Raw genomic sequence first — 46093 nt, 5'->3', positions numbered from 1 at the left:
TTATGAGTAACACTTTTGCTTATTTGTGCTGTTTTACTTACTCCTGAGCCCTTTATGAGTTAAGATTTTTCATTTTTTCTCTACTTTTTTAACTCATGAACCCCTTATGAGTTAAGAATTTTCATATTTTCTCTACTTTTTTAACTCATGAACCCCTTATGAGTTAAGAATTTTCATTTTCCCTCTATTTTTTTAACTTCTAGATTTTATTACGAATTATTTTCTCTTATTAGATACTACTTCACTAATTACAATATACATACTTTCAACACCTTCATTAGTAGCTTCGAAGCTATACGCGTTTTCTTTCATGATGCCTAAACTATCGGCTTCTTTTGCTACATCAATATTTGCTCCCATAAAAATAAATTCCCAATCATCCTTTGATTGTTGCTGCTGAATAAGATTTTTCACTTTGCGATAAGTAAATTCCGTACTCGCATTTTCTAAGCCATCAGTTGTAATGACGAAGATTACTTTACCCGGTTGTTCCTCTTCATTACTTATTGATAATCTGTTACGAACATTCACTATAGTTTTTCCTACTGCATCTAAAAGTGCTGTAGTTCCTCTCACGAAATATTCTTTATCTGTCAATTTTACTTCTTTTGCATCAAGCTCATCCCATAAAACCTCATATTGATCATCAAAAAGCACAGTAGTTACTTTTGTTTCCTCATCAAAACTACATTGTTTTTTTATAAATGCATTAAACCCACCGATTGTATCACTTTCAAGCCCTGCCATCGAGCCACTTCTGTCTAGCAAAAAGATAATTTCTGTTTTATCGTTTATCATTTTGATCAGCCCCTTATTACTTGATGTTATAATTGTAACTGGATTGATTAGTGGATTGGTCGCCTGAAAAGCGACATTTTTGGAGGGAGATAAACAAATGATTAACCAAGAATTATTTCTTGAATTACTGATTTATGTAGACCGTCATTTTGAAGAAATGCTTTTTTGCTCAAATGAAATAGATCATATTGAAATTGAAGAGTTCATCACACAGAAACATAAACCAACTTTTAAAGAACTCTTGTTTAACTTTATTGATGAAAAAAACGTCAGCGATCCGTTCATCTATAAACGAGCAGGAATTGATCGAAAACATTTTTCAAAAATCCGTTCCAATCCGAATTATCTTCCTAAAAAAAATACAATTATTGCTTTATCGCTCGCACTTGAGCTAAATAAAATGGACATGGAAGAACTCTTAAATGCCGCTGGTTTCGCATTATCTAATAGTGATAAAAATGATTTAGTGATAAGATTTTGTGTAGAAAAGAAACTATATGATATCGATTTTATCAACGAAGCATTAAATCAACTGAATTTAAGCCCATTAATAAAATGAAACTAAAAAAAACATCTAGTCATACCATTTTCAAAAATGGCGGTATAGATGTTTTTCTAATGAGAATTTAGGAACTAACTTGATCTCTTCCATTATGCTTTGATTTATATAATGCTTGATCAGCATGTTTAATTAGCTTTTTAATATCTTCTTCACTTTCAGCAATTAGTGATGCCACACCTATGCTTAACGTTACTACCTTTTTTTCAGAATCTTCATGTTCAATCTTTAGTTTTTTTACATTTTTACATAAACGAATACCTATTTTCATTGCATCGTCAAGATTTGCTTTCGGTAACAAAATTGAAAATTCCTCTCCTCCATACCTTGCAACAATGCCTGACGAACTAGTCGTATCTGATTGCAGACATAATGCAATCTTCTTTAAGCATTCATCACCTTTTGGATGACCATATAAATCGTTATAATTTTTAAAATAATCTACATCAATCATTAATAAAGACATTGGTATTGAATTTTTATAAGACTTAGAACAATTATTAAAAAGTTGTTTATCAAAAAATCTACGATTATATAACCCAGTTAAACCGTCAACATTTGCAATGTTTTCCATCTTCTTTAATTTCATTTCAGTATTTCGTGTTTGATATGCGATAAAGTAGCTTAATAATAAAGCTGGCACAAACATTAAGATCCAATATCCCATTGTTTGAAGTAATCTTCCTAAAACAATCTCACCAATCGGCGCTAATACCCATTTATCGAATAAATAAAAACCATAACATCTTACAAGGATGATTAGAGGAGTTAGTATAAAAAAACGTTTCTTTTCCGACCATTTTTGATAATTCATTAAAAAACCTATTAATAAAATAATCAATAATAATGACGTATCTAATTTATAAGAATAACTATATCCATTAAAAAAATAAAACACGACTAAATCGAATAAAAACATCGTTATTAATGTAACATTCCCAAAAAAGATTGCTGCAATTTCTATACCCAGAGCTCTGATTTGTATATTCGTACCATGATCTGTGACAATTGGGAAATTGATTAGCACAATTGTCAACAAACTCAATAAAACTCCAATAATAAATTCATGTAACTTTGATTTCCCAGTTAACTTTTCCCTAGCTCCACCCCATAAAATAGAGGAAGTTAAATAAAAAAAACTAATAATAATCGTATAGGTAATAAAGATATTTTTAAAAAGCATATTCCCTCCAGGAATTACTTAAATAAAATTAGATTTATATTATTAAAGGAATACTCAACTTGCATTCTTACTTTATTTTTACGCATTATTATATTAACATACCTTCAAGTTTCTTTGTATACAATTTAAAAACAATTGAAATACCATTTTTTTCAAAATATAAATAGAAGCGTCTTTAGTCAACACTGACCACAAGACGCCTCTGTATTGCCCATCCCGAACTTAGTACTATTCAACAACTCCAGTATGAAGAATATCTAAATTAACCTTTACTTTTATTTTTGCGCTAGAATATTCTTTCTTCCATTTTTTCAAATTAAAGTTTCTTTGATGTGCTTCTAATTTTGAACCTAATCCAATTGGATCAATATTCTTTTCTTGAAGAAGCGAAATTAGCTCATTTGCATTTTTTTCAATATCCTTTCGAATAGCTTTAGTTAATTGTTTAATATGTTTTGGAAATATTATTGGTTTGTCACCAGTATATTCTTGAATTCTTGCATTCATATTCAGATAAATTGTAAATTCTGGTTTCCCTTTTTTGAGTTTAACAATATATTTACTTTTGGAAGTTAAATTATCAATTGCTACATATTCTCCGTCAATTTTGAACTGATGTAAGCCTTGTTTATAATCTTCCATCATCCCTTTAAAAATGAAGGCATATTTCCATGGTAAGATTGTAATGAGTTTATCCTGTTTAAATACAGCAATTCCAGTTAATTTAATTTTATCATTGACTATTTTTAAAACAGGTAAATATGCATCCTGCCCTACCTCAAAATATTGATAAATAAATGTTGCGAAATCCGTATAAGGAAAAGGTCCGGTCTGAGAATTATGTAGAAGTAAATCATACATATATAAAGCTATGTTTTCCTTTGAATATTGTTTTAATGAAAGTAAATCAACTGTTTCCCCATCTACTATTGCCAATTGTATAATATTTCCAACAGCTGGGTCACGATTAAACGTATCAATAATCGGGAATATCCCTTTTTTTGCTAATTCTAGACTAAAAGTAACGACTCGAAGCTGTCCTGATATTAGCCGGTACCTAATTTGACTATCTAGTCTTTCTCTTACTTTTTTTATCGTTTCTCCATTGGCAGAAGAAACACTAAACTCTGTCTGTCCTGTTGGTCGAAAGACTGGAAAAACAACAGTTCCTTTAATTTGTTTTGGTTTTACTAAGTCAAATCCAGTGGCTTCAATAATATTGAGTTGATTAACATTCGTAGATGGTACAAGTGAACAACCATTCAAACATAAAGTAATACAAATAATAACGATAGGAAGGGAATTTTTCATAGCGTTTTCCTAGACTTTGTAACGATAAAGATTATTGACAATAATGGTATGTAAACATAAAAAAGGTATAATGAAATTTTACTTGTATAATTAGTAAATGCATCTATTTGATAGCGAGTTTCAAGTAATTGACAAACAACAAGACTAATTATACTGATCAAGATTAATGCATACTTTTGCTTCCATTTAAAAATTAACTTTAATCCCCTACTTGTGCTCCATAATGATAAGGCTAAAATGGAAATAACTTTTATTAAGAAACTGGAAATTAATATATATTCAAATCTTTCTAAAAAAGGAAAATGGATTAACATGGCAATATATATTCTCGACCAGATTATATGTTGAATTTGTTTTTCACTTAAAAGTAAATATGTAGTTAATGCTGATAGTGTAAAAACTAATGTTGAAAAAGCAACTCCAAACTGAGCAAATTTTTGTGAGGTATTCCCATTTCGAATGAAAGGAAAAACCATTAGTAAAATTTCAAACCCTGCCATTGTATAAACTGTCTGCTTTGCTGCCAATAACAGATCTTTTAATGAGTGATCAAGAAAAGGTAATATATTATCCATATGGACATATTTATGTGGCAAATGAAACAACAAAGCATAAAGCAGTGCTGTAAAGATACCAGATAAAAAGGCAATTCCAACTACTACTCGAAATCCACCTGATATAATGTAATACAATAAAAATAAAATAATAGTAGCCAATACCCATGTTGCAAGAGTGGGAAACATCCAAACTTGAACGATTTCAATATATAATCTTAAAACAGAAATAGATAAAAGAAGATAATATACCATAATGATTAAGCTAAAGGTTGAACCGATAAAATTTCCAAACAATTGCTTATGAGCATCAATAATATCTCCTTTTGCCGCAATTAATAATTTATACATAAACCACACAACTACATGAACAATAAGTCCAGCAATTATTACACTAATCCACGCATCATAACCAGCATATTTTGCTATAATTCGTTGAAATCCTAAAACTCCTACTCCTATTTGAGAGCTTGTTATAATAAAAAATAGGAGATATGGTGATACTTGTTGTCTTCTATAAGTTGCCATGATTAAATCTCCTCATTTTTATTCATCAAAATCACTTGGTGGACCTGGCCGTTTACTATCATTTGTCGAGCGAAATAAACTAGCTGGTCTTAAAGTTGTTGGTCTCTTTTTTTGAACAGCAAATGGCAACCTAACCCATAAATCATACGCAGTCGTTTTTCTAAAAGGGTAAGCTCCAATATATGGTCTTCCTAAAGATGTTAATCGGAGTAAATGAGTTATTAAATAAATAAATCCCATAAATATCCCTAAAAGGCCAATTAATTGAGCCATTATGATCACAGGGAATTTAATAAATCGAATGGTATTGTTAAACTTATAAATTGCAGATGTGTATGAAGCAAGGGTCCCTAGCCCGACAAGAATTAAAAGAATATTACTCGTTAACTTTGCTTCAACAACAGCTTGCCCAATTACAATACCACCCACAATACCAAGTGTTTGCCCGATTTTTGATGGTAAACGTAGCCCCGCTTCCTTCACTAGCTCGATTGTAATTTCTAAAAATACCACCTCAATAATTGGCGGAAATGGCACGGATGCCCTTGAAAGTATTAATGATTCAAGTAAGCGAGGTGGAATCAATTCATAATGATAAGTCAAAATAGCAACATAAAAAGGCGTTATAAAGATCGAAAGTGCAAAACCGAACATTCTAAGCAATCGGAAAAATGTAGCAAGTACCCAATTGACATAATAATCTTCCATTGCAATGAAGGTTTCATCTATTAATGCAGGAGTCAGGAGCACATTTGGTGAGCCATCCACAATAATGACAATTTTCCCTTCAGTTAACCCTGCGACTGCACGATCAATTCTTTCAGTAGGAATCGATTGTGGAAAAATAGAATGTGTATTATCCCCGATCATAGATGAAATAAAAGAACTATCTGGAATATGATCATATTGGATATCATTAATCCGCTGGGTTACTGTATTAACATTTTCCTCATCAGCAATTTCGCTTAAATAGATCACCGCAACACCGGTTTTCGAAAATGTCCCTACCTTAAATTCCTTTATATGAAGATCAGAAATAGGTAATTTTTTTCGAATTAAATTTATGTTGATAACTAAATCTTCTACAAATCCAATCTGAGGACCTAAAGTAGTAGATTCCATTAAAGGTGGACCAATTGTTCTTGATATGTTGTTTGCAACATCAGCAAGTAAACACTCGGTTTTATTATCTCCGTACTGAATTGACACATAACCTTCAAGAAGCTTTTCGATTACGACAGAATTATCTGTGGTTACAATCAGTTGTTGAACCGGAATTTGAGATTTTAATTGTTGTAATGTTAGATTCTTTGTTAAATATGGAAGTACTTCCTCATGCATAATCTCAGACCTAATTAACGTCCGAAAAAAGTAGACGCGATAAACACTCTGATCTTCAACATCACTTGAAGTTGTAAAGGAAGTGAAATCATCTGATTTCGATAATTCTTCAATCCAATTTTTTTGAGAGGAATTCTCTTTCACACGATCATTATTATTTCTCATACTGTTCCCCTAATAGGTTTTATTTTATAATTTGAATCGAGAATGGAAATTATTCAATTTTATGGAAAAAAATAACATGACGGTTTTCTTACGCTGACTGTATATAAAAAAGAGGCTGTCCTAAGAGTTGTGGAACTGACTGGGCGGCACTTCTTTTCAGGTTTAAACCTGGATGTTGGAGAATGGAGGGTATCATAGGGTGTTTCTTATTTATAGTTGATTTTATTATCCATTTTTTTGAGTTATAGCAGATTACTCAATTTTTTTAGTCGGTCTAGTTAGAAATAGAGCAAACTTAGCATTTTCCTTTTATTAATAGCCACTTTTGACCAATTATTACGGTGAAATACACTATATACCCCTAACCGGTATAGGCAATATACTATCAAATTTAGAATTCTAAGAAATTTAATTGCAGATTCCCTATTTTTATTTGCAGATTCTGATCTCTTATTTGCACCTTCAACTGGTTTATTTGCAGTTCTCACATTCTTATTTGCACTTTCTTTAATACTACGTAAAAAAAGAGGCTGCCCGAATATGGACAGCCTCTACGTTTCACATCTGTTCATCAATTACCTCGTGATCTATTTAAAACTAAATTGACATATTTGCCACAAATTATTGTATACTTTTTGTATTGTTATTGTTTCTTAAAATTACAACACTACATTTGAAATTCAAAAAAATAAATACAACGTATCTAGAGTTTAATTAAAGAAATAAATGAATATAGGAAGGTGAACAAATTGCCCAATAATATTACGCTTGAACAAAAAGCATTTCTTGAAATAAAAAAAGCAATCATCGCAGGAAAATATCAACCTGGAACATATATTACTGAAGCAACTTTAGTAAATGATTTGGGCATGAGTAGAACTCCTATTCGAAGAGCACTTATGTCTTTAGAATCTTCCGGATTCATTAAACACTACGCTCATCAAGGTTCAATGGTCCAAAACATCCAAGTCACAATGATCGAGATGATTAATTTTATAGAATTTCGTTTATTTTTAGGAACTGGAAGTATTGAAAAAGCAAAAAGAAAACAGTTAGATTTTCCAATAGAAGAAATGCGAGAAAGCCTTACGAAAATGAAACTAGCAATTTTAGATGGAGAATCTGAATTATATTTTAATGAAGTAAATCATTTTAATAACTTAATCTTACAGCCCTCTCAAAATGATTTGATAATGGAAACGATGACTAAATTACTAAATAGATTTACTGCTGGTTCAATAAAATACTTTCAAATTAGGAAAAATTCCTTTTTGCAAACGTTAGCTGCTTATGAAGAATTAGTTTGCTATCTTGAAAAAAAGGAATTTGATGAAGCCAAAAACCTTTATAGTGACATTAAAAGGACGATCATAAATGATTTGTTATAAATTCAGCAAATTTCCCCTTACTCAGTTTCATAAAAAAATCCTAATCTACTCGATTTAGGATTTTTTTGCTTAAAAAGAAACTTTAAGTGAAATATTTTAATCATATAGCTTTATAATTGCATTTTTAATGTATACTAATGAATAGTATATTATAGGAAAATAGACAAGATTTTATTGAAATACATACACTATGTTATAGGAGAAACTACATGGCAAAGGAAAAAACATTAGAACAAATTGCATATGAAAAAATAAAAGATCTAATACTTTCAGGTGAGTATCCGACTGGCATGCACTTGAAAGAAACAGCACTTGTATCTGATTTACAAATGAGCAGAACACCGATTAGAAGAGCACTAGGTAGACTTGTATCCGAAGATTTTCTATCTCATAATAATTTTCATGGCACAACGGTAATGTATACTCATTTCACATTAAACGAAATCATTAATATGATTGAAATTCAGTGGTGCTTTGCAGTATTTTGTGTTGAAAAATCCGCAAGAAAGCATATAGCTTTTAATGTAAAACTACTAAGAGAAATAACAGCTTCGATGGAAAAAGCATTCAATGCGGATGATGCTTATCAATATCATCGATCATTAACCGAATTTTATAAAACATTTTTACTAAATTCTCAAAACAACCTAATTGTTGAGATGCTTGATCAATTATGGAAAAGATTTACCGAAGAAGCAACATCTTCAAATGTTTTTAATGTTAGAAAAAATAGAATTCCTCACACCATTGGTTTATATAATTCGATTATTGAGTGCGTCGAAAAATCAGAATTTGATAAAGCAAAAGAGATTTTTACACAACTTAAAGAAGAAGCATTTATTGATTTAATGTTCTAAAGCAAAAAACATCTAAAACTGTTAAAAGTTTTAGATGTTTTTATTAGCAACTCACTTGATCTCTTCCATTATGCTTTGATTTATATAATGCCAAATCGGCTTTTTTTATAAGCTTTTGATAATCTTGACTGTTTGTAGCTTTCAATGATGCTAGGCCAATACTTAATGTAACAATTTTTTTATCTGATTGCTCATGTTCGATTTCAAGATTTTTTATTAAATGACATAATCGATTTGCTATTATACTTGCATCTTCAAGCGTTGATTTTGGTAATAATATTGAAAACTCTTCCCCACCATATCGTGCACATAATCCTGATTTACATGCGACCTCTAACTGTAAAATAAACGCTATTTTTCTTAAGCATTCATCACCTTGCGGATGACCATAAAAATCATTGTATTTTTTAAAATAATCAACATCAATCATTAACAGGGTCATTTCTCTAGAACTTCGATAAGAATCATGCGCCGTTTTTAGTAATTTTTCATCAAAATATCTTCGATTATAAAGACCAGTTAATCCATCAATACTCGCCATGTTTTCCAATTTTTTTAATTTTGATTGTGTATTTCTAGTCTGATTAGCAATGTGAATACTAAGTAATAAAGCCGGTACAAACATGATCATCCAATAACAAATGGTATGAATTAATCTTTGTAAATCAATCGCACCGATAGGAGGATAAATCCATTTATCTAATAAATAGAAACCACAAATTTTTAAAATAACAATAAACGGAAAAATGATTGCAATTCGATTTTTTTCTTTCCATTTTGTTTTGTTCATCCAAATACCAATTATTAATATAGAAAAAAGCGAGAAAAAATCTACTAGGAATGTTAAATTAAATCCGATAATTAGACAAAACCATATGATATTACATAAAAATAAACTAATTAATGTTGTACTTCCAAAAAAGATCGCTGCAATTACTGTGGCTAAAGTTTTAATTTGTACATTAGTCCCATTATTTGTCATGATTGGAAAATAGATCAGAATAACTGTTAACAGACTTAATAAAATACCGATTAAAATGTCTTGAAACCGCAAGCTACCTTTAATTCTTTTTCTAGTCTCACCCCATAAAATAGAAGATGTTAAATAGAAAAAACTAATTATGATCGTGTAAGTAATAAGTATATTTTTTACAATCATCTTCCATTAACCTTCCTTTTTCAGGAATAATAAATAAAGCAGTAACTTTCGTATATTCAATAAATAGGCTTATGACATTATCAATACCATGACCATAATTTCATCTTAGAATTCACTTCTATTTTATATATTAGCATAATAACCACTAATTTCGTATAGAATTTTTATACAAAATAAAAACATATTTTCCCTACTGGTTAAATTATTAACATATTACGAACAATAAGAATAAAAATTACTTAGATCACCTTGCGACTATTCATTTAACAAAATTGGAAATATAAAACATAGCAAATTAAGAAATTCATTGTATACTTTATGTATAATATTTGTTTATTGTTAAATCAATTGGTGAGCACGTTGGTTCATGATCATAACAGAGTGTAAAATCAACACTCTCGCTTTGTTTCGTAAAAATTAAATTTAGGATGGTGAGTAATTTGCCTAATACTATAACACTTGAACAAAAAGCTTATGAAGAAATAAAAAAATTAATCATTCAAGGTAAATATGCTCCAGGAACTTATATGACTGAAGCCGCACTTGTGAAAGATTTGGGCATGAGCCGAACGCCAATTCGAAGAGCTCTAGTTAAATTAGAAACAACTGGCTTTGTTAAACATCATACGAACCAAGGATCTATGGTACAGAGTATCCAAATTACGATGATTGAAATTGTAAACTTCTTAGAATTCCGTTTATTTTTAGGGATTGGAAGTATTGAAAAAGCAAAAAGAAAAATACTTGATTTCCCAATCACTGAAATGCATGATTGTATTCAAGAAATGAAAACGGCTGTTACAGAAGAGGAGCATGATTTATATTATTTAGAAGCAAATCATTTTCATAATCTAATTTTACGTACAAGCCAAAATGATTTAATGATGGAAACAATCGATAATTTACAAAAAAGATTTGAAATAATTTCTAGCAAATATTATTCACATCGAAAAATCACAGTTGAAACACATATTAAAAAGTATGAAGAATTAACTAGATTATTTGAAGAGAAACAGTATGATCTAGCATTAGATTTGTACAATGAAATTATAAAAGAAATTATTCAATCTTTATTTTAGTTAAACCAAAAAGCCTGATTCTCTTTTTTGAGAATCAGGCTTTTCATGTTTTTTTAAAGTAATGCCCTTAGGCTGTTACGTCACGTTTAGAAAATACAACTAATGCTAATCCTAAGAAAACCACGAAGTAAACTACTAGCATAATTAATGAAAATGACATTGTCATTCCTTTTACTAGCGGAGTTCCGTTGATGTATTGCATTAAATCTGTGTTTGCAAATAGGATAAATTTTGTCCAATCAAAGAAACCAGCTAAAATATTTGTTACCGTACTACCAACTGTTAATAAAAGGATTGAAATACCGATTGCAATTGTATTATTTCTAAACACAGTTGATACCATGAATGCCATTGTAGCTAGCATAAATGTTTCGATAAAACTCATTAAATATCGCTTTGCAGAATAAACTAGTCTACTTTGTTCTTCCACATGGCCATTGACATATGCTAAATATGAATTATCCCCACTACCAGGTCCGAATAGAATTAAGCCTAGTACGCTAGAAACAATAAATAAAATAAATAACATTGCAAAACCAAATAGAATACTAGTTAAATATTTTGACATAATGATTTTAGTTCTAGAAAACGGGCGAATAAGTAATAGTTTAATTGTTCCCCAATTAAATTCACTTGCGACAATATTAGCAGAAACGATAATCGTAAATAATCCTACTAAAATAATTAATCCTGATGAAGTCTCCATAAAAGTCCACACACTTGATTTTTCATCAGGTGAAATATTATGCTCAATGCGATATTCATTTAATGCAATTGATCGTTCTAAGAACGGTCTTGTAATATCATTTTTATCACTTATACTTTTTAATTCTTTTTTATCTTTTGCAGTCTCTTCTTGTAATGTTTTCTTCCAATTCTGATCTGCGCTTTGCTCTACTTTATTGTCGTTATATTTTATAATTGCACCGGTTACACCTACAAGTAAAATAACAAGAGCAACCATCACAATTGTTCCTGGTCTTTTAATAATCTTTATCCATTCATTTTGAATCAATTTTAACATGTTTTAAGTTCCTTTCTTTTTGAATTTCTCAACTAGTTAACGAGACTTCTAAAGCTTGTTAAACATTCGTGATTTCTAAGAAACGATCTTCCAATGTTTTTGCATTTGCCTTAAATCCATATACACGAATACGGTTTTCTACTAATAATTCAATGACATTCGGTACATCTTCTCTTGTTAATTCAATATGTATTTCTCCATCAACAACATTAGCGTTATGTTTAGTAAGAACTTTAAGTGCTGCTTCACTATTATTCACTTCAATTGAGTAAGTTTGCACATCTTCAGTTGTAAGCTCTGTTACTGTTTGTACATCTATTAGCTTACCTTGCTGAATAATCCCAATTCGGTCACACATCATTTCCATTTCTGCTAATAAGTGACTTGATACGATAATAGCCATGCCTCTTTTTTTCGTAAGTAGCTGCAAGTGATCTCTCATTTCTCGGATACCTGCTGGATCTAGTCCATTCGTTGGTTCATCAAGAATTAAAACTTTTGGATCATGCAATAAACATTGAGCTAAACCAAGTCGCTGTCTCATACCTAGTGAATAGGTTTTAACTTTTTGACGGATTGCCCCAGTTAAGCCTACTAGCTCAACAACCTCATCAATTTTCTCTTTTGAAACATTCTTATTCATTCGAGCATATTGCATTAAATTATCATAGCCGCTTAGAAACTTATACAACTCTGGATTTTCTACAATCGCACCTACATGCTTAATTGCATCCTCAAAGTTAGACTTAATACTATGACCATCAATCACAACGTCACCTTCAGAAATAGCCATTAAACCGACCATCATCCTAATTGTCGTTGTCTTACCAGCACCATTTGGCCCTAAAAATCCAAAAACTTCGCCTTCAAAAATATCAAAGCTTAAATCAGAAACAATTTTCTTCCCTCTGATTTCTTTTGATAAGTTCTTAATTTGCACAATTGAATTCTTCATTTCATCCTCCTTATTTCCAATATTTTCTAAATTCCTAATTATATTTTAACAAAATAATCACTTAAACAAAACAGTCTAAAGTCTGAATTTGTTAAAAGGTGGAAGATATTGTTACAAAAACATGAAAATTATTACATATTTCATTGTTTTATGACATCTTTCAGAATTATTTTAATGTGAAGAATAAATTGACGGACAGTAAATACAGAGAAGATTAACTCTATAATTTCATGTGAAAATTATTGTAAAATGTAGATCCGTTTGAAAGTTTCATCGAACAAAAATATGAAAAGAAATAAAGAATACTTATTAAGTTACTTAGGTAGCATTTCATATTTAATTTTTACTATTATAAGAATCCATATAAGTACATAGGTACTAAATAAAAAAATAGCCTTATCCCTCAATGGAATTGGGGTAAGGCTATTTTCTAGGAAATAAAATTTGGTTACCTACTAGTCATATTTGCTAAAATTTTATACTTCTTATGACTAATTACTGTGTGATCATGATCGTAATAATTTCGGTGGTTTCGATCTTTTCTCATATCTACGATTACAGAATTTGAAAGAACTTTTGTTACGATTCCTTTTACTAAATTCGGAATGATCTTGTCAAGATTGTCTTTTTTTGGCGTAAATTCAATTTCGTCGCCTGGTTTTACATAGTATTTATTCATCGTTATGATTAGTTTATTATTTTCGCACATTTGTTTATCACCTTTTTTATTCTATTTTATTCAATATTACAAAAATATCAGAATATTCAAAAGTGAATTGGATACTAGATTATATTGTGACTCTGTACCTATAAATTAATCTGATAGTATTAGTTGATTAATGCTTTATTCGTTAATGTGGATTTATTTATAGGATTACGATTGAGAAACGTAGAGAATAAGGAAACAGTGTTTAAATATTTCTAAACTAATTCTATAATAAAAAGACAGTAGGCATACTCATTATATCGAGTATGCCTACTGTCTTTGCCCTTAGCTACTACTGAAGCAAAGTTTGATTCATTACCCTTTAGGCAAAAACCCTAAAGTAGATTCCCTTTTAACTAGCGCTACTTCTAACTGATATTCTTCCACGTCATCTGTCACTTCTATTAAATTGATTAATTTATTTGTTGCAGCGACGCCGATTCGATAAATTGGTTGTACAATTGTACTCAATTCGGGTTCGACCATTTCAGTTATTTTAATTCCATCGAATCCAATAATGGCTATGTCAGTTGGAACGTTGATATTTAAAATTTTTAATGCTTTTAAAGAGCCTATTGCCATTAAATCATTTGCAAGAAATATACCATCTACGTCTGGATGATCCTCAAGCAAACGTTGAGTTAATTGCTTGCCACTTTCCATCGCAAAATCTCCTTGGTAAACAATTGGTTCTTGTATTGGAAAATACTTTTGCAAAGTATCTTGATATCCCCGAAGCCGGTCAATCGCAGGAATAAAAACACCAGGGCCACTGATATGAGCAATTTTTTTGCATCCAAGTTCATACAAATGTTCGACAGCCATTATGGCTCCTTTATAATTATCGACACCTACTGAGTTTGCAGTATGTGTATCAACAGCACGGTCTACTCTAACAAATGGAATTTGTAAATTCTGTAAGCTTTTTAAGATTTCTTCATTGAATTCAAATGAAGCCAACACAAAACCATCGATATACCTACTTTGAAACTCCTTCCAAAACTTAGGGTTCTTTAGATCATCATTATTTGAATTAACTAGTATTAGGCTATACCCTTTTAATTTAGCAACTTCTTCTATTGCAACAACCAATTCTGGAAAGAACGGGTTTGAAATGTCAGGAATAATTAAGGCAATTGTTTTCGATTTTTGCTTCGCAAGTCCTCTAGCAATCTCGTTTGGTTTATAATCAAGTTTTTTCATAACTACTTTAATTTTTTGTTCGGTTTCCGGACTAATATAGCTTATGTTATTTATATATCTAGATACCGTAGCTACAGAAACACCCGCTTCTTTTGCGACATCCCGTATCGTCGCTTTCTTATTTTTCACTAGATTATACTCCCCTAAAATAGAACAGATTTTCTCATATGTATTATATTCTTATTCTGATTCGATTAATCGTTTTACTGTTTCAGTAATTGTTAATCCCTTTAAATGCGGAACACAGAAGCCCTTTATTGGATCAACACTATCTACCCAACTTTTCGAAATTGATTCCATTCCATTCATTGCGCCTGCCAATGCACCAACCATTGCAGGCATGCTGTCGGCTTGTTTTGGTAACATAAGTGAGAGCATGATACTCTTTTCAAAATTTCCTTCTGTAGCAAGAATTATAGCATAGGCAACCGCTAAAGTCTCAGGGGCAATATTTCCATAATTATAAATTGAGTTAACTAGTTGGGTATTCCAAAGAGGCATAGCAGCAAATGCATCGTTATTAGTTGATTCCAAAATCGAAATTGCTTGGTTTACTTTTCTACTTAACCATGTATTTTCAGGGATTTGTTTTAATCCTTCATCAACAATTTCCTTCGCTGAGGCACCATCAATTGCAAGTGCAATACTTGCTGCCATTGCCTTTGCAGCGTATACTCCATCTTCCGCATTTGTGATTGATGCCATTTTTTCCGATACAATTGCAGCTTTATTTGGGTCGCCATGGAATTTAATTCCGATTGGTACTGCTCTCGCTACAGCCCCATCATCAAAATGATGCGGATTGTCATTCCCTGTTGCAGGAGATATTAAACCCTTTTTAATATTTTCAATGGAAGCTCTCTCACTAATTCCACTCCATATTTCATGTTCATGATGAACGACAAGCTTTTTCCATTGTTCAAGGAATTCTACTTCATTGAAATGAGATGATTCAAGTAACATAAGCGCAGAAATCATAGCAAATTCAGTATCATCTGTCCCAGAAAAGTCTAAAATACTTTCATCCATTGCATGAGTGAATGGCAACGAAAATTTGTTAATTTTATATTCATCAGTCTGTTTACTAAAGTCCCAAAGACGATTTCTTCTTCTTGTTGGTAAAACGGTGGTTCGATGGTACATTGCTGGAAACCCTAATGAATCTCCAATTGCAAGCCCTAAAAAAGCTCCACATGATTTACTATATAATGTTTGGTAATTCATTATAATCCCCTCCCAGCAATGACATCTGTGAACCTCTCACTTAAATCACGTATATCAATTCCTCTTGTTTTCTTAACACATACTCCCTTAATAACATTAATTCTACTTTTCCAATCTTCCGGAATAACGCTTGAACCGTTTAATGCCCCTGATAATGCACCATTCATTGAGGCAATCGTATCTGAATCTCTGCCAATATTTGTTCCACCTAAAACTGCTTGTATGTAATCTCCCTTTGATGCAGCAAATATACCATATGCTAAAGCTGTAGCCTCAGGAGCAACGTCTGCCCAAGGATAATAGAAAATTGAAACTTTATTATAGAGCTCTTCCATTGCCTCTTGTACATTAGAATATTTCATCCCAATATTTACTGCTTCATCTATTTTTCGATAAGACCATGAATCTTTTGGTAATACGTCTAGGCCAGTCTGAATTACCTTTTCAAAGGAATCACCTGTCATAGCATAAGCAACACTAGCAGCAATTGCCATTCCACAATAGACGCCGTCTCTGTCATGACTAATTCTTGCCTCAATTTCTGCTATTTTTGCAGCTTTTTCTGGGTCACCAGCAAAATAAACACCTACTGGAGCTATTCTCATGGCTACACCATCACTCCACATTTCATGATTATCCATACCAGAATAAGGAGCAACAAGTCCTTTTCTTAAATTAAAAATAGCATCAACTTCGCTAAAACCTCCACCTTTAAATCCACCATTTTGGTCTAATAAGTATTGGCTCCATTCATTTGTCATATCTTGATAAGTTAAATTCTCACCATATTTTAGTAAAATTAGAGAAGTTAACATCGAGTATTCTGTATCATCTGTCCCAACAGGATCGTTTGAAATAAAACCATCCACCCATTTGTATTTCTCCCTTATTCCTTCTAGTGTCATTCCCTCAGTTGGCGCACCAAGTGCATCACCAACTGAAAGACCAATTAGACATCCGTATACTTTATCGTAAATTTCTTTCCGATTCATACTATTCACCTCATTTAATTAATCAAACAATGTGATTGACTGTATTATAAAAGGCAGCTTTCGCTACCTTTCATAAACATCATCTTTATAATTCCTTCACAGAAAAATTAGATATGATCGATTCCCCTTGTTCTAACATTGCGAATCCGATCATTCCTCGATTAAATCGATTATGCTCAAATAAGAGAATTGATTCATTATTAATAGAAAAGCAGATTTCATTTCCTTTGCATTTCAATTCAAACTGATACTCTTCATCATGCTTCCACTCATATGGAATAGAGTGTATACGCTCAATTCCAAAATCGTTCGAAATTAATGAAACTTGATTTTCCCCATCAAAACCGACTTGGTAATGGCGCTCTACTCCAGATGCTCTAAATAGTAGATTGTGAGAGTTACCTTTCTTCGGTAAAATGAATGCATTCATGATTACATCTTTTGTATAATAGTTTCCTGTGAATGAAGCACAGTCTGTTAAACTACTAACTCTCATTTTTCCGTTCTCTAATGTCCACTCACCTCGATGATGAGAAAAAGGAGTTACGCTAAGAAATTCAATTGCTTGTTTTGAAAAATCAATTTCATAGCAAGACTTTCCAAAAATCCTAAATTCATCAATATATAATTTACCAAATGCTCTTTTTGTTAGTTCTGACGGACTTTCGATAATAAATCCTACTTCATCAATTAAATCCCCATCAGTATCTGGAACGACAAATTCAACTCGATTCCATTCATCATTTGTAAGTTTAATAGAATTCAGTTTTACAGTCTCTTTGGAATAAGTATTTCGAATATAAGGTGTTAAGATAAAGTCCTCACCTTGAATTTTATCGGAATAGATTTTTAAAGAAACGCTTTGTCCACTATAAATCTGAGGTGCAAAAGTTGGCTTATATTTTTCATCATTAAATTCTTCTCTTCGGTAGAAAGGTTTATAGAAAACTTTACTACTTTCACCTTTAATCATTCGATCGATAAAGATTTCTAGTGAACCTTTGCTTTGGTACCCATTGTCAGAATTATGTCTTAAGAATGTTTTAAAAGGGAAATCAGTTCTGAATCCATGTGTAGATCCTGGTAATGTGAAATCAAAATAAATTTCTTCTTCTCGATAGCTATTTAATAATTCAACAGGTGGCTCCTGATTTGCCATCTTGTAGCCTAATAGTGCAAGAGATTTAGAGAATGTAGGGATATCTAAAATATTTAAATAACCAGAAACACTTGATGTGGCGATAAAATCATTAATCGGTTTTCGATAACGATCTGCTATTCCGCTGGTTCCAGTGAAAACACCTAAAATTGTTCCAACATTTCCAGCATTACAGTCTGTATCCCATCCACACATCGTTGCAATCTCAATTGTTCTTGCAAAGTCGCCATTTCCATAAAGTAACGATAAGATACACACACCCGCATTTGGTATAATATGGCAGATACCTGGGTATTTGTCATATCCCCATTCGTCCTCAAGATATTGACGACAAAGGCGGAAATCGTTAGGCACTTGCTCATGAAAATCTAGAACTGCTCTAACAACTAGAGCATAAGTAGATTCTTCCGGAATCTCTTTTAAGCCAGCTTCAATAATCTCTTCGATCGATTTTGCAGAAAATGCTTGAGCGATACATGCGGCAATAAATCTCGCACCAAATAATCCATTTTTATCATGTGAAACGCTTGCTGCAATTTCAGCATAATCAGCTGCTTTTTTAGAATTATTAGGAAACAGTAATCCCCAACTATCAACAAATATTTGCCCGCCAATTTGCTCTGCAAGGACAATTCCATTTACTTCAGAAGATCCAGATTTCGGCGCAGATATACCTTTTTTCAAATTATTATAGGCAGTATGCTCCGTGCTAATCCCTTCACCGCCCCACCAAAACATCCCGATTCCTTCACGTGTATAGTTTAACCAAGCTCGACCTACATCTTCTGGTGTTAATTCACGATCTTTCGCATCATCTAATAATGCACGAAGGAAAAATACTGGACCGTTGGCATCATCATCAGCAGAAAAAGTTTTGTAGTCCTTTATATAGCCTTTAATATCACCGTAAACATCTTGAATGATTTCTGGTGTCCACTCTGTTGGTTCAACCGGTGCACCAAGTCGGATTCCAGCATTCATTCCTAAAAATCCAGCATAAACCTTTTCTAAATAATCATTCGAAATCATCTCTTTCACTCCACTTCCGGGTTACCCTTTTCCTCAAAAGAATCTTTTTCTTTGTTCATTAATATGTAAATCTTGCAATATAATCTCTTTTGCAACTTCAGCAAACGTATCGGATAAATGAAGTAGATTCATCTTGTTTGTTGACTCTAAGATTTGAATATCTTCTTGTTCGATAACACTATAACCATACTTAGCTCCAAGAATTACCCCAATCATCACACCAATGGAATCAGTATCACGCCCTGAATTAATACCGTCATAAATAGATTTATAGAATTCTCCATTATTTAAAACAATAAATGCCAGTGCCATTGGTAGTTCTTCAATTGAAAATAACCTACTTGGTGTATAGTGATTTGATGGGATTCCGACCTTTTCTATTTTGCGATGAACATCATCCATCATTGGTGAAAACTTCACGAGAATACTTTGGAATGTCTCGATAACTTGATCCATATCTGCCTGATCTACTCGTAGTTTTCTTGCAGCTTCTGTTAATTCAATAATCGCTTGTTTTGTGCCGTCTTTCGCATATTGAATCGCCGTCTCAACAATTTCATCAATGCTTACATTTTCTTCAAAAGCCTTTGCCACACATGCAGACAAAACCCCTGCTGCCTCAAGTCCATAACTACTTTGATGTCCCATAGCAAAAAGGATTGCTTCATCATAAGCTGCTTTTGGATTACCTGCATTAACTACACCAATTGGAGCAATGTACATGGCTGCTCCACAATTAATCATATTTCCAATGCCACCTTCTCTTGGCTCACAATTAGCCAAAACATGTCGCATGAATATATATTTTTCAGGATAAAACAAACGATCAATAATTAATGCTTCACGACCAAATTCAGGAATATATGTTTTTTTAAAGGCAATTTCTTTCACGAATTCATTCCCAACATCATAGGCATCAAGATGTCTTTTTTCCTTTAAATAAACATTAATTAAAGCTGCGGTCATCAAGGTATCGTCTGTTACGATACCTTGTCCACGCATTTTACCAAGTGTTACATCAAGTGGAGCGTCTTCTTTATACCATCTAGTATTCAATGACTCTACTCGTTTATATTTCTCTTTTATTTCTTTATAGGTAAGCTTTTCAATCGGTGCCCCAAGTGCGTCACCTAAGGCTGTCGAAAGAATAATACCTCTTACACGATCCTTAAACGAAACCATATTAAGCACTCCTTACTTTATTTTGTCATTTGCATATTTAGTAAGCTCATCTCCACCAGCTTTTTTCCATTCTTTCACAAACTTGTCGAAGTCACTTACTGGACGCTTTCCTGTGATAATATCCGATGCGTATTCTTTATAAAGGTTTTCCATCGCATCCCAGTTAGCAACAAATTTCTCTGGTAAAATAAAGGTATTATCTTCAGAATAGGCTTGTTGAACCATTTCTTGAGATTTTAAAGCAGGCTCACTTAATAATGGTGTTTTTAATGGTTGTTCTGTTTTAAAATCTGTTGGTTCCCAATATCTAGCAAACCACTCACTATAATATTTATCAGTTAATGCAATTTGTCCGTTTTCAATCTTGTATTCTTCATTTTCAAATCCTAGACGATCAAGCATTTGACCTTTTGGACTTGCTAAGTAATCCAATACTTTGAAAACTAAATCTTTATGTTTTGATTGAGAAGAAATAGCATATCCACGTGACTCTTTTGTTATATCTGTTCCACCAAAGCCTTGGTAAATTCCTTTTGCAGCAGGTAAAACTTCTAATTCAGCTTGCTTGCCATTCACTTGAGTCATTTTACTGTTGTATAAATCGATTACTTTACCGTTTGTTCCAGTAATGATTGCAGCATCGCCATCATAGAATGCTTTCTCTTTTGTATCCCATTGTTTTGTTAAATATTGCGGATCAAGAATGCCATCTTTATAAAGTTTGCTATAGTAAGCTAGTAATTCTTTTTCATTATTTGATACTTTCGAATAAACATATGTTCCATCACTATTTTTTAACCAAGTTTGATTGATCCCAAATGCCATTTTAAAAATAGAATCTAGTTCTGCAATATCTCCTGCAGCCGTAAGTCCGTAAGCTGGTTTTTTACCACCACCTGGGTGCTTCGTAACTAATTCTTTTAAGAACGCATAATAATTATCCGTTGTTGGATTTGCCATTAATGCTTGTGCGCTAGTCATTTTATCAAACCAGTCTTTTCTAATAACCGGTGTCTTTTGGTCAAGTGGTTTAATCCATAACAAGTAAGGATAGTTGTTTAATCTTTTTTCGTCATACGGTTGAAGCATGTTTTTAATATTCTTCGATTGATCAATATATGGTGTTAGTTTTTCTAATAAATTTTGTTGAGAAATCTGTTGGTCTCCACCTTGGAAGTAGATTAAATCAGGAATATCTCCACCAGTTAATAATAGATTTAATTTTTCAGCATAATCTCCTTGAGGAACTTCTACTAGTTTAAATTTTACGTTTAAGTTTTCATCTCTTTTTAAAGCTTTTTCTAATTCATTGTAATATTTTATTGATGCAGGATTAGATGGCGAATCATCTTTTGCAACAACTCGAATTATTGTCTTCCCATCCGCTGTTTTATCATTTGCATTCGTTTCCTTGTCGTTTGAACAAGCAGCAGTTGTAAATACTAGTAGTGCACTAAAAATTAACATAAGTAATTTCTTCATTTTTTTACCCCCACATAAATTTTAAGTTTTTTTGACCAATTAACTTGTTTAACCATTAGTCTTTTACTCCACCTTCAAGCGCACCCTTTGCATAATACTTTAAGATTAGTGGGTACAGTATTAATAAAGGAATCATTGAAATGATGATTGTTCCGGCTTGTAGAGAAGAAAAATCTAGATTAGCAATTTGTTTATATGACCCACCAGTCAAACTCCCTAGCATTGAAGTATTATCCCTCATCACTACAAATTGTCGAAGCACAACTTGTAATGGCCATTTATGTGGATCTGTAATATAAATAGTAGCTCTGAAATATTCATTCCAGTGATAAACTCCATAGAATAATCCAAGAGTAGCAAGTGCTGGCTTTGATAGAGGTAGCATGATTTTCGTAAAAATTCTAAAATGCCCTGCTCCATCAATTCTAGCAGCCTCTAATATACTATCTGGTACATCTTCAAAGAATCTCATTAAAATAAACAAATAGAATACATTAATTGCCTTGTATAGAATTAAAGAAGAGTAAGTATTAAGTAATCCTAAATTTTTAATTAATAAAAATTCTGGAATCAATCCTGGTTCAAAAACCATTAGAATAATAAGGAAAACCATTATAACTTTTTTTCCTACAAAGTTCGTTCTAGCTAGCACATAGGCTGCCATTGCAGTTAAAAATAGATTTAGCGCAGTTCCAATAACCGTTATTAAAAATGTGTTAAAAATACTTCGTAAAATAAGTGGATTTGAAAGCAATATTTTATAATTAATTAAAGAAAATCCTTCTGGCAAAATACTTAACCCTTTTAATTTATGAACTTTTAAAGGGTCAGAAAGAGACATTGCCAGTAAGTTCAAGATCGGTATTAATATCGATAAAGATATTAAAATTAACACTAGATAGATGGCTATTTTTATCCAATTAACTTTCTTCAAAACCTACACCTCCCTATTACCAAACACCCTTACCTGAAATCCTTTTTGAGATAAAATGTGTTCCGAGAATTAAAACTACTCCAATAACACCCTTAAATAAACTAGCCGCTGTTGCATAAGAGTATTGAGCATTTAAAATACCAATTCTATAAACATATGTATCTAGAATATCAACGACACTAATTACGGAATCATTTATCATGTTAAACACTTGATCGAAACCAGCGTTCAAAAAGAATCCTAAATTTAAGATAAACACCGTTACGATCGTACTTGTAAGTTCCGGTAGAGTGATATATCTCATTTGTTGTAAACTAGATGCCCCGTCCATACGAGCAGCTTCATATAGTGATGGGCTTATTTTCATGATTGCTGCTAAGTAAAGAATGGAGTCCCATCCAGAAGAACGCCACATTTCTGAAAAAACTAAAACCCAGCGAATATGACTTTTACTAGTCATAAAATCAACGGATGGTAGATGGAAAAAGTGACGTATAACATTTACGCCTCCATCAGTTGGATTTAAAAGACTAATCCATATACCAGCAATTACAACCCATGAAAGAAAGTGCGGTAAATAAATGATAGATTGTACGTACTTTCTAAAAGGCCCAGTTCGAACCTCGTTAATTAACAATGATAATATAATTGGAATCGGAAAAATGAAGATGATCTTCATTGAGCTAATAATGACCGTATTTTTTAATACATCCAAGAAAGCTGGTGAGTTGAATAAAAGTTTAAAATGCTTTAAACCAACCCAAACATTGTCACCAATGATCCGATAATCCTGAAAGGCAAGCTTCATCCCTAGCAATGGAATTACATTAAATATAAAGAAATAAACAATTGCAGGAAGAAGCATTAAATAGATGACCCAATCTTTTTTAATTTTCGATAGCGTGGTCTTCACCTTCATGTTTCAACTCCTCTTTCCATAAAAGGTCTACTTCACTTCGATATGGCATACCGGTTTGAGCACCTTTTTTTGTAACAGATAATCCAGCTACAATCGTACCGAATCGAATACTGTCATAAAGATTTTTCTCCTCTGAAACTGCTACTGCAAACGCTCCGGAAAATGAATCGCCTGCACCAGTTGTATCAACAGGTTGTACTTTTATAGCTGGCACACGAACAATTTCTTGTCCATCATAATAAACAACACCATCCGTACCACATGTAATAATTAATTGATTTGGATAGTTGATCAGTAACTCTTCCATTGGAAGCTTACTATCAAAAACGATTTCATACTCGTGTTCATTTGGTGTTAAATAAGTAATCTTTTCAAATAAATGTGCCTTAATTTTATGCGCAGGGGCCGGGTTAACGATTATTATTTTTCCTTTTTCATGTAGAATAGGAATTAAATACTCCATTAACACGATTGGCGTTTCCATTTGGAATAAAACAACATCATACGTAAGCAATCCGTCTAAAACTCTATTAATATAGCTAACATCTGTAAAATCATTAGCCCCAGGTACAACTAGAATTCGATTCTCGCTATTACAAATTTCTATAAATGCTACACCAGTATGGCTTCCTTCAACTAGATTTAAATTTTTTATATCTAACGTTTCGTTTTTCATATTTTCGATAAAGATTTCGCTAATCTCATCTTTACCAACTGAGCCAAATAAAGCTACTTCAGCACCTAATCGGGAAGCGGCTACAGCCTGATTAGCACCTTTACCTCCTACCGATAAAAAGAATTGATTCCCTAAAAGCGTTTCACCTATTTCAGGTAACTTTTCTGCTTCAACAAAATAGTCCATATTAATACTACCTACAACTGCAATCTTCCTCACTAGTCATCTCCGCCTCATCAAAAGTAATCTTCATTAGCGGTGCATGTTGTTGCGCACCATATACATCTCTGTCTCCTACACTTCCTGAAGAGACTTCTCTTTCAATCGTAATTTTGATTCCCAATGCTTGGTCAAAGAAAACAAGATGGTGAACCTGTTCTTTACGTAAATTATATAAATGACAAATTGTCTGTTTCGTAATCTTGCCTGAGTTTTTAACTAGTTGATAAACTCGTTCTGAATCAAATAAAATGTCCAATGTGACTTCAAAAGGACCTGAATTTTTACTTCTAAGTACTTTTGCTAAATCAAATAATGTAACCATTACTCTGCCCTCCTACAAGTACTCAACTTGAAACGGATTATCATTAATTTCCATTAAATGATAGATAGAAAACTCGTATACCGCCCCAAATTCAACATCACTTGGTGCAAATGGAAATGCTAGATTTCCCGCAGTCGACTTGCGCTTTTCATAGCCAAAGTGTAGAAAAGTTGATCTGACTGTTGCACATATACTATTTGCTAGTTCTTGAGTCTTGGCGATTACTTCAAATAACACACCAATTTCATGGCCTTTAAATGTTTCGATTTCTTTTGAGCCAAGAACCGCGTCAATTCCATAATTTAAAAAGTTAATTTTGTAATCGTTTCGGTCAATTTCAGGATAATATTCAAATACTTGTTCCTTTACTCGATCCTCAATTTCATGAATATTTTCAATTAAAATTGGATCCCTGATCCCTGCCATAACAAATGTCCGATATGCAGTCTTTTTTGCACCTTCGAGTTTAATAAATGTAGTATCTTCAGGAATGAATCGGCTATTCGTAACTTCTACAACGCCATTTCCAGCATCATGAAACTCACAATCACTTAAATCTAGTCTAAATCCAGGCCCATGTAATAAGTATGGATGTTCTTTCTCATAAAAAGTATGAGCTGCCACACTAATCGGCGTACATTTTCGTAATGGATTTAATGATTCGACTGTGAATGAATCATCCTTTAAAACTCCTAGAATACTATCCTTTGTCGTTCCAGGTTCCGCACATAATGCACCACATTCTAAAATCTTTCCTAAATGATAAGCTAGTCCTGGGTCTTTTTGATGATAAATTCCAATCGCTGCAAATGGCGATGGATCATAAGCCCGGCCGCATATGATAATATCACTATCATTTTCTAATGCTTCTAAAATTGGTTCGTGTCCCATTTGAGCAACAATTTGAATTGTTTCTTGAATCGTCTCTTCATCTAGTTCAGGGATATTCTTAGTTAAAGGTTTAATTTTATGAGCACGATTTGCCTCAATAATTTCCTCTTGTGTAAAATCAGCCCAAATTACCGCAACCTTAGCGCTTAATTCTTTCTCTTTTAATATCTTTTTTATGATTGAAATCGTTGATTCTACATGTGGGCGCGCTCCCGCTCCACCAGCAGATCCAATAATAATAGGAATTTTTCTTGGAACACCATTTGTTATGATTAATTCTAAATCCTTCATTAATGCCCGTTCACTTACGATCGAAACACCTGCACCTAATTTATGAGGGCCGGCATCCGTAGACCCAGCATCAACAACGATTCCATGTATTTTATCTTTTAATCCATTTAAAAATGAAGTTGCTGGAAATCCATACCCAAGCATCCCACATGGGGACAAGATTTTAATTTCTTCTGACATTTTTATACCTTCTATCATTGTCGATTTTTATGTATGTGTAACCGGTTACATACTCTGTAAAAAAAATGCGAACATTTAGGAGCTTTTTACAAAGATTATATGTAACCGGTTACATAAGATAATCATAATAACGATTCTTAAAAACGTCAATAACTAATTTTAAAATTTTTAGAATTAATTGATTATATTTTTTCACGGAAGTATTTCTATTCATCAAACTAATAATAAAAAATTCTAAAAAAGGTTCCAAAAGTAAAAAACTCATCCATCTTTGAATGAGTTTTACTGTTACTTCTATAGATCAACTTCATTTAATTCACTATCGAATTCTTTCGAACAAAATATACTTAAGGAAGAACCGTCTCAGAAACTTCATCCAATTCTGCTCCATTTGAAGCAATTACCTTTTGAAACCAATAAAAGCTTTTCTTTTTATATCTTTTTAAATCTCTTAAATCCGTTTCATCACGATTTACAAATATAATGCCATATCGCTTTTTCATTTCACCTTGAGAGCTAAGTAAATCTGTTGCTCCCCAAGTCAAATAGCCGAAAACTTCCACGCCTTCTTCCATCGCAAGTTTCATTTGTTCAATATGTTCTTTTACATAATCAATTCGATACTGATCATCTACCGTCATATTTTCATTTAATTCTTCCCTAACGCCAATCCCATTTTCCGTTATAAAAATTGGCAAGCGGTATCTTGCATATAAATCCTTTAATGCGACTCTAAGTCCGATTGGATCGATGGACCATCCCCACTCATTTGCGTCCAGATTTGGATTTGGAGTTACCCCACTTATCACATCATTTTTATTATTTAAATCTGACTTCACGGTCTGGCTTTGATAATAGCTAATACTTATATAATCAACTGTATTTTCTTTTAATAATTCTACATCACCATCTTCAAATGTCGGCATAATTCCCTTCTTTTTAAGCTGACTTGTTACGTAAGATGGATATTCTCCATTAGCAAAAACGTCACAGTAGAAGTCAATTAACAACTCTTTTGTCTTTACATTAGCAATTACGTCGGTTGGTCTGCAGGAAATTGGATATGTCGTTAAATAAGTGACCATGCCAGCCATTTTTCCATCTGGGATTATTTCATGTAGAGCTTTAACAGCTTTAGCATGCGCAATAAATGAATTATGTACAGCCTGATAACTTAATGCTTCCTTATTTTCATCTGTTACTTTTACACCTAATAGTTTTGGCTGAATTAAAAATAGATTTTGCTCATTAAATGTTAACCAATACTTCACTTTATCTCGATAGCGTTCAAATACCGTTCTTACATAGTTTTCAAATAAATCAACAACTTTTCTAGAAGCAAAACCATTATATTTTTTAGCTAATGCTAATGGTATATCAAAATGGTATAGCGTAATTACAGGCTGGATCCCGTTAGCCAATAGCTCATCAAATAAGTGATCATAAAACTGTAATCCCTCTTCATTTGGTGCACCTTCCCCTGTTGGGAAAATTCTTGCCCATGAAATACTTGTACGATAAGCAGTGAAACCTAATTCTTTGAATAAAGCGATGTCTTCTTTATAACGATGATAAAAATCAACTGCTACTTTCCAATCAGAAAATCCTTCTGGATTTGGTCTCGCATCGACGATCGAAGGGCCTTTTCCACCTTCATTCCAAGCTCCTTCAGTTTGAAAGGAAGTTACCGCTCCTCCCCATAAAAATCCTTCAGGAATGATCTCATTATTTGTCGGCATAGCTATTCCTCCATTTTAATAGTAGTCATATTACTTTATGAGATTTCTTGGCCAAACTATTACTTAAATAACGATTTAAAATGACTAATTATTGATCATGCATTCACTAGAAAAAAGCACCGTTCCATATTGGACGGTGCTAAATTGATCGAATTAAATTTCATACTTTGTTGACTTCGTCTTAGAAGAAATTGAATGTTTAGAGACAATTCCATCTTTATTCACTTTAATACCATGCAACGAGCCACCATAAGCCGCTGCGCCATCGATACAAATCTTCGTTTTACAAGGTGAATACCAAATATCAAATTTGCCTTCTGTTTTATGTAATATTGATGTCGGAGTATGGCCAAATATAAACGTTTTATCTGTTTCATTTTTTCCGTAATGGAATGCATCTCGAATCCAGTAAAATTCTTTATCTGTGGTATCCTTCCAATCTGCGAGATTTAAGTCTACCCCAGCATGAACGAAAACATAATTTTCCCATTCAAAATACAATGGTCTGTTTTTTATAAATTGTAATTCCGACTGAAATTGCTCCTTCATTAATTGTGCTACTTCACTAGGACCTCTTTTATTTGTAATTTCAAATTTAAAAAATGAATGAATTGTTTCAATTCCACCCTGTCCATAATAATACGTTTCTTTAAACTCTGGTTGCTCAAGCCAGTCCAAAAGCATTTGCTCATGATTACCTAAAATCACAACCGCTCCATACTCTTTCTCTAATTGCTGCGCTTTTAACAACACCTCATATGGATTCTCACCACGATCCACTAAATCTCCAAGTAATACTAACTGTTCATTATCCGAATTCCATTTTTTTAATAACTTTTCTAATTCATTAATGCTGCCATGAATATCTCCAATTGCAAATACCGTATCTTTGTTCATAAAATTAAATCCTCCATAAACCTATTATTCCCATTAAATTATTTAAATAATATAAATAGTTTAACAAATGTAAAAGTAAATAATCTAACTTATTGCCTTTATAAATATTGAAATATAATTTCATTGCCTAAGAATAAGCTAGGATAGTTTTTTTACCATAGGGAATAATGAAAAGGTAAATTTTTGATAAAGGGGATTTTTGAAATGAGTAATGAAAACAAAGATTTAAATAACAATGACTTTTTTATTGCAGATTTAACTAGTGATGCTAAGAGTAAGATTGAGCATTTGGAAGATGAATTGGATATTACTTTGGTTGCTTATGATTGTAAGAAGTGAGTTTTATGTAGAGTACTCGTTAATGAGTACTCTTGTTTATTTTGTTCTATGGAAGTAAAAAATGGTTATATGTATTTATTAAACTTATACTAATAAAACAACTGCTCTTTTTATAGGTCAGTCATTATAATAAATTTTACGAGTAACTTAATTAAACAAAAATGTGAAGAATATGCTTTTTGGTATTCTTTCAATAACGATAAAACAGCCAAGCACTTCAAAAATGCTTGGCTGTTTTTCTCATAATCCATGCAATTCATTAACCGCATGCCGGGTTTTCGTAATTTTGTCTTTAGACGATTCAATATTAATTGATGCATACACGTAATACAATACATCAATAATGAAAAATTGGCTCAGTTTCGAAGTCGTCGCAGCACTTCTTATTTTTGCTTCAGGGGCTTGTGAGGTGAACAAGTTAAAATCGCAAAGATCTGATAGCTTACTTCGCCCGAATCCGGTGAGACTGATGGTGATTAGTCGATTTTTTTTGGCAACCTTCGTGAGTTCCATCACTTCTTTTGTTTGGGCGCTATATGAAATACCGATAAATACACTTCCTTCTGGTGCATTTGCAATGGTCATGGCCAGGACGTGTAAATCACTCATTGCATAAACATTTTTCCCCATTCGTAACCACTTTTGAGCAATATCTTCTGCGACTAATGCTGATGCACCAACACCAAAAGCAAAAATGACTGGTGCGTCGTAAAGTATTTTCGCGGTCTTTTCAATCGTAATTGAATCAATTTGATTTGCGCTATCTCTTAATGATTGAATCGCATTGGAGAGCATCTTTTCAACGAGGTCGGAAGCATTCTCATTTTTATCCAAATCATAATAACCAGTTTTTTGTTCTTGTGCGAGATCAGCTGATAATGCCACCTTTAATTCTGGGAAACCCTTTAATCCCATTGAGCGACAAAACCGAACAACAGAAGCGCTACTTGAAGAAGATTGCGCCGCCAATTCATGCACATTCATGAACATCACTTCATTCGGTGAACTAAGAACAAACTTGGCAACTTTTTGCTCAGCCTGCGTTAATTTAGGCATTGCGTTCTCAATTCTAGATACTATTTCACCAATACTCATCCTAACGCCTCCACTACTTCCTGTACAATATCTATGTACTCTGTTCAAACCGACGATTCACTTGGAATAAAACGGAATGGATAACCTGATTTTTGTAAAAAAGATAACAGAGAAAGATCTTCTTTAATCACATACCCGATGACATTGACTCGTTCATCTGGGGGCAACTGCTTCAGTGTGATCTGAAACTCTCCTTTGTACCTTTTATATTTGTCGTTATCAATAGTAAGTGTTCCGATCGGGCGTTCAACACAATTAGCCGGCTGTATGCTTCCAGTAAATTGCCTGCGTGCATCTTCGGAACGGATAACGTCTCTTGCGATATCGGGACGGTTATGATGCACATGATCCCAAACATGCGAGTGTTTCTTATCTTCTACACGAATTAAGACAATTCCTTCATTCCATGACATAAACTGTTGCAAAGTCTGGTTACTAAGTGACAAGTCCCCGATAACCGCTTGATCGACGAATGCCTCAGATAGTAATTCGAAATAACTAGAAAAAGGCGAACGATTTCGATGTTTCTCTAATGTAGGCAAACCCTCGTGTAAAGGACCTCTTAAATCGCCGTCACCTGGAATAAACGCAACGACCTTCAATCCTTGAGATTTTAACCATTTGTTCTTTTCTTTAAAAAGAGAAAGTGATAAACCAGTTTCAGGTCTAGGATAATAATTATGCCATGCTTCAAGTGACGCAAAATCAGCATGACATTCTCTTAACTCGTTTAAAAATGCACCATCAATTGTACTAGCATTCAGCGCGATTAACCATTCGTGGGTTAATGATGCAATGTCCGAAACATTCATCCCAAAATCAATTCGCAATCCAGTTACACCACTTTCTTTCAACTGAGCCAGTGAAAATGATTTAAATGCTCTTGGTGAAACGTCTACCATTAGTGTCATTTGATGAATTTTTGCGAACTCTCCAATTTTACGTAACGGGGTCAGTAGGTCGGAGTTACTTTCCTCAGGAATCTGAAGGGATGTAAAAATCGTATGAAATCCGTTTTCTCTCATATGCTTGAGATAGTCGATTGTTTGTTCGATTGGTTGTTCAGTTAATGAAACGAGTACGCCGCTCATAGTATGCTCCTTTTTTCACTTTTTTTGTTAAAAATAAAATCCTCGCATAATCACTCACGACTTAAAAATCACGAGCATCCTATGCGAGGTTGATGAATTAGAACGAAAACGTATCTTGCACTTCTACTGTCTCTTCTGCCTCAACAGATTCTCTGGCTTTTTTCGGTACACCAAAAAGGTAAGTACAGACGAATCCAAAAACATAAGCCGTCAAGATGCCAAGTAAATAAATCCACCATTTTCCATCAGCGATTAATAAACTAAGTTCCAGTCCACTAGCGCCAATCCCAATTGCCCCTACATTGCCAAAATGGCCGATAACTGCTCCGCCAAATCCTCCGCCTAAACAAGCTGTCACAAACGGTCTACCAAGTGGAAGTGTAACGCCATAAATAAGTGGTTCACCGATTCCAAGGACACCAATTGGTAATGCCCCTTTAATAATATTGATGAGTGGTTTGTTCTTATAGCAGCGTACCCAAAGCGCTAAAGCTGCACCAACTTGCCCTGCCCCAGCCATCGCTAAGATTGGTAATAGAACTGTTACACCTGTTTTATTAATAAGTTCAATATGAATAGGCGTCATAATATGATGTAATCCAAGCATAACCATGACCAACCAAATACCACCAAGTATAAATCCTGCAAATGCTCCGCCAACAGATAAAGTCCAATTAACTGCAGTAAGTAAGTGAGTTTCAACGAATCCTGCAAAAGGCATAATCAAGAAAATCGTGATTAATCCAGTAATAACAACACTCAGAAACGATGTCAAAATGAGATCAATTGAATTCGGTATGATTTTATGCAATCGTTTTTCAATTCGCGATAAAATCCAAACAGCTAACACAACCCCAATGACGCCACCTTGCCCAGGGATAAGTGCATCACCTGTAAATAAGTTTTTAATCGGTAGTTCCGGATTCATCCCAGTTAAAAGTGTCGCTCCACCAATTAATCCACCAAGTGGAGGGCTCGCTCCAAACTCTCTAGCTGAATTGATCCCGACATAGATTGCCATATAAGCTAATAAACCACTTTGAATGACACCAAGAACTTGTTTAAATTGAATCCAACCTTCACCAGTTAAGTGTCCTGATGTGATAAGGTTACCAATAATTGCAGTGATCCCAGCAGTTAAACCAGCCGCTAAGAATGCAGGTACTAATGGAATAAAAATATGTGCAATTGCTTTAAAGAAATTTTTTATCGGCGTATTGTTCTTCTTTTGATAGTTTTCTTTATTATTCGCTGCAATTCTGGCAGCTTCTTCAGCACGGGAATTACCATTTTGAAGTGGGATTCTCTCCCCCATTTTCACACCACTTACAAGAGCAATTTCATTCGCTACTTTCGTTACTACTCCCGGACCAACAACGATTTGATACGTAGAATCCACTATTACACCTAAAACACCTGGAACTTTCTTTAGCTCATCAATGTTAGCTAGTGACTCATCTCGTAAAGTGAGGCGCACACGTGTCATACAGTGTGTTACAAGTGCGACATTTCCAATTCCCCCAACTTTACTGAGAATAGCTGATGCCAATTTTTTTTCTTTTTCCATCTTCCTAACCTCCCCTTCATCCTATGGTTCATCATTGAATGCGTCCGTTTATTAAGTACGACCGGTTGTATGAGGCGAATTCACAATGCACCCTTCCCTTAATGCAAAATAGTTGTTCAAATTTCATTTCTAACAAAATAAGAGCTATAAACAAATAAAAAATTCTGAATATACTTACAATATAAATCATCCGTAATTATATTTCAATTGAAATCGTTTACATTGTAAAAATATTTCATTTAATCTAAATTTCCGATTGAGTCGGTTTACTATACTTTGTTCAAAAAAAAGAGAACCAACGAATGGTTCTCTCTTTTTTTACGCACTTTATTTAGTAAACTCTTAAAGCTTAACACTCTTAATTGAAGTCCAACCACTATACACTTTAGTCGAACCAACTATTCGATATGTTCTTACTTTATAATAGTAAGTCTTTTTCTTAGTTAAACCACTATTAGTATAAGATGTTGAAGTTGTACTTTTTACTAAACTATATGATCCAGTACTTGATGTAGATCTGTAAATTTCATAGCCACTTGCCCCACTTACTGAACTCCACGATACTTTGCTACTTGTTGAACTTACTTTAGTCGCGTTGAAATTAGTTGGTACTGATGGAATTGGTTTTGCTGAATTCCCCCTTAAAAAAATATATCGCTACTAATGAATACTTCCTCCATTTGATAATTTGATTATATACATCGGGGTGTTCAAAAAATTGAACAACAAAAAAGAGAATCTCATCATGATTCTCAATACGTTACATATGATAATAGTTTGATATTTTACCAATATAATCCCAATTACTTAAATAAGCTTAATAATTCCTACATTAAAACTTTACTAAAAAACGCCAAAATTACTCTTATTTAGACTAGTTATTTTCGTATTCGATAATTAAAATTTCATTAAACATGTCTATAGTCTTTATAATTGCCGAAAAATAAATGTGCATTGAAGCCCATGGTTGTATCTAATTACTTGTAGTAGCATTAAGACCTCAGCGTTCTTAATAACAAATAATAGGAGTGATTGTGTGCTTAATAAAAAAATCTTATCACTAGTTACTTTAGGATTATTAGCGTCACCATTGTCTTTAGGAACCGTTAAGGCAGAAGGAACTGTTAAGGCAGAAGGAAACGGATACAACTTATCAAAGAAGATGGTTGAACATCAGCTTAAAAAGCCACTTCAAAAAGGAATCCTCGATTTTCATACGTTTAATCAACTTAGAAATGAAGTAAAAGATTCAAAAGCCATTTCAGTAAAAAACTTTAATAAAATCGGGATTATGAGTAATGGTAACAACACTAGTGAAGATGATGATTTTATATCTGAGGTAGAGCCCAATGATGACTTTGATTCTGCAGATAATACATCATATGAAAAACCGTTAATTGGACAGTTATACCCATTGTATGATGTAGATGTTCATAAAGTAGTCGTACCGAGTGATGGACTTTTATATGTAGTTGGGGTTACTAACTCTGATAATATTGACCTAGCATTCTCTGTTACAGAAAAAGATTTTGCCGTGAGTAATAAATTACAATATTTAGGCTCTGATTATGATGACGAAGGAAATGAATATCAAGCATACCAAGCAAAAGCTGGTACATATTATATTGGCGTTATAGACTATGATAATGACGATGTTGATAATAATACAGAAGATGACTTATATGCTATCGGAACTTATTTCGAAGATAATGTTGCCCCGAGTAAGCCAATCGTAAATAAAGTTGATAATAATGATACAGTTGTGACAGGTAAAGCAGAAGCTAATTCTACTGTTACCGTTAAAGTAGGAAGTACTCTATTAGGTACTGCTAAAACAGCTTCAAATGGAACTTATTCAGTAAAAATCAAAACACAAAAAGCTGGCGTGACATTAAGTGTTACAGCTAAAGATTCTGCTGGTAATACAAGTGCAGCGTCAACTACAAAAGTTGTTGATGTGATTGCACCATCTAAGCCTGTAGTAAATAAGGTTGATAATAATGACAAAGTTGTAACTGGAAAAGCAGAAGCTGGTTCTACTGTTACTGTTAAAAAAGGTTCTACAACACTTGGATCTGCAAAAGCTAATTCATCTGGAAATTATTCAGTTACGATAGCTGTTCAATATGCAGGTACAAAACTATCTGTAACTGCTAAAGATGCTGCTGGTAATACGAGCACAGCAACAACTGTAACAGTCGTAGACGTGATTGCTCCAAGTAAACCAAAGGTTAATAAAGTAGACGATAACGACGCGAAAGTAACTGGAAAAGCTGAAGCTAACTCTACTGTTACTGTTAAAGTTGGAAGTAAAGCTTTAGGTTCAACAAAAGCTGATTCAAAAGGAAACTTTACAGTTAAAATCAAAGCACAGAAAAGTGGTACTACGATTACTGTAACTGCTAAGGATGCTGCTGGTAATACTAGTTCTGCTACTTCAGTTAAGGTTGTAAGGCATTAAGATAGATTATTGAGCCAAGGATTAGTTCCTTGGTTTTTTGTTTTTTAGCAATCAAGACTCACGCTTAATCCGTCTTTTTTTAATAGTAAAATAGATACTAATTAATACAAGCAATAACGGAATGCCATATACAAACAATTGAAATAAGTAATCTCCAAAATACATGCTAACCCTCCTCGATCATAGAGTCATATTTTAAATACTATCCCATTTAATATTTTGTGAAAATAGTAACATAAAGGGACGGTAAATATTTTAGGTAATAATGAAATATGTATGAACGTTTAAAGGACTACAAATAACAAAAATCTACTTGAAGTCTCAAATTTTAACTATAAGATTCTTCTTCAAGCTTGTTTAACCTAATTAATATATTCAAAAATATCTTATCCCTTATTGCATCAGCCCACAAAACCTTCACAGAACCGTTCTCCTCTAACGTAATATGTAAAAATAGATTTTATTAAATGCTTATCAGCTATTTTTATTAATTGTAAATGCGGTTCTTGATAGTTACTCATGGTTTCTAAATAATTGGGATCACTTAGATCTGATTTATAAAAAGCATCAATAAACTCATTTACTTCTTCATGATATTTATAAAAGCGACCGTTCATAGTAAAAAATTCAAAATCGTTTTTACTAAAATAATCAATATACTGTTTTATTTTTTCAGTTTTCATTATTTCACCCCCTTCCTATTTTACTCTAGAATTTCACTTTAATGTATTAGTCAACTTACTAGTAAATGAAAAAAGAGCATCCCCGAAAGATACTCTTTTAGTAAAATATTATTGTTGCAAATTCATACTATACAGCTTACTCATCTCCAGAATTTGCTCCTGAACTCTCTCAATCACAGATTGCGGGCTTATTACTTGTGCATCCTTACCCCAAGTTAATATCCATGTGATTAATCCATCACTGATCGCAGCTTTTGTTGTTAAGATGAAATGCTCCTCATCTACTTGTTGAATATCAGCTTTTAAGCCAAAACGGTCAAGAACTACATTTAATAATCCTCTTTTGAACTTGATTTTTACATAGTCTGGCTCACCAGCAAACATATTAAAAACGGTGCGCAAATATTCGTCGACGTCAAAGCGTTCATCTTGGAATTTTTCTTCTGTTTTCTTAACTTTGCGCATTCGGTCTACACGGAAATGTCTTAGTTGATCTTCAGGTAAGCTTCTCGTAATTAAGTAATAGTAGTCATTTGACCAAATTACTGCGAGTGGTTTAACTGAATATTCTTTTCCATCGTGGCTTAATTCAAATTTTTTCTTAATATTGTATCGACCATATTGGAATGAAATTAGTTTGTTCTCAGAAATGGCTTGGTGAAGTTGATCGATTGAAAAGTGAATTCGATTGCTTTCACTTTTAATTGCCGTATCTGGAATAATGCCATTGTGGAGCTTTTTAGCTTCGTTATCACTCGTTAGCTTTTTTAATTTATCGATAATTTTTTGTGTTTCTTGTTTATTTAAAAATCTTGAAGCAGTCACTGCATCTACTAATAAACGTAGTTCGTGTAATTCAAAAAGTCGCTCTTGGTGGCTATATGTAGTTGCCTTTCCATCGCTAGGATTCTCAATTACATCAAATCCAACCTCTTCTAATACTGTTATATCTTTTAAAAATGTATTTTTACTATACGAAAAATCCTCTTCTCCTACCGCTAATCTCTTTTTTATTTCATCAAAGGTAAACTCATTGTCAATATCTGTTTTACTTTCTAGTAGCTTCATTAATTTATAAAATCGTTCGCGGTTTTCCATGGATTCCTCCGTTTTTTAGTAAAATCTAAAAGATATATTTTAGATAAACCTTAATATTATTTTAATTTTAGCACATCTAATTACGAATGATTATAGTCATAATTTACCAGTCTATTTTTACCAAAAACGCTATGAAATAAGTAGGATGTTTTCCCATAAATTATAGTAAACAAATGCCAGAACTACTTTAAAAAGTGTTGTTGGCTTATTTTTTTGCCACTTTTTTGTCTAGTACACATGAACCCGTCCAAAAAGACTAAATATGGATTTAGCGTGATATGAAAATGTGAACAAGCATACACATTAAATATTGATTCCCAAAATTCTCCATTGGTAAATCAAATTATATAGGAGGTTAAGAATGATTGTATTTGATCATGTAAATAAGTTTTATGGCGATTTTCAAGTCTTAAAAGATATTAATCTCACTATTAATAAAGGTGAAGTTGTTGTTGTGATTGGGCCTTCTGGTTCTGGGAAAAGTACTTTGCTCCGCTGTATTAATCATCTAGAAACAATCAATGACGGGACTCTTACAGTAAGTGATATTTCAGTTGGTGATAAAAAAACCGATATTAACAAGCTAAGACGCAATATTGGCATGGTTTTTCAGCATTTTTATTTATATCCGCACAAAACAGTGCTTGAAAATATCACTCTAGCCCCTATGAAAGCTCTTGGTCAATCTAGAGAAGAAGCCGACAAAACTGCTAATCACTTTCTTGAAAAAGTAGGTATTTTAGAAAAAGCAAAAGCCTATCCTTCCCAGCTTTCCGGTGGCCAGCAACAGCGTGTCGCAATTGCACGCGGGCTTGCGATGAAACCGGATATTATGCTTTTTGATGAACCAACTTCAGCACTCGACCCTGAAATGATTGGCGAAGTGCTTGATGTTATGAAAAACCTTGCTAAAGAAGGAATGACGATGGTTGTTGTAACTCATGAAATGGGCTTTGCCCGAGAAGTAGCCGATCGCATCGTCTTTATGGATGAAGGAAGAATTTTAGAAGAAGCAACTCCGGCTGAGTTTTATGAGAACCCGCGTGAAGAACGGGCTCGCTTATTTCTCAGCCGTATATTAAATCATTAATAGGAGGTAATTGGAATGTTTCTAAAAAAATTCATGAAAATGGCTCTAGTTTCAACAACGGCCGCCTTAGTTCTTGCAGGCTGTGGTAGTAAGGATGATTCGAAAAGCAAAGATGCTCTAGCACGAATTAAGGACGATAAGAAAATTGTTTTTGGCGTAAAATATGACACTCGTTTATTTGGATTGAAAAACCCTTCATCAGGTAAAGTAGAAGGATTTGATATTGATCTTTCCAAAGCACTTGCGCAAGAAATGTTTGGCAAAGATGTGAAGCCTGAGTACATAGAGGTTACGTCAAAAACGAGGGTTGGTCTCTTAAATAACGGAAAAGTTGATGCAGTCGTCGCTACAATGACGATTAATGAAGAACGTAAAAAAGAAGTAGATTTTACTGATGTTTACTTTAATGCCGGACAATCATTGTTAGTAAAAAAAGGTAGTAAAATTCATGGACTTACTGACTTGAAAAAAGGTACAAAAGTACTTGCTGTTAAAGGCTCAACTTCTGCGGTAAATATTCGTGAGAAAGCTCCTGCAACTACAGTACTTGAATTTGAAAACTACGCTGAAGCTTTCACAGCTTTAAAAGCAGGTAAAGGTGATGCTCTAACGACAGATGATGCAATCCTTTACGGTATGAAAGAAGAAGATCCTTCATTTGAATTAGTAGGAGGAACTTTTACACAAGAACCTTATGGTATCGCAGTTAAGAAAGGTAACAAAGCGCTTGTTGAAAAGTTGAATAAAGCATTAGCAAGCTTAAAAGCTTCAGGTAAATATGATGAGATTAAAAATAAATGGATTAAAAATTAAATGATATTATCATTGGGAACTGCAGAGTCCGTCCTTATACGGGCCTGCTTTTCCTGATAATTAGGAGGAAATCCTTTGATAGATTTCTCGATATTAACAGATCATATGGAGTATTTTTTAGATGGATTAAGAGTAACCATTTTAACTAGTTTAATTGCTTTATTATGTAGCTTCATTTTAGGGACACTGGTTGCTGTTATGCGAATTGCTCCAATCAAACCGCTTAACTGGTTAGGTTCGATCTATGTTGAATTTATCCGAAATATCCCTGTTCTAGTAGTCATTTTTTTTACTTACTTAGCTGGAAGCTATAGTGGAATGGTTGCAGGAACAATCGGTTTGACCATCTATACAGCAGCGTTCATTGCCGAAGCAATCCGTGCTGGAATTCTCTCCGTGCCAAAAGGCCAAATGGAAGCCGCTCGCTCAACCGGATTGACTTACGGACAGGCAATGAGATTAATCATCCTTCCTCAAGCAATCAAAATCGTCATCCCTCCTCTTGGCAACCAATTTCTAAATTTAGTAAAAAACTCATCATTATTAGCCGTCGTAGCTGGTCAAGATTTAATGTATCAAGGAGATCTAATCTCAGCAATGACTTACGTAACGTTTGATACTTATATTTTCGTAGGTTTATTTTATTTAGTTTTAACGATTCCTTTAAGCATCGGTGTGAACTATTTAGAAAAACGCTTGGCTAGAAGTAATTAAGGAGGTGGATTGATGGATTTTCTACAACCGTACGCTGATGTATTAACACTAGATCATATTAAATTTTTACTTGAAGGATTTTGGGTCACTCTTAAAGTCGCTGCTATTTCAATTGTACTCAGCTTTATCATAGGAGGATTAATTGGTACCCTCAGATATACGAAAATACCAGTCGTTACTCAATTACTAACCGCGATTGTCGAGACGATTCGGAACTTACCATTATTACTAATTATTTTCTTTACGTATTTTGCCTTACCGGAAATCGGAATCGAAATGAAAATTACAACAGCTGCCATCGCAGCATTAACGGTATTTGAATCAGCAATGATTTCAGAAATTATTCGAAGTGGATTAAACTCCATTGAAAAAGGACAGATTGAAGCAGCACGTGCATCTGGATTAAATTACACACAGACATTACGCTATATTGTCTTGCCCCAAGCATTAAGACGAATGGTTCCGCCGATTGTTAGTCAGTTTATTTCTTTACTAAAAGACACATCATTAGCTGTTGTGATTGCATTACCGGATTTATTGCATAATGGACAAATTATTTATGCGCAGAAGGAATCTTATGTGATCCCCGTTATGGTGATTGTTGCGTTGATGTATTTTATTGTTAATTATGTTTTGTCATTGATTGCTCGTAGATTGGAAATTAAGCAGAGTTGAGAGATTCGGTTCAATGGTTGAACCGGATTTTTTATTTTATATAAACAAACGTTCCTTATATTGTAACATCTTCCTATAATTTCTAATAAATGACTGTGCTATATTTTAATTAGTTGCATGCTAAATAAAAAAAGGATCTTCTAAGAAGACCCCAATCATCAAAATGCTCATACTATTTTTCGAATAGTTCATCCATTAAGTCGTCTATTTCTTTTTTTAACGCCTTCGTTTTGACCTTGTCGATTTCAAATTTTCCGTTTGTCATATAAACTGCATCTCCAGGAGAAACTGATTTTGGAAACATCTTTTTAGGATAATCAGTCGTTGAACCATCTTCTAATTCAACAACTACAAGTTCTCCCTCAAATCGGTCAACTATTCCAGTAATTTTCATCTTATTTTTTCTCCGTTTTAACCGTAATTTTTTTACCATCGCTTGTTACGACCACGCTGCCATTTTTATCTGTACGGTAAACTTTTGTTTTATATTTCTTTAAGCGATTAAGTGTATCATTTGTTGGATGGCCATATCGATTATTTGCACCGACACCAATAACTGCAATTTTAGGTTTCACTTTATCTAAAAATGCTTGACTACTTGATGTTTTCGCACCGTGATGCCCTACTTTTAACACATCTGCCTTCAAGTCCTTTTTAGACTTAATCATATCTTGTTCAGATTTAGACTCAGCGTCTCCAGTAAATAAGAAACTATTTTTATTATATACAAGTTTTAACACTGCACTCCAATCATTAAGATCAGATTTCGAATAAGATTTTACAGGACCAACAAATTCCGCAGAAACACCTTTTAAATTTAATTTAACTCCAGCAGTAACTGGTTTAATTTTTAACTTTTCGTTTTTAACTGCAGTCAAAAATTGTTTAAATGCTTGCGTATTATTCGATACATTTGGCGCATAAACACTTTTTACTTTAAAAGCTTCTAGTACTTCATCTAACCCACCTACATGATCTGCATCAGGATGTGTAGAAATCATGACTTCAATATCTTTAACCTTTTGTTTCTTTAAATAGTCTACGACAATATCACCCTTAGCCTTATTTCCGCCATCAATAACAATATCATCCCCATTTGGCGTTTTTATATAAATTGCATCACCTTGACCAACGTCAATAAAATGTACATTTAAATTTTTAGAAGCAGCTTTCGTATCAGTAGGCTTAAATTGGTAAGCAATCCCTGCTAATAAAGCACTAGTTAATACGATACTTAATATTTTCTTTTTCAATTAAAAAATCTCCTAACTTTAATAAAGTGATTTTTCATAACCATAAAAAAAGATAGTTTCCATTGGGAGCTATCTTTTTAATTTCGTAAACTTATCTTTCACATGCAATAAAATCATGATCTCGATCGCTTTTCTTATTAGCGTCGTATAAAGCTTTTGACACAAAAGGTTTATATTTAGTTTTACCGCCTTTATTCTTAACAGAAGAGCTACGGGCAATTCCACCCTTATACTTTGCATTAATTTCTTTACAGTTTTTATATTCTTTCGCAGCTGCACTAACATCATTAGTTGAAATAAACGAATAACTTTGAATAAGACCAAAAGCCAGAATACCGATAACAAGTTTTTTCATTTTTAGATACCCCAATCTATTATTTTGTAACAATTGAAACCTAATTTTAATATTAATTTAGTTATATTAGACTATCAATAGTTAAATTAAAATTTAGTAAAAAAACTAGTAGTTTAATAGGAAATTTAAGACATTACTGAGTCCACTCGCTCAGATATTTAGTAAATTTCAAAGATGTATATTAAATATTTCTTAATCTAATTAACATTTTAACATAGAAGAATGTTGAGATTATAGTGAATATTTATCAGATTTATTTAGGTAAAATTTACTAAGTTGAATAAGCCTACTCGGGGGTTGAGTAGGCTTTTGTTTATAATCTATATGTGATTGCAATTAAATAGGTTCTTTATTGTTTTATTAAATTGCTCTTATTTCCCTTATAATCAAATGGACCTTTTCATCCCTATACTCCCAATATTCTTACTGGGATCAGCAATGTTAACGGTAGGTTTTAAAGTTTTAACACCATTTAGAATCACTTTTTCAGCAGAAGGTTCCGCAGTTATTGGAAGTTATAGCATATGGTTCTCAATCTTTTTTATATTCTGGATTTGATTCTTTTAATTTAGAAATTGTAAAGCTGAACATATCTTCAAAATTTAAGTTTTTAAAATAAGTGGATTAAATTTTTCCATCCTGTCCAGAGTTAGTAGATAATGCTTGTAGCATTCTGACTAAGGAATATTTCGTTGCAAGTCCATCTCTCAAATAAATGCATTTGAACATTGATATTATTTACTTCCCCCATTTTATCTTCCGTGACTTTCTATCTCCCATTATAGTAATGACTAATTTTTTCAGTTTGGGGATTAATAAACGCCTTAATCTTAACAATCCGGCTTATTCGTATTTTATAAAATGGGAAAACTTTCATAATTTTGTAATATTTAGTGAAATGCTAAAGATTAAACTCTGTTAAGATTATTATATAGAGATACTAATTGAGAAATTTTTAAAGATTAATTGAAAATTAGCCTCAAGCAGTCATCATCTCTATAAAAATCTAAGAGGAAAGGTTAAGGTGGATTCAAAATGAAAAAAAAAATTATTTCAAGAAAGAAAGAAAGGTATCTTTTTATAATCATATTATTGGCATTGGTGGTAACATTAATTCCCAATAAATCTAATGCTGAAAATATAGATTCTACCAACACTTTAATTAAAGTACTATTTAGACAAACTTATGCAGTTAATTGGAACGAAGTATCTGAAATTGAAAAAGATAAAACAATCAATCTATTTGTTAATGGAAATACTGGTTGGAGTTACAATCCTGATGAAGAGGTTTTTGAGCGTTTTGTTTCGCTAGAAAATATTGAAGTAACATTAGAAAATAGCGAAGAGTCAAAAACTACAAATACCAATGGAGAAGTAGTTTTAAATGGTGAGGGTAAACAATTGGTAAATATTTCAATGGAAGGAATAGATGATAATTTAAGTCAAATCGTTGATTTTTCTCAAAATGAAGTAAACATTATTAAAGAAATGGATATCTCTCAAATGCTAAAAGATTCAGAAAAAGACTTATATACAGAAAAACCTAGCTCAACATCAAATACAAGAGCTTCTTCTACCGATCCCTATTGGGAAATTGGAGAAGAAGGACACTACGGTGATAGATTACATTGCAATCGATTTAATGGACCTGCAGGAAATGGAAAATATTATCCAAATTATTATCCACAAGCGGCAATTAATTTTATTATGAGTGACTGCGATTACTCTCTAGGTCGAAGTAAAAGATGTTTAGCTGATTATACGTCTGATAAATATTGTGCAGCCAGCCCAAGTTCAAAACAAGGAAAATGTTCGACTTTTATTGGGCATTATAATAGATTTCATAACCATTAAAAAGGAGAAATTGTTATTAATAAGTACTTAATATTACTGCTAACTGGTTTACTATTGATAAGTTTAGTATTCAATATTTGGTTAATAAAAATAATAACTCCAAAAACAGTCTTATCGATAGATAATAAGTCCATCATTAAAGAGCAAGAATTATTAAAATCGTTAGAAAAAAAATATAAAATTCACGAATTAAATAATCAAGCAAATTCATATATCATTGAAAAAGAAGCTAATAAAAATAACTTTTCATCCCCAAATAAAATGGAATTAAAAAAACTAAATAAAAAGTTTCCCGAAATGAACATAAATAAATCGAATAAGCAACCATATTATGTGTATCATTTATTTAATCTAAAAAATAATGATGCTATAATAAAAAAATATTTTAAAGAAAAATACCAACTAACAACTCCAAAAATGTATCAAGTACTAGTTTATCAAACAATTAATCATAATTTGGCTACAAAATTGGAAAATGAATTAAAATCTGGAAAAAGCGCAAATATGATTGAAAAAGAACTAAAAATAAATTTTGAAAAAACTAATACTGTTCATTTAGATTTTCTTCAGCTAAGTACCTCAAATGATAATTCACTTACTACAGACATTAATGATTATAATATCGGGAAAGTCGTCCATCTTATGAATGATGATGGAATGACAATTTTATTTGTTTCAAAAATAGTGGATTATGCTCAAAATCCAAAATTATTTAAAGACATGTATTTTGCTAATAACTACCAAACTATTAAATCTAATTTAATTAATAAACTTAGTTCTAAACATGAAATAGTTATTCAATAAAAGTATCATTCATTAGCTTAAAATAAATAGATATACCTCATGTGAAGGACATATTGTATCGAGGTGGTATATGAAAAAATTACTTATATTAATATGTCTAAGTAACTTCTTGTTATTTTCGGGATGTAATAGTGAAATAAATCTAAAAAGTACATCTTTAAATTCGATTACAATAAATAATATAAAAATCTATGATAATATCGATGATATAGACTTAAATGGATATGTAAAAAGTAATCGATTTTCAAGAGGGAATGCAAAATATTACTTTGAAAATTTAGTAATGGATGTTAATAAAAGAAATCAAGTAAATTATTTATTTGGCTTTTATAAGGAAAACAAGGTAGTTATCCATGGTAAATCCAATTTAAGATTTATTAGTGATATTACTTCATTACTTAGGAGTAATTACAAAGAAGCTTGGCAAGATCGAGAACAACAACTTAAGTATCATAGTTACTATGATAAAACTCATAAATTAATCTTCAAAGTAGTATATAGTGTTGTAACGAATGAGATCGTTTGGGTTGAAGTTAAGTCATCTGATTAATCTATAATCTCAATCGATCAAATAAAAAAAGCGAAGGCTTCCTCAGGTAACTCAAGGAAGCCTTCGCTTTTTTTATTGCAATGTTTTTTCGGTGTCCTTTATAAAATAACCCTTTTCCACATCGTTAATTTAAACATAAATCGTTTTTTTATTTATTCATATTGTGATAGTAAATTATTGGTTTCATTTAAGTATTATTGTAGATTTAAGAACACTTGGTCTTCTACTACTTCTTGATTTCTTCATCATTTGATTCCACGCAAGTGTTCCACAATCTTTTCAAGACCCAATTGTGTAAAACGAATATTAAATCCTTTTGGTGTCAACATGTATCCTTTTTTAAAACTTTCATCGCGTGGCATTAGTACTCCATCTCTATTTGATCAGCTAACCCTTTTAACATAGCCGTTTGGAATAAGGAAAGTGTCCATAAAGTGATTTGTATCTTGCTGCGTTGCTTTTTCACCTCGAATTTTTACCAGATTTAGTTTCACTAATTCATTTAATAAATCTGTACCATGTCCACAAAACATTGAATTGCCCCCAAAAAAGTTATCTATTAACTTAAGTTCTCTATTATTAATTACTTCACTATAAGAATATAATTTTCGTATAAATTTTAGAAGTTAATACAATTCACTTTTGCCAATTTCTGTAAAAAAACTCAAAAAAACACATCAATTTTGAAGTGCACCCCAAATG

The 46093-nt window shown here is 32.6% G+C and carries 45 protein-coding genes; 13 read left to right on the top strand and 32 right to left on the bottom strand.

Going from position 1 to position 46093, the window contains the following annotated elements; translation table 11 throughout:
* Window positions 1-216: 216 nt before the first annotated feature.
* Window positions 217-798, bottom strand: a complete 582-nt coding sequence (locus CN601_RS17245) for a vWA domain-containing protein (RefSeq protein WP_098171783.1) — start codon at window positions 796-798, stop codon at window positions 217-219.
* A gap of 97 nt (window positions 799-895) precedes the next feature.
* On the opposite strand from CN601_RS17245, the gene CN601_RS17240 reads away from it, so the two are divergent.
* Window positions 896-1357: a hypothetical protein gene (locus tag CN601_RS17240; protein ID WP_098171782.1), complete on the top strand. Its 462-nt coding sequence runs from the start codon at window positions 896-898 to the stop codon at window positions 1355-1357.
* A 67-nt stretch (window positions 1358-1424) separates the two neighbouring features.
* Here CN601_RS17240 and CN601_RS17235 read toward each other — a convergent pair whose 3' ends face one another.
* The 4 genes from CN601_RS17235 to CN601_RS17220 all read right to left on the bottom strand — a co-directional run bounded on the left by CN601_RS17235 (window position 1425) and on the right by CN601_RS17220 (window position 6439).
* A complete protein-coding gene (locus tag CN601_RS17235) occupies window positions 1425-2540 on the bottom strand; it encodes a GGDEF domain-containing protein (RefSeq protein ID WP_098171781.1) in 1116 nt (371 codons plus the stop codon).
* A gap of 228 nt (window positions 2541-2768) precedes the next feature.
* Window positions 2769-3851, bottom strand: a complete 1083-nt coding sequence (locus CN601_RS17230) for a Ger(x)C family spore germination protein (RefSeq protein ID WP_098171780.1) — start codon at window positions 3849-3851, stop codon at window positions 2769-2771.
* Complete coding sequence (locus tag CN601_RS17225) at window positions 3848-4933, bottom strand: GerAB/ArcD/ProY family transporter (RefSeq protein ID WP_098171779.1); 1086 nt, start codon at window positions 4931-4933, stop codon at window positions 3848-3850. The genes CN601_RS17230 and CN601_RS17225 overlap by 4 nt, the downstream gene beginning before the upstream one ends.
* Window positions 4934-4951: 18 nt before the next feature.
* Entirely contained in the window at window positions 4952-6439 is a 1488-nt protein-coding gene (locus CN601_RS17220; RefSeq protein WP_098171778.1) for a spore germination protein, read from the bottom strand.
* Between the two features lie 749 nt (window positions 6440-7188).
* Here CN601_RS17220 and CN601_RS17215 point away from each other — a divergent pair.
* Entirely contained in the window at window positions 7189-7827 is a 639-nt protein-coding gene (locus CN601_RS17215) for a GntR family transcriptional regulator (RefSeq protein WP_179865595.1), read from the top strand.
* 209 nt (window positions 7828-8036) lie between these two features.
* Entirely contained in the window at window positions 8037-8684 is a 648-nt protein-coding gene (locus tag CN601_RS17210; protein ID WP_098171776.1) for a GntR family transcriptional regulator, read from the top strand.
* Window positions 8685-8727: 43 nt separating this feature from the next.
* Here the strand turns inward: CN601_RS17210 and CN601_RS17205 are convergent, their stop codons facing one another.
* The gene (locus tag CN601_RS17205) at window positions 8728-9843 is read right to left on the bottom strand and encodes a GGDEF domain-containing protein (protein WP_098171775.1); all 1116 of its coding nucleotides are present in this window, start codon (window positions 9841-9843) and stop codon (window positions 8728-8730) included.
* Between the two features lie 440 nt (window positions 9844-10283).
* Between CN601_RS17205 and CN601_RS17200 the strand changes: the two genes are divergently transcribed.
* On the top strand, window positions 10284-10922 hold the full coding sequence (locus tag CN601_RS17200) for a GntR family transcriptional regulator (protein WP_179865594.1): 639 nt from the start codon (window positions 10284-10286) through the stop codon (window positions 10920-10922).
* A 67-nt stretch (window positions 10923-10989) separates the two neighbouring features.
* Here the strand turns inward: CN601_RS17200 and CN601_RS17195 are convergent, their stop codons facing one another.
* The 16 genes from CN601_RS17195 to CN601_RS17120 form a co-directional block, all read right to left on the bottom strand.
* Window positions 10990-11946 (bottom strand): ABC transporter permease, encoded by a 957-nt coding sequence (locus CN601_RS17195; RefSeq protein WP_098171773.1) that lies wholly within the window; start codon window positions 11944-11946, stop codon window positions 10990-10992.
* 58 nt (window positions 11947-12004) lie between these two features.
* Window positions 12005-12901 carry an ABC transporter ATP-binding protein gene (locus CN601_RS17190; protein ID WP_098171772.1) on the bottom strand — a complete coding sequence of 299 codons (897 nt, stop codon included), beginning with the start codon at window positions 12899-12901 and terminating at the stop codon, window positions 12005-12007.
* 448 nt (window positions 12902-13349) lie between these two features.
* A complete protein-coding gene (locus CN601_RS17185) occupies window positions 13350-13610 on the bottom strand; it encodes a DUF2187 family protein (RefSeq protein ID WP_098171771.1) in 261 nt (86 codons plus the stop codon).
* Window positions 13611-13922: 312 nt separating this feature from the next.
* Complete coding sequence (locus CN601_RS17180; RefSeq protein ID WP_098171770.1) at window positions 13923-14939, bottom strand: LacI family DNA-binding transcriptional regulator; 1017 nt, start codon at window positions 14937-14939, stop codon at window positions 13923-13925.
* Window positions 14940-14990: 51 nt separating this feature from the next.
* Window positions 14991-16034 (bottom strand): ADP-ribosylglycohydrolase family protein, encoded by a 1044-nt coding sequence (locus CN601_RS17175; RefSeq protein ID WP_098118527.1) that lies wholly within the window; start codon window positions 16032-16034, stop codon window positions 14991-14993.
* Window positions 16034-17026 carry an ADP-ribosylglycohydrolase family protein gene (locus CN601_RS17170; protein ID WP_098171769.1) on the bottom strand — a complete coding sequence of 331 codons (993 nt, stop codon included), beginning with the start codon at window positions 17024-17026 and terminating at the stop codon, window positions 16034-16036. Before CN601_RS17170 ends, CN601_RS17175 begins: the two co-directional genes overlap by 1 nt.
* Window positions 17027-17111: 85 nt before the next feature.
* Window positions 17112-19214, bottom strand: coding sequence for an ADP-ribosylglycohydrolase family protein (locus tag CN601_RS17165; protein WP_098171768.1), 2103 nt, complete (start codon window positions 19212-19214; stop codon window positions 17112-17114).
* A gap of 33 nt (window positions 19215-19247) precedes the next feature.
* A complete protein-coding gene (locus tag CN601_RS17160; RefSeq protein ID WP_098171767.1) occupies window positions 19248-20396 on the bottom strand; it encodes an ADP-ribosylglycohydrolase family protein in 1149 nt (382 codons plus the stop codon).
* Window positions 20397-20408: 12 nt separating this feature from the next.
* Window positions 20409-21878 carry an extracellular solute-binding protein gene (locus CN601_RS17155; protein WP_098171766.1) on the bottom strand — a complete coding sequence of 490 codons (1470 nt, stop codon included), beginning with the start codon at window positions 21876-21878 and terminating at the stop codon, window positions 20409-20411.
* A 55-nt stretch (window positions 21879-21933) separates the two neighbouring features.
* The gene (locus tag CN601_RS17150; RefSeq protein ID WP_098171765.1) at window positions 21934-22812 is read right to left on the bottom strand and encodes a carbohydrate ABC transporter permease; all 879 of its coding nucleotides are present in this window, start codon (window positions 22810-22812) and stop codon (window positions 21934-21936) included.
* 16 nt (window positions 22813-22828) lie between these two features.
* Window positions 22829-23731, bottom strand: a complete 903-nt coding sequence (locus CN601_RS17145) for an ABC transporter permease (RefSeq protein WP_098118533.1) — start codon at window positions 23729-23731, stop codon at window positions 22829-22831.
* Entirely contained in the window at window positions 23700-24626 is a 927-nt protein-coding gene (locus tag CN601_RS17140; protein ID WP_098171764.1) for a ribokinase, read from the bottom strand. Before CN601_RS17140 ends, CN601_RS17145 begins: the two co-directional genes overlap by 32 nt.
* Window positions 24601-24951, bottom strand: a complete 351-nt coding sequence (locus CN601_RS17135) for a DUF4387 domain-containing protein (RefSeq protein WP_098171763.1) — start codon at window positions 24949-24951, stop codon at window positions 24601-24603. The genes CN601_RS17140 and CN601_RS17135 overlap by 26 nt, the downstream gene beginning before the upstream one ends.
* Before the next feature lie 12 nt (window positions 24952-24963).
* On the bottom strand, window positions 24964-26313 hold the full coding sequence (locus tag CN601_RS17130; protein ID WP_098171762.1) for an acyclic terpene utilization AtuA family protein: 1350 nt from the start codon (window positions 26311-26313) through the stop codon (window positions 24964-24966).
* 347 nt (window positions 26314-26660) lie between these two features.
* On the bottom strand, window positions 26661-28052 hold the full coding sequence (locus CN601_RS17125; RefSeq protein WP_098171761.1) for a glycoside hydrolase family 1 protein: 1392 nt from the start codon (window positions 28050-28052) through the stop codon (window positions 26661-26663).
* Between the two features lie 153 nt (window positions 28053-28205).
* Window positions 28206-28949, bottom strand: a complete 744-nt coding sequence (locus tag CN601_RS17120) for a metallophosphoesterase family protein (RefSeq protein WP_098171760.1) — start codon at window positions 28947-28949, stop codon at window positions 28206-28208.
* Window positions 28950-29153: 204 nt separating this feature from the next.
* Here CN601_RS17120 and CN601_RS27610 point away from each other — a divergent pair, with 204 nt between their 5' ends.
* The gene (locus CN601_RS27610) at window positions 29154-29288 is read left to right on the top strand and encodes a hypothetical protein (protein WP_257131733.1); all 135 of its coding nucleotides are present in this window, start codon (window positions 29154-29156) and stop codon (window positions 29286-29288) included.
* 240 nt (window positions 29289-29528) lie between these two features.
* Here CN601_RS27610 and CN601_RS17115 read toward each other — a convergent pair whose 3' ends face one another.
* The 4 genes from CN601_RS17115 to CN601_RS28030 all read right to left on the bottom strand — a co-directional run bounded on the left by CN601_RS17115 (window position 29529) and on the right by CN601_RS28030 (window position 33662).
* Window positions 29529-30383, bottom strand: a complete 855-nt coding sequence (locus CN601_RS17115) for a MurR/RpiR family transcriptional regulator (protein ID WP_098171759.1) — start codon at window positions 30381-30383, stop codon at window positions 29529-29531.
* Window positions 30384-30427: 44 nt separating this feature from the next.
* Complete coding sequence (locus CN601_RS17110) at window positions 30428-31474, bottom strand: DUF871 domain-containing protein (protein ID WP_098171758.1); 1047 nt, start codon at window positions 31472-31474, stop codon at window positions 30428-30430.
* A 97-nt stretch (window positions 31475-31571) separates the two neighbouring features.
* On the bottom strand, window positions 31572-33041 hold the full coding sequence (locus tag CN601_RS17105; RefSeq protein ID WP_098171757.1) for a PTS transporter subunit EIIC: 1470 nt from the start codon (window positions 33039-33041) through the stop codon (window positions 31572-31574).
* Between the two features lie 342 nt (window positions 33042-33383).
* Entirely contained in the window at window positions 33384-33662 is a 279-nt protein-coding gene (locus tag CN601_RS28030) for a fibronectin type III domain-containing protein (protein WP_373604987.1), read from the bottom strand.
* Window positions 33663-34077: 415 nt separating this feature from the next.
* Between CN601_RS28030 and CN601_RS17095 the strand changes: the two genes are divergently transcribed.
* On the top strand, window positions 34078-35502 hold the full coding sequence (locus tag CN601_RS17095; protein ID WP_142317364.1) for an Ig-like domain-containing protein: 1425 nt from the start codon (window positions 34078-34080) through the stop codon (window positions 35500-35502).
* Between the two features lie 401 nt (window positions 35503-35903).
* On the opposite strand, the gene CN601_RS17090 is transcribed toward CN601_RS17095, so the two are convergent.
* Together CN601_RS17090 and CN601_RS17085 are read right to left on the bottom strand one after the other, a co-directional pair.
* Window positions 35904-36185 (bottom strand): DUF6508 domain-containing protein, encoded by a 282-nt coding sequence (locus tag CN601_RS17090; protein ID WP_098171756.1) that lies wholly within the window; start codon window positions 36183-36185, stop codon window positions 35904-35906.
* Window positions 36186-36293: 108 nt separating this feature from the next.
* Window positions 36294-37283 (bottom strand): helix-turn-helix transcriptional regulator, encoded by a 990-nt coding sequence (locus CN601_RS17085; RefSeq protein WP_098171755.1) that lies wholly within the window; start codon window positions 37281-37283, stop codon window positions 36294-36296.
* A 361-nt stretch (window positions 37284-37644) separates the two neighbouring features.
* Between CN601_RS17085 and CN601_RS17080 the strand changes: the two genes are divergently transcribed.
* The 4 genes from CN601_RS17080 (at window position 37645) to CN601_RS17065 (ending at window position 40575) form a co-directional block, all read left to right on the top strand.
* Window positions 37645-38373 (top strand): amino acid ABC transporter ATP-binding protein, encoded by a 729-nt coding sequence (locus CN601_RS17080; RefSeq protein ID WP_098171754.1) that lies wholly within the window; start codon window positions 37645-37647, stop codon window positions 38371-38373.
* 15 nt (window positions 38374-38388) lie between these two features.
* Complete coding sequence (locus tag CN601_RS17075; RefSeq protein ID WP_098171753.1) at window positions 38389-39186, top strand: transporter substrate-binding domain-containing protein; 798 nt, start codon at window positions 38389-38391, stop codon at window positions 39184-39186.
* A gap of 75 nt (window positions 39187-39261) precedes the next feature.
* On the top strand, window positions 39262-39900 hold the full coding sequence (locus tag CN601_RS17070; protein WP_257131732.1) for an amino acid ABC transporter permease: 639 nt from the start codon (window positions 39262-39264) through the stop codon (window positions 39898-39900).
* Window positions 39901-39912: 12 nt separating this feature from the next.
* The gene (locus CN601_RS17065) at window positions 39913-40575 is read left to right on the top strand and encodes an amino acid ABC transporter permease (protein WP_098171752.1); all 663 of its coding nucleotides are present in this window, start codon (window positions 39913-39915) and stop codon (window positions 40573-40575) included.
* Between the two features lie 172 nt (window positions 40576-40747).
* On the opposite strand, the gene CN601_RS17060 is transcribed toward CN601_RS17065, so the two are convergent.
* The 3 genes from CN601_RS17060 to CN601_RS17050 all read right to left on the bottom strand — a co-directional run bounded on the left by CN601_RS17060 (window position 40748) and on the right by CN601_RS17050 (window position 42183).
* Entirely contained in the window at window positions 40748-40969 is a 222-nt protein-coding gene (locus tag CN601_RS17060; protein WP_098171751.1) for a DUF3006 domain-containing protein, read from the bottom strand.
* Window position 40970: 1 nt separating this feature from the next.
* Window positions 40971-41828, bottom strand: a complete 858-nt coding sequence (locus CN601_RS17055; protein WP_098118547.1) for a ComEC/Rec2 family competence protein — start codon at window positions 41826-41828, stop codon at window positions 40971-40973.
* Window positions 41829-41919: 91 nt separating this feature from the next.
* Window positions 41920-42183, bottom strand: coding sequence for an excalibur calcium-binding domain-containing protein (locus CN601_RS17050; RefSeq protein WP_098171750.1), 264 nt, complete (start codon window positions 42181-42183; stop codon window positions 41920-41922).
* A 1035-nt stretch (window positions 42184-43218) separates the two neighbouring features.
* Here CN601_RS17050 and CN601_RS17045 point away from each other — a divergent pair.
* From CN601_RS17045 to CN601_RS17035, 3 genes are all read left to right on the top strand, one after another.
* On the top strand, window positions 43219-44037 hold the full coding sequence (locus CN601_RS17045; protein ID WP_098171749.1) for a hypothetical protein: 819 nt from the start codon (window positions 43219-43221) through the stop codon (window positions 44035-44037).
* 54 nt (window positions 44038-44091) lie between these two features.
* Entirely contained in the window at window positions 44092-44841 is a 750-nt protein-coding gene (locus CN601_RS17040) for a hypothetical protein (RefSeq protein WP_098171748.1), read from the top strand.
* A 70-nt stretch (window positions 44842-44911) separates the two neighbouring features.
* Complete coding sequence (locus CN601_RS17035) at window positions 44912-45391, top strand: hypothetical protein (protein WP_098171747.1); 480 nt, start codon at window positions 44912-44914, stop codon at window positions 45389-45391.
* 383 nt (window positions 45392-45774) lie between these two features.
* Here CN601_RS17035 and CN601_RS26985 read toward each other — a convergent pair whose 3' ends face one another.
* A complete protein-coding gene (locus CN601_RS26985; protein WP_179865593.1) occupies window positions 45775-45924 on the bottom strand; it encodes a hypothetical protein in 150 nt (49 codons plus the stop codon).
* Window positions 45925-46093: the final 169 nt, after the last annotated feature.

This window comes from Bacillus sp. AFS017336 (assembly GCF_002555445.1).
GTDB lineage: Bacteria > Bacillota > Bacilli > Bacillales > Bacillaceae_G > Gottfriedia.
Note: the sequence above shows the minus strand (reverse complement) of the source record. Positions and strands in the feature narration are given on the sequence as shown.

What these genes read in the sequence shown, in the direction of transcription:
- CN601_RS17235 (WP_098171781.1), bottom strand. Translation starts at nt 2,540, where the DNA reads ATGCTTTTTAAAAATATCTTTATTACCTATACGATTATTATTAGTTTT.
- CN601_RS17135 (WP_098171763.1), bottom strand. Translation starts at nt 24,951, where the DNA reads ATGGTTACATTATTTGATTTAGCAAAAGTACTTAGAAGTAAAAATTCA.
- CN601_RS17165 (WP_098171768.1), bottom strand. Translation starts at nt 19,214, where the DNA reads ATGATTTCGAATGATTATTTAGAAAAGGTTTATGCTGGATTTTTAGGA.
- CN601_RS17190 (WP_098171772.1), bottom strand. Translation starts at nt 12,901, where the DNA reads ATGAAGAATTCAATTGTGCAAATTAAGAACTTATCAAAAGAAATCAGA.
- CN601_RS17175 (WP_098118527.1), bottom strand. Translation starts at nt 16,034, where the DNA reads ATGAATTACCAAACATTATATAGTAAATCATGTGGAGCTTTTTTAGGG.
- CN601_RS17245 (WP_098171783.1), bottom strand. Translation starts at nt 798, where the DNA reads ATGATAAACGATAAAACAGAAATTATCTTTTTGCTAGACAGAAGTGGC.
- CN601_RS17120 (WP_098171760.1), bottom strand. Translation starts at nt 28,949, where the DNA reads ATGAACAAAGATACGGTATTTGCAATTGGAGATATTCATGGCAGCATT.
- CN601_RS17130 (WP_098171762.1), bottom strand. Translation starts at nt 26,313, where the DNA reads ATGTCAGAAGAAATTAAAATCTTGTCCCCATGTGGGATGCTTGGGTAT.
- CN601_RS17155 (WP_098171766.1), bottom strand. Translation starts at nt 21,878, where the DNA reads ATGAAGAAATTACTTATGTTAATTTTTAGTGCACTACTAGTATTTACA.
- CN601_RS17230 (WP_098171780.1), bottom strand. Translation starts at nt 3,851, where the DNA reads ATGAAAAATTCCCTTCCTATCGTTATTATTTGTATTACTTTATGTTTG.
- CN601_RS17050 (WP_098171750.1), bottom strand. Translation starts at nt 42,183, where the DNA reads ATGAAAAAACTTGTTATCGGTATTCTGGCTTTTGGTCTTATTCAAAGT.
- CN601_RS17035 (WP_098171747.1), top strand. Translation starts at nt 44,912, where the DNA reads ATGAAAAAATTACTTATATTAATATGTCTAAGTAACTTCTTGTTATTT.
- CN601_RS17115 (WP_098171759.1), bottom strand. Translation starts at nt 30,383, where the DNA reads ATGAGTATTGGTGAAATAGTATCTAGAATTGAGAACGCAATGCCTAAA.
- CN601_RS17045 (WP_098171749.1), top strand. Translation starts at nt 43,219, where the DNA reads ATGAAAAAAAAAATTATTTCAAGAAAGAAAGAAAGGTATCTTTTTATA.
- CN601_RS17170 (WP_098171769.1), bottom strand. Translation starts at nt 17,026, where the DNA reads ATGAATCGGAAAGAAATTTACGATAAAGTATACGGATGTCTAATTGGT.
- CN601_RS17185 (WP_098171771.1), bottom strand. Translation starts at nt 13,610, where the DNA reads ATGTGCGAAAATAATAAACTAATCATAACGATGAATAAATACTATGTA.
- CN601_RS27610 (WP_257131733.1), top strand. Translation starts at nt 29,154, where the DNA reads ATGAGTAATGAAAACAAAGATTTAAATAACAATGACTTTTTTATTGCA.
- CN601_RS17060 (WP_098171751.1), bottom strand. Translation starts at nt 40,969, where the DNA reads ATGAAAATTACTGGAATAGTTGACCGATTTGAGGGAGAACTTGTAGTT.
- CN601_RS17195 (WP_098171773.1), bottom strand. Translation starts at nt 11,946, where the DNA reads ATGTTAAAATTGATTCAAAATGAATGGATAAAGATTATTAAAAGACCA.
- CN601_RS17220 (WP_098171778.1), bottom strand. Translation starts at nt 6,439, where the DNA reads ATGAGAAATAATAATGATCGTGTGAAAGAGAATTCCTCTCAAAAAAAT.
- CN601_RS17125 (WP_098171761.1), bottom strand. Translation starts at nt 28,052, where the DNA reads ATGCCGACAAATAATGAGATCATTCCTGAAGGATTTTTATGGGGAGGA.
- CN601_RS17225 (WP_098171779.1), bottom strand. Translation starts at nt 4,933, where the DNA reads ATGGCAACTTATAGAAGACAACAAGTATCACCATATCTCCTATTTTTT.
- CN601_RS26985 (WP_179865593.1), bottom strand. Translation starts at nt 45,924, where the DNA reads ATGTTTTGTGGACATGGTACAGATTTATTAAATGAATTAGTGAAACTA.
- CN601_RS17105 (WP_098171757.1), bottom strand. Translation starts at nt 33,041, where the DNA reads ATGGAAAAAGAAAAAAAATTGGCATCAGCTATTCTCAGTAAAGTTGGG.
- CN601_RS17240 (WP_098171782.1), top strand. Translation starts at nt 896, where the DNA reads ATGATTAACCAAGAATTATTTCTTGAATTACTGATTTATGTAGACCGT.
- CN601_RS17205 (WP_098171775.1), bottom strand. Translation starts at nt 9,843, where the DNA reads ATGATTGTAAAAAATATACTTATTACTTACACGATCATAATTAGTTTT.
- CN601_RS17080 (WP_098171754.1), top strand. Translation starts at nt 37,645, where the DNA reads ATGATTGTATTTGATCATGTAAATAAGTTTTATGGCGATTTTCAAGTC.
- CN601_RS17110 (WP_098171758.1), bottom strand. Translation starts at nt 31,474, where the DNA reads ATGAGCGGCGTACTCGTTTCATTAACTGAACAACCAATCGAACAAACA.
- CN601_RS17145 (WP_098118533.1), bottom strand. Translation starts at nt 23,731, where the DNA reads ATGAAGGTGAAGACCACGCTATCGAAAATTAAAAAAGATTGGGTCATC.
- CN601_RS17160 (WP_098171767.1), bottom strand. Translation starts at nt 20,396, where the DNA reads ATGGTTTCGTTTAAGGATCGTGTAAGAGGTATTATTCTTTCGACAGCC.
- CN601_RS17085 (WP_098171755.1), bottom strand. Translation starts at nt 37,283, where the DNA reads ATGGAAAACCGCGAACGATTTTATAAATTAATGAAGCTACTAGAAAGT.
- CN601_RS17210 (WP_098171776.1), top strand. Translation starts at nt 8,037, where the DNA reads ATGGCAAAGGAAAAAACATTAGAACAAATTGCATATGAAAAAATAAAA.
- CN601_RS17090 (WP_098171756.1), bottom strand. Translation starts at nt 36,185, where the DNA reads ATGAAAACTGAAAAAATAAAACAGTATATTGATTATTTTAGTAAAAAC.
- CN601_RS17065 (WP_098171752.1), top strand. Translation starts at nt 39,913, where the DNA reads ATGGATTTTCTACAACCGTACGCTGATGTATTAACACTAGATCATATT.
- CN601_RS17075 (WP_098171753.1), top strand. Translation starts at nt 38,389, where the DNA reads ATGTTTCTAAAAAAATTCATGAAAATGGCTCTAGTTTCAACAACGGCC.